The sequence below is a fragment of the Chloroflexus sp. genome (assembly GCF_034431535.1).
GTDB lineage: Bacteria > Chloroflexota > Chloroflexia > Chloroflexales > Chloroflexaceae > Chloroflexus.
The window spans coordinates 1-57,671 of record NZ_DAOUDC010000049.1 but is presented as its reverse complement, the minus strand read 5'-3'; the positions used below and the strand labels follow the sequence as shown (position 1 = coordinate 57,671).

The 57,671-nt window shown below is 62.0% G+C and carries 41 protein-coding genes and 1 pseudogene (1 of these 42 running past the window's edge); 28 read left to right on the top strand and 14 right to left on the bottom strand.

The features are described from left to right. The 20 genes from cobN to U9R61_RS11490 all read left to right on the top strand — a co-directional run. A protein-coding gene (cobN, locus tag U9R61_RS11585) for a cobaltochelatase subunit CobN (RefSeq protein ID WP_322488975.1) crosses the window boundary here: on the top strand, nt 1-1,670 show its 3' end. The gene continues 2,551 nt to the left of window position 1, outside the view; only the last 1,670 of its 4,221 coding nucleotides appear in the window; the start codon falls outside the window, past its left edge; it ends in the stop codon at nt 1,668-1,670. A 58-nt stretch (nt 1,671-1,728) separates the two neighbouring features. After that, the gene (cobT, locus tag U9R61_RS11580) at nt 1,729-2,790 is read left to right on the top strand and encodes a nicotinate-nucleotide--dimethylbenzimidazole phosphoribosyltransferase (RefSeq protein WP_322488974.1); all 1,062 of its coding nucleotides are present in this window, start codon (nt 1,729-1,731) and stop codon (nt 2,788-2,790) included. A gap of 311 nt (nt 2,791-3,101) precedes the next feature. Further along, nucleotides 3,102-3,842 (top strand): energy-coupling factor ABC transporter permease, encoded by a 741-nt coding sequence (locus U9R61_RS11575; RefSeq protein ID WP_322488973.1) that lies wholly within the window; start codon nt 3,102-3,104, stop codon nt 3,840-3,842. Next, on the top strand, nt 3,839-4,138 hold the full coding sequence (locus tag U9R61_RS11570) for an energy-coupling factor ABC transporter substrate-binding protein (RefSeq protein ID WP_322488972.1): 300 nt from the start codon (nt 3,839-3,841) through the stop codon (nt 4,136-4,138). Before U9R61_RS11575 ends, U9R61_RS11570 begins: the two co-directional genes overlap by 4 nt. 3 nt (nt 4,139-4,141) lie before the next feature. Further along, the gene (gene cbiQ, locus U9R61_RS11565) at nt 4,142-4,915 is read left to right on the top strand and encodes a cobalt ECF transporter T component CbiQ (RefSeq protein ID WP_322488971.1); all 774 of its coding nucleotides are present in this window, start codon (nt 4,142-4,144) and stop codon (nt 4,913-4,915) included. Next, nucleotides 4,912-5,655: an ABC transporter ATP-binding protein gene (locus U9R61_RS11560; RefSeq protein WP_322488970.1), complete on the top strand. Its 744-nt coding sequence runs from the start codon at nt 4,912-4,914 to the stop codon at nt 5,653-5,655. The genes cbiQ and U9R61_RS11560 overlap by 4 nt, the downstream gene beginning before the upstream one ends. A gap of 155 nt (nt 5,656-5,810) precedes the next feature. After that, nucleotides 5,811-6,752, top strand: coding sequence for an adenosylcobinamide-phosphate synthase CbiB (cbiB, locus tag U9R61_RS11555; RefSeq protein WP_322488969.1), 942 nt, complete (start codon nt 5,811-5,813; stop codon nt 6,750-6,752). Next, nucleotides 6,749-8,146: a sirohydrochlorin chelatase gene (locus U9R61_RS11550; protein ID WP_322488968.1), complete on the top strand. Its 1,398-nt coding sequence runs from the start codon at nt 6,749-6,751 to the stop codon at nt 8,144-8,146. The genes cbiB and U9R61_RS11550 overlap by 4 nt, the downstream gene beginning before the upstream one ends. Continuing rightward, entirely contained in the window at nt 8,143-8,667 is a 525-nt protein-coding gene (locus U9R61_RS11545) for an NAD(P)H-dependent oxidoreductase (protein WP_322488967.1), read from the top strand. Before U9R61_RS11550 ends, U9R61_RS11545 begins: the two co-directional genes overlap by 4 nt. Next, nucleotides 8,664-9,323 carry a precorrin-8X methylmutase gene (locus tag U9R61_RS11540; RefSeq protein ID WP_322488966.1) on the top strand — a complete coding sequence of 220 codons (660 nt, stop codon included), beginning with the start codon at nt 8,664-8,666 and terminating at the stop codon, nt 9,321-9,323. Before U9R61_RS11545 ends, U9R61_RS11540 begins: the two co-directional genes overlap by 4 nt. A gap of 134 nt (nt 9,324-9,457) precedes the next feature. Then, nucleotides 9,458-10,693: a cobalt-precorrin-5B (C(1))-methyltransferase gene (locus U9R61_RS11535; RefSeq protein WP_322488965.1), complete on the top strand. Its 1,236-nt coding sequence runs from the start codon at nt 9,458-9,460 to the stop codon at nt 10,691-10,693. Further along, a complete protein-coding gene (gene cbiE, locus U9R61_RS11530) occupies nt 10,690-11,895 on the top strand; it encodes a precorrin-6y C5,15-methyltransferase (decarboxylating) subunit CbiE (protein ID WP_322488964.1) in 1,206 nt (401 codons plus the stop codon). Before U9R61_RS11535 ends, cbiE begins: the two co-directional genes overlap by 4 nt. 160 nt (nt 11,896-12,055) lie before the next feature. Further along, a complete protein-coding gene (cobI, locus tag U9R61_RS11525) occupies nt 12,056-12,778 on the top strand; it encodes a precorrin-2 C(20)-methyltransferase (RefSeq protein WP_322488963.1) in 723 nt (240 codons plus the stop codon). Next, on the top strand, nt 12,775-13,578 hold the full coding sequence (gene cobM / locus U9R61_RS11520; protein WP_322488962.1) for a precorrin-4 C(11)-methyltransferase: 804 nt from the start codon (nt 12,775-12,777) through the stop codon (nt 13,576-13,578). Before cobI ends, cobM begins: the two co-directional genes overlap by 4 nt. A gap of 66 nt (nt 13,579-13,644) precedes the next feature. Further along, nucleotides 13,645-15,981, top strand: coding sequence for a precorrin-3B C(17)-methyltransferase (gene cobJ, locus U9R61_RS11515; RefSeq protein WP_322488961.1), 2,337 nt, complete (start codon nt 13,645-13,647; stop codon nt 15,979-15,981). Nucleotides 15,982-16,163: 182 nt separating this feature from the next. After that, complete coding sequence (gene cobA, locus U9R61_RS11510) at nt 16,164-16,946, top strand: uroporphyrinogen-III C-methyltransferase (protein WP_322488960.1); 783 nt, start codon at nt 16,164-16,166, stop codon at nt 16,944-16,946. Further along, nucleotides 16,943-18,337, top strand: coding sequence for a cobyrinate a,c-diamide synthase (locus U9R61_RS11505; protein ID WP_322488959.1), 1,395 nt, complete (start codon nt 16,943-16,945; stop codon nt 18,335-18,337). Before cobA ends, U9R61_RS11505 begins: the two co-directional genes overlap by 4 nt. A gap of 470 nt (nt 18,338-18,807) precedes the next feature. Further along, nucleotides 18,808-19,359, top strand: coding sequence for a bifunctional adenosylcobinamide kinase/adenosylcobinamide-phosphate guanylyltransferase (gene cobU / locus U9R61_RS11500; protein ID WP_416208846.1), 552 nt, complete (start codon nt 18,808-18,810; stop codon nt 19,357-19,359). Beyond that, on the top strand, nt 19,341-20,414 hold the full coding sequence (locus U9R61_RS11495; protein WP_322488957.1) for a histidinol-phosphate transaminase: 1,074 nt from the start codon (nt 19,341-19,343) through the stop codon (nt 20,412-20,414). Before cobU ends, U9R61_RS11495 begins: the two co-directional genes overlap by 19 nt. A gap of 32 nt (nt 20,415-20,446) precedes the next feature. Beyond that, a complete protein-coding gene (locus tag U9R61_RS11490; RefSeq protein ID WP_322488956.1) occupies nt 20,447-21,922 on the top strand; it encodes a cobyric acid synthase in 1,476 nt (491 codons plus the stop codon). Here the strand turns inward: U9R61_RS11490 and U9R61_RS11485 are convergent. The 3 genes from U9R61_RS11485 to U9R61_RS11475 all read right to left on the bottom strand — a co-directional run bounded on the left by U9R61_RS11485 (nt 21,914) and on the right by U9R61_RS11475 (nt 28,287). Continuing rightward, nucleotides 21,914-22,921, bottom strand: coding sequence for a tetratricopeptide repeat-containing protein (locus tag U9R61_RS11485; RefSeq protein WP_322488955.1), 1,008 nt, complete (start codon nt 22,919-22,921; stop codon nt 21,914-21,916). The two genes, U9R61_RS11490 and U9R61_RS11485, sit on opposite strands and share 9 nt — an antisense overlap. 35 nt (nt 22,922-22,956) lie before the next feature. Further along, a complete protein-coding gene (locus U9R61_RS11480; RefSeq protein ID WP_322488954.1) occupies nt 22,957-24,387 on the bottom strand; it encodes a hypothetical protein in 1,431 nt (476 codons plus the stop codon). A 240-nt stretch (nt 24,388-24,627) separates the two neighbouring features. Beyond that, on the bottom strand, nt 24,628-28,287 hold the full coding sequence (locus U9R61_RS11475) for an SDR family NAD(P)-dependent oxidoreductase (protein WP_322488953.1): 3,660 nt from the start codon (nt 28,285-28,287) through the stop codon (nt 24,628-24,630). Between the two features lie 190 nt (nt 28,288-28,477). Between U9R61_RS11475 and U9R61_RS11470 the strand changes: the two genes are divergently transcribed. The 8 genes from U9R61_RS11470 (at nt 28,478) to U9R61_RS11435 (ending at nt 42,461) form a co-directional block, all read left to right on the top strand. Next, nucleotides 28,478-29,818 carry a cytochrome P450 gene (locus tag U9R61_RS11470; protein ID WP_322488952.1) on the top strand — a complete coding sequence of 447 codons (1,341 nt, stop codon included), beginning with the start codon at nt 28,478-28,480 and terminating at the stop codon, nt 29,816-29,818. Nucleotides 29,819-29,875: 57 nt separating this feature from the next. Next, complete coding sequence (locus tag U9R61_RS11465; RefSeq protein ID WP_322488951.1) at nt 29,876-30,862, top strand: YgfZ/GcvT domain-containing protein; 987 nt, start codon at nt 29,876-29,878, stop codon at nt 30,860-30,862. Continuing rightward, a complete protein-coding gene (locus U9R61_RS11460; protein WP_322488950.1) occupies nt 30,859-34,830 on the top strand; it encodes a GAF domain-containing protein in 3,972 nt (1,323 codons plus the stop codon). The genes U9R61_RS11465 and U9R61_RS11460 overlap by 4 nt, the downstream gene beginning before the upstream one ends. A 301-nt stretch (nt 34,831-35,131) precedes the next feature. Continuing rightward, entirely contained in the window at nt 35,132-37,858 is a 2,727-nt protein-coding gene (locus U9R61_RS11455) for a VWA domain-containing protein (protein ID WP_322488949.1), read from the top strand. A gap of 58 nt (nt 37,859-37,916) precedes the next feature. Then, complete coding sequence (locus tag U9R61_RS11450; protein ID WP_322488948.1) at nt 37,917-38,240, top strand: ATP-dependent Clp protease adaptor ClpS; 324 nt, start codon at nt 37,917-37,919, stop codon at nt 38,238-38,240. 398 nt (nt 38,241-38,638) lie between these two features. Continuing rightward, a complete protein-coding gene (locus U9R61_RS11445; protein ID WP_322488947.1) occupies nt 38,639-40,156 on the top strand; it encodes a serine hydrolase in 1,518 nt (505 codons plus the stop codon). After that, nucleotides 40,153-42,078, top strand: coding sequence for a hypothetical protein (locus U9R61_RS11440; RefSeq protein WP_322488946.1), 1,926 nt, complete (start codon nt 40,153-40,155; stop codon nt 42,076-42,078). The genes U9R61_RS11445 and U9R61_RS11440 overlap by 4 nt, the downstream gene beginning before the upstream one ends. A gap of 41 nt (nt 42,079-42,119) precedes the next feature. Continuing rightward, nucleotides 42,120-42,461, top strand: coding sequence for a hypothetical protein (locus tag U9R61_RS11435; RefSeq protein WP_322488945.1), 342 nt, complete (start codon nt 42,120-42,122; stop codon nt 42,459-42,461). A 56-nt stretch (nt 42,462-42,517) separates the two neighbouring features. On the opposite strand, the gene U9R61_RS11430 is transcribed toward U9R61_RS11435, so the two are convergent. From U9R61_RS11430 to U9R61_RS11380, 11 genes and pseudogenes are all read right to left on the bottom strand, one after another. Next, a complete protein-coding gene (locus tag U9R61_RS11430; RefSeq protein ID WP_322488944.1) occupies nt 42,518-44,101 on the bottom strand; it encodes a choice-of-anchor I family protein in 1,584 nt (527 codons plus the stop codon). A gap of 730 nt (nt 44,102-44,831) precedes the next feature. After that, nucleotides 44,832-47,207, bottom strand: coding sequence for a LamG-like jellyroll fold domain-containing protein (locus tag U9R61_RS11425; RefSeq protein WP_322488943.1), 2,376 nt, complete (start codon nt 47,205-47,207; stop codon nt 44,832-44,834). A gap of 125 nt (nt 47,208-47,332) precedes the next feature. Next, nucleotides 47,333-47,941, bottom strand: coding sequence for a 3-isopropylmalate dehydratase small subunit (gene leuD / locus U9R61_RS11420; protein WP_322488942.1), 609 nt, complete (start codon nt 47,939-47,941; stop codon nt 47,333-47,335). 49 nt (nt 47,942-47,990) lie between these two features. Further along, complete coding sequence (gene leuC, locus U9R61_RS11415) at nt 47,991-49,415, bottom strand: 3-isopropylmalate dehydratase large subunit (RefSeq protein ID WP_322488941.1); 1,425 nt, start codon at nt 49,413-49,415, stop codon at nt 47,991-47,993. After that, nucleotides 49,412-50,287, bottom strand: a complete 876-nt coding sequence (gene pheA / locus U9R61_RS11410; protein ID WP_322488940.1) for a prephenate dehydratase — start codon at nt 50,285-50,287, stop codon at nt 49,412-49,414. The genes leuC and pheA overlap by 4 nt, the downstream gene beginning before the upstream one ends. A 237-nt stretch (nt 50,288-50,524) precedes the next feature. Continuing rightward, a complete protein-coding gene (locus tag U9R61_RS11405; protein ID WP_322488939.1) occupies nt 50,525-52,231 on the bottom strand; it encodes a 2-isopropylmalate synthase in 1,707 nt (568 codons plus the stop codon). 252 nt (nt 52,232-52,483) lie between these two features. Next, entirely contained in the window at nt 52,484-53,506 is a 1,023-nt protein-coding gene (gene ilvC / locus U9R61_RS11400) for a ketol-acid reductoisomerase (RefSeq protein ID WP_322488938.1), read from the bottom strand. A 99-nt stretch (nt 53,507-53,605) separates the two neighbouring features. Continuing rightward, complete coding sequence (ilvN, locus tag U9R61_RS11395) at nt 53,606-54,145, bottom strand: acetolactate synthase small subunit (RefSeq protein ID WP_322488937.1); 540 nt, start codon at nt 54,143-54,145, stop codon at nt 53,606-53,608. A gap of 36 nt (nt 54,146-54,181) precedes the next feature. Next, nucleotides 54,182-55,924, bottom strand: coding sequence for a biosynthetic-type acetolactate synthase large subunit (gene ilvB / locus U9R61_RS11390; protein ID WP_322488936.1), 1,743 nt, complete (start codon nt 55,922-55,924; stop codon nt 54,182-54,184). A 904-nt stretch (nt 55,925-56,828) separates the two neighbouring features. After that, a complete protein-coding gene (locus U9R61_RS11385) occupies nt 56,829-57,239 on the bottom strand; it encodes a hypothetical protein (protein WP_322488935.1) in 411 nt (136 codons plus the stop codon). A 228-nt stretch (nt 57,240-57,467) separates the two neighbouring features. Then, nucleotides 57,468-57,671 (bottom strand): annotated as a pseudogene (locus U9R61_RS11380) (hypothetical protein); the annotation flags it as partial.

The following is a 57,671-nucleotide window of genomic DNA, read 5'->3' as shown; positions in this document are numbered from 1 at the left end:
CGGTGCCCGCCGGCGTGCAGTTGGTCGATCTGGTCTACCACCTGCTGCGCTTGCCCAACCTGCACGCACCGAGCCTGCCGGCCACCATCGCGGCGGCGCTGGGGGAAGATTGGCGCGCCTTGCAGGAGCAACCGGGCCGGCGGCGGGCCGGTGACGAGCAGTGGCTCACCAACGCTGATGGTATCGCGGCTATTGAGAACCTTTGCCGGCAAATACTTAGCCGGCTCAACGATGCTGAATGGGAGACAGAGGCCATTGCCGGCGTGTTGGTAGATGCTTTGCCGGCAAACAGTGATCACGAGCCGGTCGCGGCGGTGCTGTGCTACGCCTGCGAATGGATCGTGCCGCGTTTGCGCCAGAGCGCAATTGACGAAATCGAGCATCTGCTGGCGGCGCTCGCGGGCCGGTTTGTGCCGCCGGGGCCGAGCGGCGCGCCGACGCGCGGCATGGCTCACGTTTTGCCGACCGGACGCAACTTCTACAGTCTTGATCCGCGCAGCGTCCCAAGTCTCGCCGCGTGGGAGACCGGCCAAGGGTTAGCCCGCGACCTAATCCAGCGTTACCAGCGCGAGTATGGCGCTATCCCTGAAAGTGTCGGCATCAGCATCTGGGGCACCAGCCTCATCCGCACTGCCGGCGATGATGTGGCGCAAGTTTTGGCGCTGCTCGGCGTGCGCCCGCGCTGGCAACGCGAAAACCGGCGCGTCACCGGGTTTGAGATAATCCCCCTCGCCGAGTTGGGCCGTCCGCGGATCGATGTCGTCTGCCGGATTAGTGGCTTCTTCCGCGACGCCTTTCCCCACTTGATCGAGTTGATCGATCAGGCGGTGCAAGCGGTGATCGAGTTAGACGAACCGCCGGAGCGGAACTTCCCGCGCAAGCACGCCTTTCAGACCGAGCAGACGCTGGTGGCGAGAGGCGCCGCCGTCGAGGAGGCCCAACGCGAAGCGCGCTACCGCATGTTTGGCAGTCCGCCGGGCAGTTACGGGGCCGGGATGCTGCAACTGATCGACGGCCAAAACTGGAGCAACGACGCTGATCTGGCGCGGGTGTATCTGAAGTGGGGCGGCTATGCCTACACCGCAACTGAGCAAGGCGTGCCGGCGGAGACCGCCTTTGCCGCTGCGCTCAGCACGGTGCAGGTCGCTACCAAAAATCAAGACACCCGCGAACATGACATCTTTGATAGTGACGACTACTTCCAGTTCCACGGCGGCATGATTGCGGCCATCCGGGCGCTAAGCGGGCGCAATCCGGCCCGCTACTTCGGCGACAGCAGCGACCCGGCCCGGCCCCGCACCCGCGACCTGCGCGAAGAAGCGCGGCGCGTCTTCCGGGCGCGGGTGGTTAACCCGAAGTGGATCGCCAGTATGCGCCGGCACGGCTACAAAGGCGGCCTCGAACTGGCAGCGACGGTTGATTATCTCTTCGGCTACGACGCCACTGCGCAGGTATTAGCCGATTGGATGTACGAACAAGTCACCGAACGATATGTGCGCGATCCAGAGGTGCAGCAATGGCTGCAAGAGGTGAATCCGTGGGCGTTGCAAGCCATCGCCGAGCGGCTGAACGAGGCGATCGGGCGCGGGATGTGGCGCAACCCATCTGCTGAAGCGCAGGCTGCGATCGATGCCATCCTCGCCATCGGAGAAGAACAACGAGAACGATGATTATCGTACAGCCGCAATACCGTGCGGCTCCGTAAGCATTTGCTGATAAGGAGGTTGTATGTCGCTGCTCACGCAAACTATCAATCACATTGGCCCATTGGATGATCAGGCGGCAACGGCGGCTCGCCGCCGGCAAGACATGCTCACCAAGCCAGCCGGCTCGCTGGGCCGGTTAGAGGAACTCTCGATCCGGATTGCTGGCATCACCGGACGCGAACGGCCCCGTCTCACCAAGCCAGCGGTGATCGTGATGGCTGCCGATCACGGGGTGGCCCGCCAAGGCGTGAGCGCCTTTCCCGCCGAGGTGACGCCGCAGATGGTGCTTAACTTCCTGCGCGGCGGGGCGGCCATCAACGTGCTGGCCCGCTATGTGGGGGCGCAGGTGATTGTGGTGGATATTGGCGTCGCGGCTGATTTGCCGTCCCATCCCGAATTGGTCAGCCGCAAACTGGCTTACGGCACCGCCGATTTCAGCCACGAGCCGGCGATGAGCCTTGAGCTGGCCCAGCAGGCGATTGCGGTGGGTATTACCTGCGCCAACGAGGCAATCGATCGCGGGGTTGACCTACTCGCTACCGGCGAGATGGGCATTGCCAATACCACTGCGGCAAGCGCGATTGTGGCGGCGATCACCGGAAGACCGGCGGCGGAAGTGACCGGACGCGGCACCGGCATCGATGATGCTAGCTTGGCGCGCAAGATTGCCGTGATCGAGCGGGCGCTGGCGCTGCACCAACCCAACCCACGCGATGGTCTCGATGTGCTGGCGAAAGTGGGTGGGTTGGAGATCGGCGGTTTGGCGGGCGTGATCCTCGGCGCGGCGGCGCGGCGGGTGCCGGTGGTGATCGACGGTTTCATTTCAGGGGCGGCGGCTCTGATCGCAGCCACGCTGGCCCCTGCCGCCGTCAACTACATGATCGCCGGTCACCGCTCGGTCGAGCGTGGTCATGTCGCTGTGTACAGCCAGCTCGATCTGCAACCGCTGCTCGATCTGAATATGCGCCTCGGCGAAGGCACTGGCGCGGTGCTGGCGATGTCGATCTGCCAAGCGGCTTGCAAGGTGCTTGACGAGATGGCGACCTTCGCCGAAGCGGGGGTGTCGGAGAAGAACGGGGAGTAGGGAGGAGCGTGTGAGATGGCGCTGCTCGGTGGGGCAACGTGTGCTCATCGTTCGATCGAGAGAGGTGCATCCCTGCTCCTGCCTGCGGGAGTTGCGGGGCGGATAGAACGCATGAGCATAGATTTGGTTGATGGCTGTGCGATGTACCATTGCGCCCTTACCCCTATTCCCTCTGCCACTGGTGCAGGAGAGGGGAGCGGAGAGCCGAGGGTTGAGGCATTGTACAGCGATGAACGGTCGTACACAAGCGAAATGTTCTGTCTGCCCCTAAACGCATGCGAGAGCAGGGGCTATAGAGGAGGGTTCACGGAATGAAACGCCGCTGGCTGATCGTTGCGCTTGGCGCTGCCGTGCTGATCACATTCGAGGCCCGGCCAGCGTATGCCATGCACATCATGGAAGGCTTCTTGCCGCCGCTGTGGGCATTGGTTTGGTTTGCGGTCATGATCCCGTTTTGGGTGATCGGGTTTCGCCAGCTTCAGCGCGTTGTGCGCGAGAAGCCAGAGGTGCGGTTGCTGCTTGGTTTCGCCGCCGCCTTTACCTTTGTGCTGAGCGCGTTGAAGCTGCCGAGCGTCACCGGGTCGAGCAGCCACCCGACCGGCACCGGTCTGGGGGCGATCCTGTTTGGGCCGTGGGTGATGAGTGTGCTCGGTTCGATTGTCTTGCTGTTTCAAGCCTTGCTGATTGCCCATGGCGGCTTGACCACGCTCGGCGCGAATGCGTTTAGCATGGCGGTGGTCGGGCCGTTTGTGGCGTGGCTGATCTGGCGTGGGTTGGCCGGGCGGGCGCCATTCTGGTTGGTGGTCTTTTTGGCTGCGGCGCTGGCCGATCTCTCAACCTACGTCGTCACTTCGCTACAACTGGCGCTGGCCTTTCCCGATCCGGCCGGTGGCATCCTCGCTGCCTTCGCCAAGTTCGGCGCGATCTTTGCCGTGACCCAGATTCCATTGGCGATCAGCGAAGGGATTCTGACCGTGTTGATTATGAATGCGTTGCAAACCAATGCCGCCGCCGAGTTGCAGGCGCTAGAGATCAAAGGGGTGCGGGCATGAATGTCAAACCGTTGCCTTGGTCAGTGGTCGTGGCGCTGTTGCTGGTAGTTATCGGCTTGGCTATTGTGCCAATTTTGCTGATCCGCGACACCGAGTTTGGTGGGGCCGATGCTGCCGCCGAAGCCGCCATCGTTGAAATTGCGCCTGACTACGAGCCGTGGTTTGCGCCGTTGTTTGAGCCGCCGGGCAGCGAGACCGAGAGCCTGCTGTTTGCGTTGCAAGCCGGTTTAGGGGCGGGAGTGATCGGTTACTTCTTTGGCTGGCAGCACGGTCGCCGGCAGCGGCGTGATCGGTGAGGCATGCTGCGAATCATTGACCAGTATGCCTTCACCAACCGGTTGCGCGCGGTCGATCCGCTGCAAAAGGCTGCGCTGGCCGGGATGACGCTCCTGCTCTGTCTGGCGCTCGATCGACCGCTGGTGGGGTGGTTAGCGTTGGGATGGATGGTGGCCGTGACGGTGTGGTATGCGCGGGTGCCGCTGCGGGTGACCGGCGCGGTAATTGGGGCTGAGAGTGTGTTCCTCGCGCTGTCGGTGATCGGGATCGCGGTCAGTGTGGGGAACGAACCACCGGCTGCGGCGTTATGGGTGATTCCGCTCGAACCGCTCTGGCTGAGCGCGACCGGCGGATCGCTGCAAACGGCGCTGCACGTGCTCAGCCGCGCGCTCGGTTCGGCAGCGGCGCTCAATTTTCTGATCCTGACCACGCCGCTGATCGATCTGATCGAGCTGTTGCGCCGGTTGCGCGCGCCGGCGTTGCTGATCGAATTGATGGCGCTCAGTTACCGCGCACTCTTTGTCTTGCTCGATACGCTCGACCAGATGGTTACAGCGCAGACGGCGCGGTTGGGGTACGCTTCATGGCGGGCGACCTTGCGCAGTTCGGCGCTGCTGGGCAGCCGGTTGTTTATCGTCGCCTACCAGCGCAGCCAAGCGTTGGAAGTAGCGTTGACGGCGCGCGGGTTTGCCGGCGAGCTGCGGGTGTTGCCGCTCAGCTATACCGTTGACCGGCAGCTTTGGTTGATCAGCGGGTTGATCGGGGCGAGTCTCGTGGCGGCGAGGTGGTGGCTATGACTGCATTGCTGGCGCTGGAAGCGGTTTCGTACCAGTTTCCGGGCAACCAAACCCCGGCCTTGCAGGCGGCGTCGTTGCCGATTGCTGCCGGCCAGCGCATCGTCGTGCTGGGTCGCAATGGCGCCGGCAAGAGCACGCTGCTGCTCGTAGCGAGCGGCATCATTCGTCCGCAGCAAGGCCGGGTCTGGCTCCATGGCGCGCCGGTTGACTACTCGCGGTCTGGTCTACGTCGGTTGCGCCAGCACGTCGGCTTGGTGATGCAGTCGCCGGACGATCAACTGTTTAGCGCTAGCGTTTGGCAAGACATGAGCTTCGGCCCGCTCAATCTGGGGCTGAGCGCCGCCGCAGCGCGGCAGGCAGTGCTAGACGCGGCGGCGATGTGTGATGTGACTGATCTGCTCGACCGTCCGACCCATGCGTTGAGCGGCGGGCAGAAGGCGCGGGTAGCGCTGGCTGGCGTCTTGGCCATGCGCCCGCAATGCCTGCTGGTCGATGAGGCGACGGCGGGTCTCGATCTGTGGGCACGGCAACAGGTGGTGTGGGTGTTTGACCGGCTGGTGGCGGAAGGTGGGACGGTTGTTCTAGCCACGCATGATCTGGCGTTGGCCCGCCGCTGGGCCGATCTGGTCGTGGTGTTGCACGAGGGCCGGATCGTCGCGGTCGCACCGCCGGCGAAGGTGTGGGCCGATCCGGCGGTGCGCGCGCTGATTGCACCGCCGGAAGCGTGGGAAGGGCTGTAGCGCCAAACGGCTGTCCGGTGCCGCAAAGGGCGCGGAGGGTGATCAACGCAAAGCCGCGAGGGGATATATGTCATTGCGAGGGCGCGGAGCGCCCGGAGCAATCTCTCTCATACGGGAAGAATGAATAGAATGGATCATTCACGGTAAGAGTATCTATGCCACCTATATCTCACCTCATCCAACAACGTGCCGCAGCGGCGTTAGCAGCCTTAGCCATAGACGCCGTTTTTGGCGATCCGCCCAACCACCTGCATCCGGTCGGAGTGATGGGGCGCTGGTTGCGCTGGGGTGAACGACTTGCGCCGGCTGCACCGGGGGCGCGGTTGGCGTGGGGGACGGTGTGGCTGGCCGGCGGTTGGGTGATGTTCGGCGGCGTTGCCGCGCTCGCGCCGCGCCATTGGCTGGCGCAGGGGGCGCTGGCGTCGCTGTTGTTGGCCTATCATGGTCTCGATCGGGCGGTGGCTGAAGTAGAAGCGGCTTTGGCGGTTGGTGATCTGGCCAAAGCGCGCCGGTTGCTCGGTTGGCATTTGGTGAGCCGGCCAACCAACGATCTGAGCGCCGCCGAGGTGGCGGGGGCGGCGATCGAGTCGCTGGCCGAGAATCTGAGCGATAGCGTGGTGGCGCCACTGCTGGCCTTGCTCACCGGCGGGTTGCCGGGGATGGTGATCTATCGCTTGACCAACACCGCCGACGCGATGTGGGGCTATCGCACCGAACGGTTCGAGCATCTGGGCAAGGTTGCGGCTCGTTGCGATGATGGCTTCAATCTGGCGCCGGCCCGCTTAACGGCGCTGCTGATTGCGCTGGCTGCGCAGCTTGCCAACCGGCGCGGCGGCGTGGTGCTCGCAGTGGCGTGGCGTGACGCGCGCCGTACCGCTTCGCCGAATGCCGGTTGGCCGATGGCTGCAATGGCCGGTGCGCTTGATACGGTGTTGACCAAGCGTGAGCACTACACGCTCGGTACCGGTCCACGTATTGCTGATGCTGCACTCATCCGAGAAGCTCGTCGGATCGGGCGAATGGTGATGTTCCTCGTGACCGGCTTCCTGTTCGGCTTATCGGTGATGCGCTTCGTCAAGCAGAGGTCTACGCTATGAATGACACGGCTCTGTTACTCATCGGTCATGGCACCGACGATGCTGCCGGTATCGCCGAATACCATCAGTTGGCGGCATTGCTCCAAGAACGTTTCGGTCTGTTTGTGCAGCCATGTTTTCTTGAATTGGCCGATCCGCCGATCGGGCAAGCGATAGATGCTTGCGCTCGCGTCGGTTATCAGCGTATCGTCGCATTGCCGCTCTTGCTCGGCGCTGCTGGTCACCAAAAGAACGATATTCCGGTCGCGTTGCGCGAGGCGCGCGCACGCTGGCCCGAACTCACCATCCACTACGGCGCGCCGCTGGGGGTGCAGTATTCGCTGCTCAAAGCTCTCGGCGACCGCTTGGCTGAAGCTGAAGCAGTAGCGCCGCCAGTACCGCGCGCTGAGACGGCGCTGGCCTTGATTGGCCGCGGCAGCAGTGATCCCGATAGTAATGCCGATGTAGCTCGCATGGCCCGCTTGTTGTGGGAAGGGCGCGGCTATGCGCGGGGGTTGTACGGCTTCTACAGCATCACCACGCCGCGCGTGCCGGAAACGATCGATGCCTGTATCGTGCTCGGTGCGCGGCGGGTGATGATCATTCCGTACCTGATCTTTACCGGGCGGATTTTGCAACGGATTGAGCAGCAGGTCATTGCTGCCCGCCAACGCTATCCCGATCACGATCTCGTGCTCACTGACCATCTTGGGTTGCACGAGGGTGTGATCGCGGCGATCGAGCAGCGGTTTCACGAAGCGGTGCGAGGCCAAGCGGCGGTCAATTGCGACGTGTGCAAATACCGCCGCCTCTTTCCCGGCTTTACCGCCGATTTTGGCCGCCCGCAGACCAGCGACCACGATCACGGCCTGCGCGGCGAGGCGCTGGCGCGCGGGATCGAGGCGATCTTGCCATCCCGCTACCACGGTGGCCGTCCGGTCAGCGCTGCGCCGATGACCGCGGCGCCGCTGGTGTTCGATGAACAGGGGCAGGTGGCATGGGATCGAGTGTGGGGCGGGGATGACCCCAACAACCCCTTCTGCGAATTGGCGCTGGCCGGCGGCCCGCCCCATCGCGGCACCCTGCTCGAGCCGGTCGATCCGGCCATGGTGCAGGCCGATCCCGCCGGTTATGCCCGCGTGATTGCTGAACTCTCCCGCGCGCTGGCGATGGTGACTGATCTGCCGGTGAAGACCGATGTCGCTCCCGGCTGGATCGGCCTCGTCTGTGAGCGCGAAGAGATGGCGATCTGGCTGTTGCGGGCGATTATCGTGGAAAATGTCAGTGTGCGGCGTGAAGATCGGGTCTTGCTGTTGCCAGCGGGGCCGCAGTTTCGGCTCGAAGCCGAGATCAAGAATGTCGTGACCGCCGTTGCTAAGACCTACCACTACTGGAAGGAGCATATCCGCCAATGACTGATGTGACGTGCCGCATCTTTATTTTGCACGATGTTGGCGATCACGTGGCCCAATTAGCCCAAGCCATTGCCGCCGGTGTAGCGACCGTTCCCGGCGCCGAGGTGAAGGTGCGCTTGCCTAACCACGCCACCAAAGCCGATCTGCTCGAAGCTGACGGAATCATTATCGGCACGCCGAACTGGACGGGCATTAAGGGCACGTTGAAGCGGTGGCTCGACACTACCGGCGATCTGTGGGAAGAGGGAAGCTTAGCCGGCAAAGTAGGCGCGGCCTTTACTAGCAGCGCCGGACGCCATTCCGGCACCGAGTTTACCTTGGTCTCAGTGTTGCACTGGATGCTCGGCGGCGGCATGATCATCGTTGGCTTGCCGTGGACGCCGCTGATGGAGCAGGCTGGTTCCTATTACGGTGCGACGTCGGTTGGTGATATTACCGAAGCCGATCTGTTGCAGGCGCAAGCCTTGGGCCGGCGGGTGGCGCAGATTGCTGTGCAGTTACGCCGGGGAGCGAACCTATGACTGAGCACGTGCCTGTGACCGGCGCCGAGATCGCCGCTCGCTCGTTCGCGATTATCCGCGCCGAGCTGGCCGAACGCGGGATCACTTTGCCGCAACCGCTGGCGACGGTCGTCGAGCGGATCATTCACACCACCGCCGATTTTGAGTTCGCCACGATTACCCAAGCAAGCCCCGGCGCAATCGAAGCCGGTGTCGCTGCGTTGCAACGCGGCTGCGCGGTGATCACCGATGTGCAGATGGCACGGGTTGGCATTGACCAGCGGCGGTTACACCGCTTCGGCGGCGCGGCGCACTGCTTCAACGACCTGCCGGACGTTATCCAACTCGCTGCGGCGACCGATCTTACCCGCAGCGCCGCCGCCTTGCGCTGGGCTCACGAACAGGGCCATCTGGCCGGTGCGATCGTGACCATCGGCAATGCACCGACCGCCTTGTTCGAGGTGCTCGATCTGCTTGACCGCGGTGCACAGCCGGCGTTGATCATCGGCGTGCCGGTCGGCTTCGTCAACACCGCCGAAAGCAAAGCGGCGCTCATGGCCCGCCAAGATGTGGCGTGGATCGTCACCGCTGGTCGCAAAGGCGGTTCACCGGTGGCGACGGCGATTGTCAATGCGCTGCTGCGGTTGGCGCTCGGTGAAGACAACCGCGATGTGTGACATCAAGGCACAAAGGTGCGCAAAGGGTTTCGGAGTATGGCAACTAGTACGCCATCCTCTGCGCCTCCTGCGGCCTCTGCGGTAAGAACCACCCGCGCCCTCTGCGGTGAAACATGTACATACGGAGACACGCGATGGCCGATATGGTTCCACCCCGCAACAAACGTGGTTCGCGCACCGGCTACACCACCGGCAGCAACGCCTCAGCCGCCGCCAAAGCGGCTGCGATTGCCCTCTTCAGCGGGCAGTGGCCGGCGCAAGTGACGATCACCTTGCCGATCGGCGAAACCGCTACGATGACACCCACCGTCACCCGGCTCGATGAGACGGGAGCCTATTGCTGTATGCGCAAAGATGCCGGTGACGATCCCGATGTCACCCACGGTGCGTTGATCTGCGCGCAGGTGCGGGTGGTTGCGCAGCCGGGTATTCATCTTGATGGCGGTGAGGGTGTGGGGCGCGTGACCTTACCCGGTCTTGGATTGCCGATTGGTGGGCCGGCCATTAATCCGGTGCCACGCCAACAGATTACCGCCAATGTACGTGATGCAGTGCGTGAGTATGCGCCCGACGGTGAGGCGTTTCTCGACCGACTCGGCTTAGAGGTGATTATAAGTGTTCCCGGTGGTGAGCAGATTGCCCAAAAAACCCTTAATCCACGTCTTGGAATTATTGGTGGGATTAGCATTCTCGGTACCACCGGTAAAGTCTTTCCCTATAGCACCGCCGCGTGGCGGGCCAGCGTGATCCAAGCGGTCGAAATGGCGGCTCGCAATGGCGTGCAGAAGATGATCCTCTGCACCGGCGCTCGTTCCGAGAAGTTTGCGATGCGTATCTTTCCTGAGCTGCCGGAGATGGCATTTGTCGAATTGAGCGTCTTTACCGGCGATGCGCTCAAGACCTGCATTGCCCACGGGGTGCCGTCAGCCGTGTTTGTGGGCATGATCGGCAAGATGATCAAGACCGCGCAAGGCTATATGCAAACCCACGTCGCCGGTAATCAGGTCGATTTCGCCTTTCTGGCGCAGGTCTGCCGCGAGGTGGGTGTGCCGGACGAGTTGGTGCAGGCGGTGGCACAGGCGAATACCGGACGCCATTTTCTTGAGTTGTGCCAGCAGTATGGTCAGCAAGCGCCGTTGCAGCGGATCGTGGATTTGGCCCTCGAACAGTGCCTGTACTTCATTGCCGCCCACGGCGGCGCGATGGATTTCGAGACCATTCTGGTCGATTTTGATGGTACGGTGCTGGCCCGCGCTGCGGCAGTCGCTGCCGATCACGTGCATCCTGCGACTCTGCCGCCCCCGTTGATCGAGCGGTTGCCGACCGATCCGTTGCCCGAAGATGATACGGTCGTGGAGGGTGAGCCATGAGCCGGCGCGTGCCGATTTTGGTGGTCGGTCTGACCGATGCCGGCGCTGATGGTTTGCCGGCTAAGCTTCTCCTGCGCATTGCTCGCGCCGATCTGCTGGTAGGCGGGAAGCGCCATCTGGCTGCGTTGCCTGAGGTGGCCGCCGAGCGGCTGGTGGTCGAAGCGAGTGTGGAGCCGGCGCTGGCCCGGTTGCAGCAGGCGTGGGAAGCCGGTCAGACAGCGGTGGTGCTGGCGTCGGGTGATCCGCTCTGGTACGGCATTGGCGCCAGTTTGCGGCGGGTGTTTCCACCGGAGGCGCTCGACATTGTGCCGGCCCCGACTTCGGCCCAACTCGCCTTTGCCGCGCTGGCCGAGCCGTGGCACGATGCAGTCTTGCTCAGCGCTCATAACCGTCCGGTGGCCGCGATTATTCCGGCAGTGCTGGCCGCACCCAAAGCGGCGATTCTGACCGACCGCCAGCAGACGCCGGCAGTGATCGCGCAAGCGTTGATCGCCGCCGGGATGGAACCTGCCAGCCGCTGCGCGGTCTGCGAGCAGCTTGGCGGGCCGCGCCAGCGCGTCGTCTCCGCCATTCTCGCCGATCTCGTCACCGCCGCGTTTGATCCGCTCAATGTGCTGGTGGTCTGGAACGACCGGCCCGCGCGGCCCATCCCTCCCGGCCTGCCTGACGAGGCCTTCAGCACCGAAGCCGGCCAGATCACCAAGCGCGAGGTGCGTTTGCTTAGTCTGGCCGAGCTGGCCTTGCAACCCGGCGAAGTGTTGTGGGACATCGGGGCCGGCAGTGGCGCGGTGGCGATCGAGGCGGCTCGTGCGTGCCCAACTGCGCGGGTCTACGCGGTCGAGCGGCGCGTGGTGTTTGTCGAGTATATTCACGCTAATCTGCGCCGTTTTCCCGCGCCCAACCTGTACGCGGCCCACGGCGAAGCGCCGGAGGCGTGCGCCGATTGGCCCGATCCCGATGCAATCTTCGTCGGCGGGAGCGGCGGGAGGTTGGAGGCGATCATCGCGCTGGCTCAGCAACGGCTGCGCACCGGAGGCCGGCTGGTGCTCAACCTCGTGACTGCCGGCCATCTTGCTACGGCGCTGGCCCTCTTGCCAGCGGCGCGGGTGGCGCAGGTACAGATCAACCGCGGCGCGCCGATCCAATCCGATCTACGCTTCGCCGCACTCAATCCGGTCTTCATCGTGACGTGGCGAGTCTGAAGACGCAACGATCGCTAAGAACGCTAAGGTTTTATGGGGGTAGCAAAAGCAGGCTTATGCCAAATCTCAAAAAACGTTGCTCATCTTCGCGCCCTTCGTGCCTTTGCGTTCACATCCTCTGCGCCTTTGCTTGCTCTGCGCCTGAGAGTTAGGTGTTAGTATGAATGCTGAACTCACCGCAGTCGGGCTTGGCCCCGGCGACCCCGAACTGATTACGCTCAAAGGCTTGCGCGCCGTGCAGGCGGCTGATGTTATCTTCGCGCCGCAGAGCCGTGACGGCGACGCCAGCATTGCTCTGCGCATCGCGACGCCGTGGATCGCTCCTTCCCGTCAAGAAGTGGTGACATTGCCGCTGCCGATGACGCGCGATTCCGGCCAACTACGTCCGGCGTGGCAAGCCGCCGCCGAAGTGATGGTCACGACCCTTGGCGCCGAGCGGCGCGGGGTCTATCTCTTGCTCGGCGATCCGTTGCTCTACGGTACCTTTTTCTACCTGTGGCGCGAGTTGCGGGTGTGCGCTCCCACCCTGCCGGTCAAAGTCATTCCCGGCGTCACTTCATTTGCCGCCGCTGCTGCCGCCGCCGGCATGCCGCTCGCTATGGCCGACGAGCGGCTGATTGTGCTGCCGGCCAGCTACGAGACCGATGCCGCCGCCTTGCAACGCCTCCTCGCCGAGTTTGCCACAGTTGTGTTGATGAAGGCCGGTGCTGCGGTGCCGTCCATCCTCACGGCGCTTGAACAACTCGGTCTCCTTGACCATGCCCTCTATGCCGAGAGAGTGGGACTGGAAGGTGAATTTATTACGCGCGATTTGCGGACACTTGACCCGCACCATCGCCCGTACCTGTCGCTCGTTATTGTTCGCCGCGGAGAAGTGCTATGACCTACCCCGTCGTTCCCGGAACCGTCTATTTCGTCGGGGCCGGCCCCGGCGCGCCTGACCTGATCACAGTGCGCGGGCGTGATGTGCTGGCCCAAGCCGATCTGATCCTCTACGCTGATAGTCTGGTTGACGTGGCGCTGCTGGCGGCGTATGCTCGGCCTGAAGCCCGGATCGTCGGTTCGGTTGAGATGCACCTCGATCAGATTGTGGCGCTGATGCGTGAAGCGGCGCAGGCTGGGCAGGTGGTGGTGCGCTTGCACAGCGGCGATCCGGCGCTGTACGGTGCGATCCACGAGCAGATGGCCGCGCTGGATGAAGCCGGCATGCCGTATGAGGTCATTCCCGGTGTGACTGCCGCCTTCGCTCTCGCGGCTCGTCTCGGCGTCGAGCTGACCGTTCCCGAATTGGTGCAAACGATCATCCTTACCCGGCCGGCCGGACGCACCCCCTTACCGGAGCGCGAGCAGCTTACCCGGCTGGCCGCGCACGGTGCATCGCTAGCGATCTACCTCGGCATTACCCGGATTCAGCAAGTGGTGGAAGATTTGCTAGCCGGCAGCGCTTACACGCCAGATACGCCGGTAGTAGTGGCTTACCGGGTGACGTGGCCCGACGAAGAGATTATTCACGGCACGCTCGGCGATATTGCCGCCAAAGTCAAAGCGGCTGGTTTTACCCGGCAGGCGCTGATTTTGGTTGGCGCGGCCCTCGACCCGGCCCACAAACGCACCGATCGGCCAACCAGCCGGCTCTACGATCCAACCTATAGCCATCGCTTGCGCCGGCGGGTACGGGCGTAGCACGCGATGCCCAAGGCATAGCAGCGCTATGCCCCTTCGTTGGCGTTGACATCATTTGAGGCTCTTATGACCAACATCGCTATCATCGCTATTACCCGCGCTGGGTTGGCGCTGGCCGGACGCCTCGCCCCGGCGTTGCCGGCCATAGTGTGGGCGCCGGCCCGCTTTGCGGCTGAGCTGCCCGCCGCCATGCCCTATGCGACCGTCGCCGAAGCGGTGCAGACCGTGTGGACTTCGGCGCGAGCGATTGTCTTCATCGGTTCCGCCGGGATTGCGGTGCGTTCGCTGGCGCCATTGCTGCGCGCTAAAACCGTTGATCCGGCAGTGATTTGCCTCGACGAACAGGGCCAGTTTGCGGTGCCGCTGGTGGGCGGCCATCGCGCCGGTGCGAACGAACTCGCCCGCCGGCTGGCCGCGCTTACCGGCGGTCATGCCGCATTGACCACATCCAGCGACACCCAAGGCTTGCCGGCGCTCGATCTGATCGGGCGCGATCGCGGCTGGCGGCTGGCCGCCGACTCGGCGACTACCCACGTCATGGCGTGTCTGGTGAACGGCGAGCCGATCGGGGTGTGGGTTGACCCAGCGTTGCCAGCGGCGCGTGATGTGCTGGCTGCCGAATTCGCTGCTGTGCCGGCAGTCGAATGGGTCAGCGAACCGTCTGCTCTTGCCAATGACTATTTCGTCGCTGCGATTGTCGTTTCCCACCGTCGCTTGGCTGATCTGTGGGAGACCCTTCGTCCCAAAGCCTTGCGCTATCTACCGCCGGTCTTGGCGGTGGGTATTGGTTGCCGGCGCGAGACGCCAGCCGGCGAGCTGGCCGAGGCGTTGGCGATAACGCTGGCCGAGGCCGATCTGCTGCCAGAGTGCGTTGCCACCATCGCCACCGCCGAGCTGAAGGCAACCGAGCTGGGGATCATCGCGCTCGCAGCCCAACTTGACGTCCCGCTCACGATAATTTCCACCGAGCAGTTGCGCGCACTCGACCCAGAGAGCTTTAGCCCCAGCGCTGCCAGCCGCTTCGAGTTGCCGGGTGTGGCCGAGCCGTGCGCGGTGGTGGCGGCGCATGGGCCGTTGCTCGCGCCGAAACGGTCGTTTGCCCGTTGCACCGTCGCCGTTGCCTTGCGCGCACCCGTCGCCAACCCGTGCGACGCCGCTCCCGCCGCCGGCCAACTGGCGCTGGTCAGCATCGGGCCGGGTGATCTGTCCCAGCTCACGGTTGCGGCCCGGCAGGCGCTAGCCTACGCCGAGGTTGTCACCGGCTATGGCCGCTATATCGACCTCATCCGTCCGTTGCTGCGGCCCGACCAAGAGGTCATCGTTACCCCGGCGATGGGTGACGAGATGGGGCGGGCGCGGGCCGCCATCGAACTGGCGCGGGCTGGCCGGCGGGTGGCGCTGGTCAGCAGCGGCGACATCGGCATCTACGCGATGGCCGCACCCGTCTTCGAGACCTTGCACGCCGAGGGGTGGACTGGCCGCGATCCCGTTGTCGAAGTCATTCCCGGCGTGAGCGCATTTCAGGCGTTGGCGGCCCGCCTTGGCGCGCCGGTCAATCACGATCTCTGCCTGATCAGCCTCAGCGACCTGCTCACGCCATGGCCGCTGATCGAGCGCCGGCTGCGCGCCGCGGCCCAAGCCGATTTCGTGATCGCGCTCTACAATCCACGCTCGCAAGGGCGGAACTGGCAATTGGCCGCAGCCCTCGCCATCGTGCGCGAGCATCGCCCGCCGCAGACGCCGGTCGCCTGTGGTCGTCAAGTCACTCGCGCCGATGAGCAGATTATGCTGACCACCCTCGCCGAAGTTGATCCAGAGCAAGCCGATATGTTGATGGTGGTGCTGATCGGCAATAGCCAGAGCTTTGCGCTGGCCGGCCACATGGTAACGCCGCGCGGCTACACCACTCGCACCGCTGCGCCAACCCCAACCACTGCTGCGCCGTCAGCGCCGGATTACCCGATCGTCTTGACCAAACCATCGCATATGCTGGCGGTCGTCATTGGCGGCGGCGCTGTCGGCGAGCGCAAGGTGCGCAGTCTGCTCGCCGCCGGCTTTCCGGTGCGGCTGATCAGCCCCACTGTCACGACGCAACTGGCGGAATGGGCTGCGGTAGGAAAGCTGATCTGGGAACAGCGCAGCTATCAAGCCGGCGACCTCACCGGCGCACGGCTCGTCTTCGCCGCCACCGATGATCGCACTGTCAATGCCCGCATTGCCGCGGCAGCCAGCGCCGCCGGCGCACTCTGCAACGTCGCCGATGATCCCAGCGACGGCGATTTCCATGTGCCGGCAGTACATCGCAGCGGCGGCATCGCCATTGCCGTGAGCAGCAATGGCGCCGCGCCGGCCCGCGCCGCCGCGATCCGCGACGCGATTGCCGAATGGTTGGCGGAAGCGTGATGTAGCTGTATGGCGTGTGGCAGTTTGTCTGCCGCACGCCATAAATGGCGAGGTGCAGATAAGAGACGCTGTATGGTTCCAAATCTCCATCCGATCCGTGTTTATCCGTCCCAATCCGTGTTCTATTTTCAACCTGTGTTCATCTGTATGCCTCCGTACCCATGTCCAACCCGGAGTAGCTTATGACTGGTAAAGCCTATCTCGTCGGCGCCGGCCCCGGTCGCGCCGATCTGATTACTATGCGCGGTTTGGCTGTGCTGCGCCAAGCCGATGCCGTACTCTACGACCGTCTGATCGCGGCGAGCCTGCTCGACGAAGCGCCGCCTCACGCCGAACGGATCTTCGTCGGCAAGCGGCCCGGCCACCATTCCGTGCGCCAAGACGGCATCACCGAGACGCTGGTGCGCTTGGTGCGTGCCGGGTTGCAGGTGGTGCGGCTGAAAGGCGGCGACCCCGGCGTCTTTGCCCATCTGACCGAAGAGGCGGCGGCGTTGGCGGCTGCCGGTCTGCCCTTCGAGATTGTGCCGGGAGTCTCCTCGGCATTGGCGGTACCGCTCCACGCTGGTATCCCGCTCACGTGGCGCGGCGTTGCCGCTGCCTTCACGGTCGTCTCTGGTCACGAAGCTACGCCGCACGGCTGTAGCGGGATCAGTTGGTCCTTGCTGGCCGCGTCGCCGACCCTCGTGGTGTTGATGGCGCTCGAACGGCTGGCGCAGGTGTGTGTCTATCTGATCGCCGCTGGCCGTAATCCCGCTACGCCGGCGGCGTTGATCAGCCGTGGAGCCAGCGCCGACCAGCGCGTGCTGCGGGCAACGCTCGCTGCTTTGCCGGATCGTCAGCAAGCAGCGCAGTTGCCGCCGCCGGCTGTGTTGGTGGTGGGTGAAGTGGCGTCATTAGCCGATACGTTGGCGTGGTACGATCCGGCTCAATTTCCTGCCAATCCGATGTTGTGGGACGACCTATGATCCATCTGCCCCGCCTGCTATTCGCCGCGCCGATGAGCGGCAGCGGCAAGACGACTATCACCGCCGGCCTGATCGCCGCCTTGCGCCAGCGCGGTCTACGCATCGCGCCGTTTAAGTGCGGCCCTGACTACATCGATCCCGGCTATCATGCCCTCGCCGCCGGCAGGCCGTGCCACAATCTCGACTCGTGGCTGATCCCGCCTGACCAGATCGCCGGTGTGCTGGCCCGCCGCAGTGCCGAGGCTGATCTGGCCGTGATCGAAGGGGTGATGGGCCTGTTCGATGGCTATGCCGGCGATGACGACACCGGCAGCAGCGCCCACATTGCCCGCCTCACCGCAACGCCGGTGATCATTGTGCTCGATGCGCGCGCGATGGCCCGCACTGCCGCGGCGCTGATCGCCGGCTTGCGCGATTTCGACCGCCGGCTGCAGATCGGAGGCGTCATTCTCAATCGGGTTGGCGGCCCGCGCCACGCTGCACTGATCCGTGATGCCGTCGAGCAGACGGTCGGGGTGTCGGTGTTGGGCTATGTGCCTCGTCACGATGCGCTTACGTTGCCTGAACGCCATCTCGGTTTGGTGCCGGTGGCCGAGCCGGGCTGCTGGCAAGAGTGGTTGGCTGAGGCAGCGGCGCGGGTTGAGCAGACGATTGACCTTGACCGGCTGCTGGCCGTGGCCCGTACCGCGCCGCCGTTGCCCGTCCCGGCGCCAACCGTGCTTGCGCCGGTGAGCGGTGCGCGACCGGTGATCGCCATTGCCCGCGATGAGGCGTTTAATTTCATCTATCCCGATAATCTCGATCTGTTGCAGGCCGCTGGGGCGGAACTCGCCTTTTTCAGCCCGCTCCACGATACCGCCTTGCCGGCAGGAACGGCAGCGATCTACCTGTGCGGCGGTTTTCCTGAACTCTTTGCCGCGCAATTGAGCACCAATCAGGCGATGCTGGCCGCGATTCGGGAAGCGGCGGCGAGCGGCATGCCGATCTACGCCGAGTGCGGCGGCTTGATGTTTCTGACCGAAACCTTGATCGATCAGCATGGCCAAGCCTTTGCGATGGCCGGTGTGTTGCCCGGCCATTCGCGTATGGCACCGCGACTCACCCTCGGCTACCGCACGATCGTGGCCCAAGCCGAGACGTGGCTGTGGCGCGCTGGCGAAACGGTGCGCGGCCACGAGTTTCACTATTCGGTCTGGGAAGCGCAGCCCACCGATCTGCCGCCGCTCTACGCTTGCCTGCCTGATGCGATGCGTCCGCAACCAGCCAGCGAGGGGGTGGTGATCGGCCAGACGCTGGCGTCGTACATTCATTTGCATTTTCTGGCCTGCCCGGCTATCGCCGAGCGGTTTGTCGCCGCTGCCAGCACATTTGTTGACGCAGAGACACCGTAGAGCCGGACGGCTGTCCGGATCCGCAAAGGGCGCAAAGAGGTAAATGCAAAGGCGCAGGGAATGCAGAGGGCGCAAAGGATTGGAAGGCATGATAGAAGTGATGCTACCTCTAACCCTCTAAATTACTTAGCTTATTCAGATATTTTGTGTAATACCTAACGCTCAAATACTATCTTTGAATATAGAGTATGTGAAAAACCATGCTATGCCAACCCTTACAAAACCCTCTGCGCCCTTTGCGTGTACGGAACCAACTTGCCTACTTTTGTTGGAGTGATTCTAGCAGGCTCTTACAAAACCCTCTGCGCCCTTTGCGTGTACGGAACATCGGTGTATCGGTCATGTGCTCCTCGCTGCCCGACTTACAAAACCCTTCGCGCCCTCTGCGTCTTTGCGTTCAACCCTCTGCGTCTTTGCGTTCAACCCTCTGCGTCTTTGCTCTCTTTGCGCCTTCATGATTGAGGTGGTTGATGAGTATGGTTGTCCTTTTTACCGGTGGCGTCCGCAGCGGCAAGAGCCGGTGCGCCGAGCGGTACGCGGTCCGCTTGAGTGATCAGGTGGTCTATCTGGCGACCGCTATCGCTGGTGATGATGAGATGCGCGAGCGGATTGGCCGCCATCGCGCTCGCCGCCCGCCAACGTGGTCGACGCGCGAAGCGCCGGCCAATGTCGCCGCTGCTCTCGCCGATTTGCCCGTGGGATCGGTGGTGTTGCTCGATTGTTTGTCGTTGCTGGTGAGCAATCTTTTGCTGGCTAATGAATTCGATCCTGAGCCGGCTATTAATCGTGAACTCGATGATCTACTGGCGATGGTTGACCAGCGCGATCTGACGTTGATCGCCGTTACCAATGAAGTTGGCATGGGGATTGTGCCCGCCTATCCGCTGGGCCGGCAGTACCGCGATCTACTCGGTCTGGCTAATCAGCGCGTCGCCGCCGTCGCCGCCGAGGTCTATCTGGTTGTCTGCGGCATTCCGGTCGAGCTGCGCGCACTGGAGGCAGCATGGAATCGCACCCCGTAGCGCATGGCGCGCTCGATGAGGCCGAGTTGGCTCAGCTCGGCTTGCGCCCCGATCAGGTGATCGATTTCAGCAGCAACATTAATCCGTTTGGCCCGCCTGCCGCCGTCTTGGCCGCCTTGCGCGCGCTCGATCCGGCCCCCTATCCCGACCGGAGCTGCCTGCGTTTGCGGCAACAGTTGGCCCAGCGTCACCACTGCCGTTTTGAGGCGGTGGTGGCTGGTAATGGCGCGAATGAGTTGATCCATCTGGCGGCTCGGGCATTGGGTGCGCCGGGAGCAACCGCGCTGGTGGTGGCCCCGACCTATGGCGAGTATGCCCACGCTTGCCGGCTGGCCGGGATGCAGGTGGTGGAGGTGCGCAGTACGGCTGCAACCCAGTTTCAACCCGATCCGGTGGCGCTGCTGGCGGCGATTGAACGGCTGCAGCCGCGCTTGCTGTGGCTCTGCTCGCCCAACAATCCGACCGGCGTGCCAGTGGCGACTGCAACCATCGTCGAGCTGGCCCACGCTTGCGCCCGCTACGGCGGCTGGCTGATGCTCGACCGAGCCTATCTGTCGTTGGAGCGCAATGTTGCCGGTCACGATCCACTCGATGACCACGCGCCGGCCAACCTGATCCGCATTTATTCGCTCACCAAGAGCTATGCGGTGGCTGGTTTGCGCATCGGATACGCGATTGCTGAACCTGAGCTGGCGAGCGCAATTGCCCGCTGGCAACCAGCGTGGAGCGTGAGTAGCGCAGCGCAGGCAGCGGCGCTGACCATGCTGGCCGATACCGCATTTTTGCCAGCGACGCTGCCGCGCTTGTGGGCCGCCAGCGATGAATTGGTCGCCGGGTTGCGCCAGCTTGCCTTGACCGTGTGGCGGTCAGCGTTGCCGTTTATGCTGGTGCAATGCGCCGATGCCGCGCTCACCCGCCGCCGGTTGCTGGCGCACGGTTGCGTGGTGCGCGATTGTACGTCGTTTGGCTTGCCGGAGTGGGTGCGCGTCGCTCCCCGCCTCCCGGCAGACAATGCGCGCTTGGTGGCGGCGTGGCGAGAGATAGCGCCGCTGTGACCCAGCACACCGCTGCTTTGGAGGAGATACGTATGCCTGCACCTGTCTTGATGGTGGTTGGTACCGCTTCATCGGTTGGCAAGAGCACGCTGGTGGCAGCGCTCTGCCGGTTGGCCGTTCGTCGCGGGTTGCGGGTGGCCCCGTTCAAAGCCCAAAATATGAGCAATAACGCCGCTGTGACGGCTGATGGCGGCGAGATCGCGCGCAGCACGGCGGTGCAAGCCGCGGCTGCCGGTATCGCGCCGACGGTGGCGATGAATCCAGTCTTGATCAAGCCTGAAGGCCAGCGCCGCAGCCAGATCGTGGTTGAGGGCAAGCCGTGGCAGACCCTCGCTGCCGCCGATTTTTGGCAACGCAAGGCGCTGCTGTGGCCGGTGATCACTCGCAACCTTGATGCGCTGCGCGCCGAGTATGATCTGGTCATCGCTGAAGGGGCCGGCAGTCCGGTTGAGCTAAATCTGAAGGCCGGCGATCTGGTCAATATGCGGTTGGCTGTCTATGCCCAAGCCCGCACCTTGCTGGTCGGCGACATCGATCGCGGTGGGATCTTTGCCCAACTGCTCGGCACCTTGATGCTGCTCGAACCGGCTGAACGACGTTTGATCGAGGGTCTGATCGTCAACCGCTTCCGCGGCGATCCGGCCTTGTTCGTTGATGGCGTGCGCATACTGGAAGAGCGCGGCGGTGTGCCGGTGTTGGGAGTGGTGCCATGGATCGAGGATCTTGATCTACCCGCTGAAGATGCGGTGGCGCTCGAGCAAGCCCAACCGGCCCCGGCGCACGGTCTCACGATAGCTGTCATTCGCTTGCCGGCCATCGCCAATTTCGACGACTTCGACCCGCTGGCCCGCGAGCCGGGGGTGACGGTGCGCTATATTGATCACCCAGCGCAATTGGCCGGCGCGGCGGCGGTGATTCTGCCCGGTACCAAACACACCCTCGCTGCCCGGCGTTGGTTGCGCGAACGCGGATTTGACGCGGCGCTGCGCCAGTTTACCGGCGCGATTGCCGGCATCTGCGGCGGCTACCAACTGCTCGGCGAGCGCATCAGCGATCCGCTGGCGGTCGAGGGGGCCGGCGGCGACGAAGACGGTCTCGGTTTGTTGCCGGTCGAAACCGTCTTTGCCCTCGAAAAACAGACCACTCAAGCCGTGGCGAAGGCGCAGGTAGCGTGGGCCGGTGCCGCCGAACTGCACGGCTACGAAATCCACGTGGGCCGCAGCCGCCGGCTAGGGGAAGCGCAACCGTTGCTGAGCATTGTCCGGCGTGGCGCAACACCCGCCGCTGACGACGATGGTTGCCAGAGCGCCGATAGCCGGGTGTGGGGGTGCTATCTGCACGGTCTGTTTGCCAATGACGAGTTTCGGCGGGGATGGTTGCGGCAGTTAGGCTGGCAACCGGCGTTCGATCCTCTGCCCCAAACCGATCCGCTTGACCGGGTGGCTGATCAGGTGGCGGCGGCATTGGGTTCACCGGTACTCGAACGTCTATTCACCATTTCACCGTAACGGCCAGCCTTCGTCACCGACCCACAATCGTACCGGTGCGCGATTAGCCGGCAGATCGAACAGCACCGGTACGCTGCGCAAGCCGCTCTGTGGCGCGAAGGCGTCTTCGAGCGCCAGATCGCCGTACACCCCGTGCCCAAACTGGTCGAGATACTGGCGCGAAACGTCCGGCAAGGGGGCATAGCGTTGCCCCCTCTCATCTTCTACTGCGAAGAGGGTGGCGGGCAACACCCGCTCGACCGGCGCTTCGTTACTCACCGCCAGCAACGCTACCAACAGGCGGCCTGCCGGCCGGATTGGGCCGAGTTCGCCGTCGATCACCACCACATCCTCGCGTCGCAACAACCCAAATTGCCACTGATCGTAAGCGATCAGTTGACCCAACGCGCGCGTGTTAGGTTCCGGCGTCAAGGTTGGCGGCGGTGTCAAGGTTGGCGGCGGCGGTGAGGGTGTCGGCACAACTGGCGTCGTCACGACAATCCCCGTTGGCAATGGGGTTGGCAGCGGCCCAATTGCCGCCAGTGTGGGTGGCAAATTGGTGGTGGGAACAGGGGTTGGCGGCAGCGACGTAACCGGTTGGCGCTGCCACCAGCTCACCGCCAGCAAGCCCGTGGCGATTAGTAAGAGCATTGCCGGCAGTTGCCATCCCAACCGGCGCCGGTGAGGCTGGCGTTCAGCGCGCGGTTTGGCCGGGGCCAGCCGCAGCGGTAGCGCCGGTTCTATCACTCCCCCCTCCTTGTCCACAGGGAGGGGGGCAGGCGGGGTGGGGTCAGTCGCTGTCGCTTCAGACGGAGTGATCCTAACCCGGCGCAGTGCCTCATCACGTTCGGCGGCGGTTTCCGCGACCCGCGCCAACCCGATCCACACCCGCCGTTCGTGGGGTGCGAGCCGGCTCAGAGCGCGAAAGATGAGCCGTGCTGATACAACATCACCGCGACGCGCTGCTAGCGCGCCGCGGTGCAGCCACTGCTCAAGATCGAACGTAACCTCGTCCTCCACCCCGCCTCCGTGCCATCACCGGCGCGCATTCATAATCACACTCGGCTGAGCACCAACCAACCTTGATTGGGGTTGCTGCGGGCAAAGAAGACTAGATCGGTCGCGTCAGGCGCGACATCAAACAAGATGGCCACGCTGCGCACAAACCCATCAGCAGGTACCGGCTCGCTATGGCTCAAGTCGGCGTTAATGCCGCGGATGACATACGCATCCGACGCATCGAGCCGCGGCGTCCACACCCGGCCCTGCGCGTCTTTCAGCACAAAGAAATCGGGCGGGATGGGTTGGGCTTGGCCGGTGGCATTGCGCACAAACATCAGCACCACCACGAAACGGCCATTGTTTGGCGTCACCCCATTGAGCGCCCCGATAATCGGTGCGGCGTAGGTGGGTTGGTTGAAATCATACGCCCACCCGTTGCTGACCAGCTCCGTGCCGGGGCTGACCAGATCGGGGTTCGCTTGAGCCGGATCAACGGCCGGCGGCGGTGGCGGCGCCGGTTCTGGCGTTGGCTCGACGGTTGCTTCGGGGGTTGGTTCCTCATTGGCAGTAGCCGTCGGCGTTGATTCGCCGGCTGGCGGCGTTGTCGGGGCCAGGGTTGACTCGGCAGTCGCCGCTTGGCTCGTCGCCGCTTGGCTCGTCGCCGCTTGGCTCGTCGCTTGTTCCGGCGGCACTACAGCCGTATCGCTGCGCTGCGTTAAAAGGATGAACGCAAATCCGATACAACTGATCAGCAGCACGCCGAGCAAGATCATGGTTAGTGGCGTTAATCCCTTCTTGGCCGGCACGGTCTCGGCTTCGAGATCATCATCGCCGCGGGGTGGCGGGCCGGAACGGCGGAACAGATTGCCGAAATTCAAGCCGCCGCCGCGCGCTGGCTTGGCCGGTTTGGCCGGCTTGCTGCTACTGCTCCCGCGCGCCCAACTGGTGCTGGGCCGGCTGGACCGGCTGGGTGGCGGCTCGCTCGAACGGCTAGGGCGTGAAGGGGCCGGCGCTTGCTCGGCTTCGGCTGTGCTGCCCAGCGTTGGCGCGGGTCTGGGAACGTCAGGATCGCGCCGTACCGGGCCCGCATCGGTTGCCATTACCTCTGAGAGGGCATCGAGTTGGGCAAAGGGATCGTCTTCGTCAATGTCGGGCATTGCCGGTGCTGCCGATGGTGGGGGGGCCGGCGGCGGCGTAGCTAGAGCGGCGGGTGCAGCGGGTGGCGCTGCGGCGGGCTTAGGCGTAACACCCAACGCCTGCAACCCTTTCAGCGCCATATCATTCTTGGGATCAAGGCGCAACACTTGCTCGAGTGCGGCCTGTCGCTCTTCCCGATCTTCTGCAACGCCGGCCAACCAGAGCCACCCCTGAATATTATCCGGATGTTCACGGGTCAGCAGGCGGAAGAGCTTGCGTGCTTCGTCCTTTTCCCCTTTACGCGCGGCCTCAACGCCAAGCTGCAAGATGCTGTCGGGATCCGCCATGACCTATCCTTCCTTTTACTCCCGCCTGAAGGCAGCGATCAGGATTCTGCGGTAATCGCGCCTATTCTAGCATGGATACTAGCAACGGTCAACACTTTTTGGTGTTAATGTCGCACGCATACGCGCTAGATACCGTACATAGCCGTTACAAGTGCAAAGAGTTTTATCGATCAAAACATCAAGAGACGTTGCATTGCAACGTCTCTTGATGTCGCAGGTTATCCAGCCATTGTCTCCTTCTTACACCGTAATCGCCCGCCCGCGGTGAATCCGTCCAGCGTAGCGCGTGTCGGCTTCAGGCGGCAGCGGCGCCGTGACGAGCAACACCGCTTCGATAAAGCGTTCCAGTTCTTGCTGGCGCTCGCGTGGATCGCGCGGCTCTTCGGCCCGCGCCCGCCGGGTCAAATCGACCTGATTGATCAAAATCCGCTGCGCCGTGCGCTCACTCTCGACGCCGACAGTGGCGGTGAAGGCGTGCAGGGTGGTTTTGACGAAGTTGGCCAGCGCGAATTGCTCGGTGGTCGAGGTCGCGGTCGTTTCGGGCGTCACCAGTGCGAGACTGGCCCCGTCGCTGAGCGCGATCTTGCGCGCCACCCGGAAGTGGTGGGTGAGCTGGTGCTCGCACAGTTCGGCAAAATCGGCCTCGCTCAGCACCGTGCTCCAGTCGCTGTCTTTGCGGCCCACCAGCGGCGCGGTCGGCAGCGGGCGGAAGGGGGTGCAGACCACCGGCCCCGGCCGGCCATAGCTGGCAATCGCCTGATCGATCGCGGCCTCGATCTGATCGCCAGCGACGATAATCGGCAACCGGCCAGCCTCAACGTGATCGTGCAACAGATGGCGCATCGTCTCCGCACCGGCTTCGGTCTCAACAATCAGCACCACCTGCCGCGCGCCGTACCGTTCTAGATAGGCGCGGGCCAACAGGTTGAGATGCTCGGTGAGGTGTTCGCCGATCAGGTACACGGTTGTGCCAACCAACTCGGCCAGCCGTTCTGGGGCCGGCAAGCCGAACAGTTCGCCGCCGGTGGGGGTGCGCTCGTAGCGCAGGCCGCCCGACGGGTGGAAGGTTTCGCCGCTGACGTTGCGGTCGGCGAGGTAGTAGACCGTCGCCATCGCCACGTCAAACTCGGTCGGCATCCGTTGCAGGTAGAGCATCCCCATCACGCCGTCGCGCACCTTGCGCGCCTCACGGTCGATTTGGGCCCGGGTGAAGAACGGATCGGGCGGCGCCGGCAGATTGGCGAAGATGTCGGCGGGCAACTGATAACCGCCGTTGACCAAACGCGCCAGTAGTTTGGCCGCGATCGAGCGATTGAGCAGGGCGCTGCTCGACGAAGCCGCCGGGTCGCCCTCGCTGCGCAGGCGCTTGGCCAATTCGCGCAACTCAGCCGGTGCAGCCGGGTTGTGTTCGAACGCCGCGACATCGTTCGGCAAGAGCAGCTCAACTAGCTCGCGCATTGGGCGCGAGTCGGTGCGGGCAGCGGTAATCAGGGCGGCGTGCAGATCATTGAGCCGCTTGTTTTCCAGAATCAGCCGCGCTCGTCGGGCAAACAGGCCGGGCCGCTCGCCGGTGCCGCGCAAGCGATCACCCTCGACCGGCCCCGGCGCGATCGCGTTGATCTGCACCTCTGGGCCGAGGAAGCGGGCAAAGACTTCGGCCATCGCCCGTTGGCCGGCCTTCGAGACGGCGTAATCCGAGCGGTTGGGGTAGGGGATGGCGGCATCCTTCTCGCCGCCGAAGTATGACGACACGTTAAGCACGTAGCCGCTGCCCTGCTTTTTCATCAGCGGGGCAAGCTTGCGCATCAGCGAATAGTTGCTGATCAGGTTAGCGTAGAGGGTATTGCGCCAGCCCTCGACCGGCATATCGATCGCCATCTCTTCCACGCCGGCGATACCGGCATTGTTGATCAGGTAATCAACCGTGCCAAAGGCGGCCAGCGTGCGCTCAACCAAGTCGACGAGCTGCTCTTCGCTGCTCACATCGCAGCCGGGCGCGATCTGCACCCGCTCTTCCACGTCGGTATACCCGACTTCGGCCAGCTCGGCCCGGATCGTGGCCTGTATCTGATCGAGCTTGTGGCGATCGCGCGCCGCAAGCATCACCCGTGCCCCGCTCAGCGCCAACAGCCGCCCGATCTGGCCGCCAATCCCGGCGCTGCCGCCGGTAATCAACGCCACTTTGCCCAGATGCAGACCGATCAAGCTCTCGGCCCAACCGACAGCGGCGCTGCGCGCGCCGGTCGTGGCGCTGATGTTGGCAGGAATCGTCAACGTGATCTCGTTGATCTGGCGCTGGCTATGCAGCAACTGGGCCGTCCACGCGCAGGCGAACTCGAGCCCTTCGAGGCTGCGGTTGTTGAAGCGCACGATTTGGTTGGCCCACACCGCCGGTAAGACATGGTCGCCATTGGCGACTGCCCGCTCGTAGTCGAGCGCCGCTTCGTGCCGCCATACCCGGATCAACTGCTCGATCGCGGCGCATTGGATGCGACCATAGGCATTGCCGGCTGCTGCCGCCCCATTCGAGAGGAAGATTACCCGCGGGCCGCGCGCGCGCGCTCCCGGCGTCAGGCGCTGCGTTTGCCAGTAGCGCGCCAAGCGGCTGGCAATCACGATTGCGCCAACAATTTCGTTGGCAAGGAAGTTCATTACGTTACCGTCATCAACCTCGATCACCTGCGTGGCCGGTTCGCGACTAGAAGCGGGTAGGATCACCGCAGCGTGAATGCCGCCGGTATTCTCGCCGGCCCAGTCAAAGATGGCATCAATCGTCGCTGGATCGCGCGGGTCGAGCGGCAAGGCAATCGGTGGCGTGAAGGCATCGCTAGCCAAGCGCTGGCTCTCGCTGACCGCCTGCTCAAACTGCTCGATTGCGGCCTCCGAACGGAAGCCGATAATGACTTCGCTGCCGCAGGTGCGGAGCATCCCGGTCAGTGCCATAACCTCTTCGATCTGATCGCCGGCGCAGATCAGCGTCGTGCGCCCGCTGGCATCAATCGTGCGCAGATCGGTGCGGGCCAGCAAGTTGGTCTCGCTGTTGGCCGGCAGCTCCATACCGTGCGTTACCTCAATCGTCTCGCCAGTCAGCGCCGCAGCTTCATCGCTGGCAAGAAAGACCGTAGCGTCGGTGACATCGCCGATGGTGGGGAAACGGCGTTCAAGCTGGCCGTGATCATCGGGCCGGTAGAGCCGCATGGTGGCAAAGAACTGGTTGGCCGTATCGCCTTCTGGTCGCCCTTTCAGCTCATCCATGCGTTGGAAGACTGTGCGGATTCGTTCGCTCTCAATCGGGCCGGGGAGGATGGTGTTGACCCTAATCCCGCGGGTGCCCAGTTCACGCGCTGCGATCTGGGTCAGGGTATTGAGAGCTGCTTTCGGTGCGACGTATGGGATGCGTCCGTAGTATTCGGCGCGTGAGAAGATGGTCGAAATGTTGATGATCACGCCGCCAGCCGGAATGTGCGGCGCGGCTACCCGCATCAGATGCCATCCCATCCCCAGCAAGTTCGCAACGCTTTCTTGCAACGTCTCGTCGGCGCCGGGGCCAAGATCGGCGGCTGTGAGTGGAATCTCGGCTAACCGCCGCTGCGCGCCGGCGCTGCCGGCATTGTTGACCAGAATGTCGATCCGGCCATGCCGGCCAACGATGGCCTCGATACCGGCTCGCACCGCCGTCGGATCGCTGCCATCCATCACTTCGAGATCGATCCGTTTTGCAGGCACGCCCGCTTCAGCGCGTATCCGGTCGGCTAACGCCGCGAGTTTGGCGCTGTTGCGACCACTAATGATGACGGTTGCACCCTCGGCCAGAAACCGCCGAGTCATATCACTGCCAATGTTGCCGGCCCCCCCGGTAATTAGCGCAATCTTTCCTGCCAGTCGCCCTGTCACGCTCATGCATTCCCCCATCGCCAACGGTTCATCGTCGACTATTGATTGATACTTCACCGATGGGTATAGTATAACATGACGTTGTTCTAAATTTCACGCATGGTTGACGCTTTGCGGCATAACGTTAAGAGGCGGCAAGCGTGGTATCATTGTCGCTACCATTGGCAGGTTCCATTACTCGCGCCGCGAGGTTGTGATGGCCCGGTTCCCTTCCCCACACGCTATCCGCACCCTTCAGCAACTCCGCCGCGATCCGCTCACGTTACTCGCTGATCTCGCCACGCGCGGCGATACGGTACCGTTTCGCGCCGGCCCGCAAGCTATGCTGCTGGTCAATCATCCAACCCTCATTCGCGAGGTGTTGGTAACACACAATCGCGCTTTTGTCAAAGGCCGGGTGTTAGAGCGGGCGAAACGGTTGCTAGGTGAAGGCTTGCTGACCAGCGAGGGCGAGGTGCATCTCCGTCAGCGCCGGTTGATCCAGCCGGCTTTTCATCGCCAGCGCATCGCGGCCTATGGCGCGGCGATGGTGGCGGCGGCAGCAGCGCGCAGCGCGCGCTGGTCTAATGGCGCGGTTATTGATATGAGCCGCGAGCTGCAGGCGATCACGTTGCGCGTAGTCGGAGAGACGCTCTTTTCTGCTGAGACGGAAGCCGACGCTGCCGATGTGTTTGCCGCGATGCACGATCTGGTGGCGATGTTTGATCTGGCGGTGCTGCCGTTGGCCGACTGGTTGATGCACCTGCCCTTGCCGCCGGTGCGCCGGTTTCAAGCGGCCAAAGCTCGCCTTGATGCGATTATTTACCGGATCATTGCCGAACGCCGCGCCAACCCGGTCGATCGCGGCGATCTGCTCTCGATGCTGCTGATGGCGGTCGATCACGAGGGCGATGGCTATCGCATGACCGATACCCAGTTGCGCGATGAGCTGTTAACCATCTTTCTCGCCGGTCACGAAACGACGGCCAACGCCTTGGCATGGGCCTTGTATCTGCTAGCGCAACATCCTGCAATCGCTGCCGCGTTGGTGGCTGAACTCAACGCCGTGCTTGGCGATCGCTTGCCAACCGTGGCTGATCTGCCCGCGCTGCGCTACACCGAGTGGGTGTTCGCCGAGGCGCTGCGCCTCTATCCGCCGGCGTGGCTGATCGGGCGGCGCGCGATTGCGCCGGTGACAATTGGTGATGTGCGCGTTGCGCCAGATACCATCGTGTTGATGAGTCCTTGGCTGATGCATCACGATCCGCGCTTTTTCCCCGACCCTTACCGGTGCGATCCGTTGCGCCACACCCCGGAAGCGCAGGCTGCGCGCCCCAAATTCGCCTTCTTCCCGTTTGGCGGTGGGCCGCGCAACTGTATCGGTGAGCCATTTGCGTGGATGGAAGGGGTGTTGGTGTTGGCGACGCTGGCTCGCCGTTGGCGTTTTGAGCCCGTGCCTGAGCATCCGATCGCATTGCAGACCGGTATTACCTTGCGCCCACGCTACGGGATGCCATTGCGGCTTCGGCTGCGTCAGCCGATCGTAAGCCGTGCATGATACAATTGAAGGGTAGTGATCATTTTCAACGATGAGACAGATTGCAAGAGAGCTGCTATGAATGAGGCAGTGACGTCGAGCTACGAGGCGGTGTATGCTGGTGCCGTAGCCATTGATGAATCAGACCGGGGTCGGTTGTGGATGCGAGGCCGTGATCGGGCCTCGTTGCTGCACCGCCTCTCGACCAACCATATCGAGCGGTTGCAAGCCGGCCAAGGCACATTGACCGTGCTGACCACGCCGATCGGGCGGATGATCGATCTGTTGCGCGTTTATGCGCTGCCTGATGCCTTACTGTTAGAGACTGGCCCTAGCCATGGGGCGTCGGTTCTTCGCCATCTGCGCAAGAATATCTTTTTTAACGATCAGGTGACGGTGGCCGATGCCGGCGCTGAGTTGGGCCAGATCGGCCTCTATGGGCCGCAAGCCGGCCAGATTGTGCAGGCGTTGGGGTTGCCGGTTGATGTACCGCGCTACGGCATTGCCAACGGCGAGTGGAGTGACGCGCAGGTGTTGGTGGTGCGCTGTGAGCCGCTCGGCGGCGACGGCTATACCCTCTACCCGCCGGCGGGGCACACGGCGGCTCTGCTAGCGGCCTGCCAAGCGGCAGGTTCGACCATCCTTGATGCGGATACGTTTGAGATTGTGCGGGTCGAACACGGCTACCCGCGCTTCGGGCGCGAAATCACCCTCGACTACATCCCGCTCGAAGCCGATCTCTGGCGGGCGGTGAGTTTTCAAAAGGGGTGTTACGTCGGCCAAGAGATTATCGCGCGCATGGAGAGTCGTGGGCGGATTGCGAAACAGTTGCGCGGCTTGCGTTTGCCGGTAGCCCCTCAATCCCTGCCGGCAAAGGTTGTTGCCGATGGCAAAGAGATTGGCGATTTGACCAGCGCGGTCTGCTCACCGCGCTATGGCTGGATCGGGTTGGCCTATCTGCGGAGCGCCTACGCTGAACCCGATGTCACCGTGTTTGTCGATGATCAACCGGCCATCGTTTGTCGCCTACCATTTACGACCACAGTACAGGATCACGACCAATGACTCGCACGGCACGCCGTCGCCAATTGATCGGCGATCTCGAACGCCAACGCGCTGCGCTGCGACGCCAGCAAGAGCGTGATCAGCAGATTTTGGCGGCTCTGTACGCGATAGGGTTGGCTGCGCGTAACCGCCCGTCGCTGCGCGTGATCTTGGAAACGATCGTGCGTGAACTGCACAAGGTGTTCGATTTTGATGCCTGTTACCTTGCCTTTTGCGATGAACGGCCTGAACTGTTCAAAGCCGTCCTCTTGTATGACGAAGGCCAGATTGATTTTCTCGAAAACCGCGAATATGGCTACCTGACCGGCCTGATTGTGCGCCGGCGCGAGCCATTGCTCTTCCGCGATCTGTTGGTTGAACGCGATCCGAGTTTGCCGCCGGTGCCGTTTGGCAACACGGCCAAACTCTCGCGTTCATGGATCGGCGTGCCGCTGATGATTAGCGAAGCGGTGGTCGGTGTTATCTCGCTGCAAAGTTATCAACCGAACCTTTACACTCACGAGACGCTCGATCTGTTGCAGCGGATTGCCAATGTGATCGCGTTGGCGCTTGAGAATGCGGTGCTGGTTGAAGAGCAAGAACGGCTGAGCCGTGAATTGGCGATGCAACTGGCGGCGCGACGCGAAGAACTCGCTGCGCTGAGCGCGCTCGCTTCGACGCTGGTTGATCGGCGCTCGTTCGATGAGTTGCTCGATCAGGCACTGGCTACCGCAATGAGTACCTTGCATTTCGCGGCCGGCAATGTGCGTCTGCTCGACCCTACCGGCACGCTCTTGGTCTTGCGCGCGCAGCGCGGATTTAGCAAAGAATATATCGAACAAACCCAGCAAATTCCGCTTGAAATCAGCCCGCTGCGCGAGGTGGTCACGCAGATGCAGCCGCGGATCGTGAGCCGTGAATGGTATGCCCAGTACGACCCGGCTACGTTTCCGCTCCATCTCTTTCCCCGCTTTGAATCGACGATTAACTTGCCGCTGGTGGTGGGCCGGCATGTCTTAGGCACCTTAAGCTTTTTCGGTTTTACGCCGCGGGAAATCGCGCCGCACGAGCTGGTGTTGGCCCAGTCGGTGGCAAATCAGATCGCGATCCTCGTCGAGCATAGCCGCTTGACCGAAGAGCGTGAGCGCCAGATCGCCGAGTTGCGCGCAATGCGCGAAATTAGTCTGGCGGCGTCAACCACCCAAACTGCGCGCGATCTGTTGCAACGCACTGCGGCTGAACTGCAATCATGTTTGGCGTTCAATGTCTTTTCAATGGTGATTTACGATCCAGTACGCCACTTGATTAGCGATGGCATTACCCTTGATGAGGGCCAACTCTATACCTATTGGATCAGCCAGCCGCCGCCGCCCCGTTCGCTGACGGCGCGGATTCTGCGTGAGCGCCAGCCGATCTTCCTGCGCGACCTGCCGGTTGAAATCCGGGCTTTGGCTGATGTTGATAACGTGATCATTGGCGCTGAGCGTCTCGCGCGTTCGTGGATGGGCTGGCCGTTGCTCGATCGCGATGGGCGCGCAATTGGCATGGTGAGCGTGCAGAGCTACCATCCGCATGCCTTTACGCCGCGCGATGTGGAATTTCTTGGGAATGTGGCGGCGCAATTAGCCTTGCACGTACAGAATGTTACCTTGCTGGCGCAACGGGCGCGCCAGATTGCTGAATTGCAGGCGATCAATCAGATCGGGAAGCTGGTGGCCGCCTCGTACGATCTGAGCCGGATTCTGAATGAGGCCCGCCAGATTGTGGTTGATCTGACCGCCGCTTCGGTCTTTTACTTGCTCCTCTGTGATCCGCACTCGCGTCTGGTGCGCTACGCCATCTTTGTTGAGCATAACCGTCCGCTTGGCGATGAGCTGATGGGCCGGCGGACGCCGTCGGATTCGCTGACCGATTGGTTGTTGACGAACCGGCAACCGTTATGCTTTCACGATCTGACCGTTGATCGCCAGCGGATTGACGAGATGGGAATCAAGCCGCATCCGATTGGCTCGGCCCACCTGATGCGGTCGTGGGTTGGGGTGCCGATATTAGCTCACCATGAGGTAGCCATCGGCGTGGTCGTGTTGCAAGATGAGCGTCCCTATCAGTACGATGACGGCACGATTGATTTTCTGGCCCAAATCGCCAGCTTGGTAAGTCTAGCCGTGCAGAAGGTGCAGTTGTTTGAAGAGCGCGAGCGGCAGGCGCGCGAGAATGCGCGGCTCTTCGAGGCGGCGCAGGCGCATGCGATTGCCGCTGAACAGCAAGCGGCCCGTATGGCGTTGGTTAACCGGATCGCTGGCTTGCTCGCGGCTCGTCTCGACCAACAGGCGATTCTCGACATTGCGGCCCGCGAGTTGGTGCAGCTCTTTTGGGCCGATCATACTGGCTTGGTGCTGTTTCACGACGATGAGACCGGCGAAGTTGTGGCTGAATATCCGCCGACCGGCATTCTCGGCGCGGCGATCGATCTGCGTCACAATCCGTTGGTTGAGGCGCTCCGCACCGCGCGACGCCCGCAGGTGATCGCCGATATCGAAATCGACCCGCGCGCTGCAATCTCGCGTGACCGTTGGCGGGAGATGGGGTTGCGCTCGCTGGTAGTCGTGCCGTTGATCAGCCGCGATCGGGTGTTTGGTTCAATCTCGTTTGACAGCTTCGGCGAGCCGCGGTCGTATACCGAAGAAGAGCTGGAATTGATGATGACGGTGACGACCTCGGTCGCGACTGCCTACGAAAACGCGCTGCTCTTCGCTGCCGAGCAAGAGCAGCGGCGCACGGCTGAGACTCTGCGCGAGGTGGCGCGCGTACTGAGTTCAAGTTTTGATCCCAATGAGGTGTTGCAGCTTGTGCTGGTCGAGCTGCGTAAGGTGATCAATTACGATACGGCCACCATCATGTTGATCGACGATCAGGTGTTGCGGATAGTGGCGGCCAGCGGTTGGCGGTCTGAAGAAATGCCGCGCGGGAAGATCTTGCCGCTCGAAGGCAGCGGCGCCGGTCAAGTCGTACGCGAGTGCCGGCCAATGTTGGTAGTCGCGCCGCCCGATGGCACGATCTGGCCGCCCGGTGATATTGGCGAACGCATTTTGACGTGGCTGGGCGTACCGTTGGTCGCCAAAGGGCGGGTGTTGGGGGTACTCAATATCGATTCGTATCGCCGCTATGCCTTTACCGAGCGTGATCTCGATGTCGCGTTAGCGTTTGCCAATCACGCGGCGCTGGCAATCGAGAATGCGCAACTCTATCAAGAATCGGTGGCGCGGGTCGAACAAGAATTGGCGATTGCTCGCCAGATTCAATCGAATCTCTTTCCGCGCGAATTGCCGTCGTGCCCCGGTCTCAGAGTGGCTGCCCGTTGTTTGCCGGCTCGCGAGACCGGCGGCGATTTCTACGATGTGATCGATCTCGGTTCGCGCATTGGGGTGATTGTCGGTGATGTCAGCGGTAAATCATTACCCGCAGCGATGCTGATGGCCGTGGCCCGTTCGACAGCCCGCTCCGAGGCGCGTAATCACGAATTGCCCCGCTTGGTGTTGGCCGAGACCAATCGCTGGTTGGTGGATGATGTGCCGCACAACGCCTTTGTCGCGTTGGGGTATGCGTTGATCGACCCGATTGAACTACGGTTGACGCTAGCTAATGCCGGCCAGGTAGCGCCCTTGTTGCGCCATGCCGATGGTGGTACGACGTTTCTCGAAACGGCAGGCGCACTACCATTAGGCGTGCAGCGCGATACCCGCTACAACCAAATCGAACTAGCACTTGCTCCTGGCGATACTATCGTCTTCTGCACTGATGGTATCGTCGAAGCGCAGAATACCCAACGCGAATTGTTTGGCTTCGACCGGCTCGAACAATTGGTGCGCCACTGGGGCCATTTGCCGCCCGAAGCCCTGCTTGATCGCCTGTTGGCAGAAGTGCAAGCGTTTAGCGAAGGGCGCATGGTTCACGATGATATGACCCTCGTTGTGGTGCGGGTTGAGTAGGGGCAGCGCGTTGTAATGCCCTACCCGGCGCATCCATCCCCTGCGAGCACGGGAAGGGTGCTCGCAGGCATCCCCTTTGCTGAAGGAGGAGATTGCTGTGGGTGCTGCGCTCCCTCGCAATGACAGGTTGGGTTGTCCGCGCACGGGAGGGGAGGGGTGCGCACAGGCGCCCGTTCCGCTGAAGGAGGAGATTGCTGCGGGCGCTGCGCCCTCTCGCAATGACAGGCGATGATCCCAGCAAGTGGTATACAATGTTGTTGGCTGGCTGGCGATCCACCGCAACCGCTGAACGGAGGTCATTGTGCTGAGCGTGATTGAGCCGGCAGCTCTTTGGCTGTTTGCGCTCGCCATCCCTTTGCTGTGGTTTATGTGGCTTGGCCGCGCCGATTTGCGCCGGCGCCTTGGCCGGGCGCGTATGTTGACGCTGGTCGTCGTGCGCTTGGCGCTGCTTACGGCGTTGGTGCTGGCGTTGGCCGGTTTGCAGGTGGGCCGTCCAGTGCAAGCGACTGCCACCGTATTTCTGATTGATGCAAGTGATTCGGTAGCGCCGGCCCAGCGTGCTGCCGCACTAGCGTATATCGAACAGGCCCTCGCCGCCGCCGATCCCGATGACCGCATGGCGGTGATCGTCTTTGGTGCGCGCGCGGTGGTTGAGCGTGTGGCTGAGCCGCCCCGATCGCTGACCCGGCTGGATTCGTTGGTTATTGCGTCGCGCACCAATATCGAAGATGCGATCCAGCTTGGGTTGGCGATCTTGCCCGGCACAATGCACCAACGCCTCGTGTTGCTCTCAGATGGCGGTGACAATGAGGGTGATGCGCTAGTCGGCGCCCGACTGGCTGCCGCTCGCGGCGTGCCGATTGAGGTGGTGCCGCTCGTGGCTGAGCGTGGCCCTGATGCGCTGATTACTGCGTTGATCGCGCCGACGACGGCTAGCGTTGAGCAAACTATTCCGCTTGCGGTACAGATTGATAGCGAAGTGACCGGCCCGGTAACGGTGCAGATCATCGTCGATGGTCAATTGGCGGCGGAAGAGCCAGTTGAGTTGGCTGCCGGTCTTAACCAAATCACCCTCAATACGCCGGCGGGTGCTCCCGGCTTTCGCCAGTTTGAGGCGCGTTTGATTGCGCCGTTCGATACCCAACCGGCCAATAATCGGGCGGTGGCGTTTACGTTTGTCAGTGGGCCGTCGCAGGTGTTGGTGATCACGGTTGATCCTGAAAGCGCCGCAGTGTTGGCTGCCGCGTGGCGCGCTACCGGGATTGAAGTTACGGTGCAGGCGCCAACGCAGGTCTCGGCCAATCCGCTCGATCTGCGCGCCTTCGATGCCATTGCGTTGGTTGATACGCCGGCTGAAGCTGTCTCTATCGCATTGCAACGCGCCTTGACCTCGTATGTCCGCGATTTGGGTGGCGGATTGCTAGTGGTAGGGGGAACCCAGTCGTTTGGTGCCGGCGGTTGGCGACGCTCGCTCCTTGAGCCGATCTTACCGGTGGTGCTCGATCCACCGTGGCGCGAAGAGCGGCCCGATCTGGCGCTGGTGTTGGTGATCGACCGTAGCGGCAGTATGAGCGAACTGGTTGATGGCAGGCGCACCCAACTTGATCTAGCCCGTGAGGCAGTTTATCAAGCTAGCCGTGGTTTATCGCAGCGTGACCAGATTGCCATTATCGCTTTCGATAGCTTCGCTGATACGCTGCTGCCGTTGCAACCGTTGCCCAATCTGTTCACGATCGAAGATGCGCTCAGCCGGTTGGCTGCCGGCGGCGGCACCAATATTCGTAGTGGGGTGGCGCTCGCTGCCGAGACGATCGCGCAGGCGAATGCCCGGATCCGTCACATGATTCTGCTCACTGATGGCATTTCTGAAACTGATTATGCCGATTTGGTTGCCGATCTGCGCGCGCAGGGGGTGACGGTCAGTACGGTAGCGATCGGGCTCGATACCGATCCGGTGCTCGAGCGCGCGGCCCAAATCGGCGGCGGGCGCTACTATCTGGTGCAACGAGCCGGTGCGCTACCCCAGATCTTTCTCGAAGAAACGGTGCGCATCGCCAATCGTGATCTGATCGAAGAGCCGTTTGTGCCGGCGCTGGCCTTGCCCGCCCCATGGCTGCGCGACCTTGGCCCCTTGCCGCCGTTGCGGGGCCGCAATGCTGCCGATCATCGCTCGCTGGCCCGCGCGTTGTTGGTGGCTGATGACGGTGCGCCGCTGCTGGCCACGGCGCAGGTTGGCTTGGGGCGCGTGTTGGCGTGGACGAGCGATCTGAGTGGCCGTTGGGCGGCGGCGTGGTTAACGTGGCCCGAATTTCCTCGCTTTGCCGCCAATCTGGTCGCCGAGACGCTGCCGCTCAGCGGCGGGGAACGCTTGTCACTCTCTACGTCGGTGATTGCCAATCGCGCCGAGATCGATCTGATCGCGCTTGATGAGCGGGGCTTGCCGCTGGAGCTTGGCGAGATCCGCAGCCGGGTTAGCGGGTTGGTAACCAGTTTTGAGCTGGCGTTTACCCAAGTCGCTCCCGGTCGCTATCGCGCTATTGCGACGATCGATCAGGTGGGAGCGTATCTGGTGCAGGTCAGCGCTTTCGATCGCGCTGGCCAGTCTCTTGGCAGCGCCACCGCCGGCTTCGCCGTAAGCTATTCGCCCGAATATGGCCGGTTTGCTGCGAACCCCGGCTTGTTGGCCGATGTTGCAGCGCTGACCGGCGGTAGTGTCGATCCGCCGCCAACTTCGCTCTTTACGCCTACTACCCGCGCCGTGTACGATGTCTGGCCCGTGACAATTCCGTTGCTCTGGTTGGCGCTGATCCTGTTGCCGCTTGATATTGCCCTGCGCCGGCTGTTCGTGCCGTTGCCCGAATTCACTGCTGTGCCGGTCAAACGTCCTGCCCGTCGGGTGGCCGCGCCTGATCTGCCAGCCCCGCCGGTTGCCCCGCCCGCGCCTAATCCGGCGGCTACTCTCAGCGACGAAGAACGGATGGCAGCATTGCTGGCGGCCAAACGGCGCCGGCAGCGCAAAGAGCAGTGATGCTTTATGTTATACTGCCAAAAGGTACTGGTTCTCGCTGTCACCGTCGGAGCAGCCCATGCCAACTGAACAACCAACAGTCGTCGTGCGGCCCGCCGTCACCTTTGCGGTTGCCAGCGATGAAGAGCTTGAGCGTCCGTATCGCGTCATTGTCGAAAATGACGACGTGACGCCGATGGATTTTGTTGTGATTGTGTTGCGCGTCTTTTTTGAACTGGATCTGGCCCGCGCCGAACAGGTGATGCTTACGGCGCATTACGAAGGGCGCGCGCTGGTGACGGTGTTGCCGTTCCAAGAGGCGCAAGAGCGGGTCTATCAGTCTCATCACGCTGCCCGCGAGGCCGGCTATCCGCTCACCTTTTACCTTGAACCTGATCAGTAGGGGTGGTACGTTACTGGCTGCTTGTGGATTGATGAACGATGCCGGTCGCGCTTTCACCCTTCCCGCTTCCCCTTGGTAGCGGGAAGCGCGAGCCGCGTTGCTTGGCAGCAAGCGACGCGCAACATCAGTGGGAAAGGGGGCGGGGGTGAGAGCCAGCAGCCCGCGCAGCGGGCTTCGTAAACCAAGCCCAGCCCTGAAGGGCCGGGTTCCCGATCAGGTGTTTTGTCCGCCCTTGAACATCAGTGGGAGATGGGCTTGGGGTGAGAATGCACTGGCGCAGCTCAAAGCCATCAACCGCTTCTGTACGCATGCGTTCTGCCTGTCCTTAAACCCTAGCGACAGAGGGTAAAACAAGCGATTGCCTGCTAATTACACCACAAAGGAGCATAAACACGACCATGAACCTCCGGCCCCGTTTTCTTGCCATCGCCCTGCTCTGCGTGGCCATCCTTGCCGGATGTAGCTCAGCTTCCCGTCCGTTACCCGCCGATGCCCTGATCGCTTCGGCGCCAACGCCACCAGCGATCACTCCTGTGAGCTTGACGCCGTTGGTGCCGATCTATGCTGCTGGTACTGAAGTAGCTGGCGTACCAATTGGTGGTATGACTACCGTTGAAGCGGAAGCGGCCTTGACTGCCGCGCTGGCCGAACGTGTCACGCCGGTGCAATTGGTCGCCGGCGAGAATGCTACGACGATCGAACCGTCATCAATAAACCTGCGCCCCGATGTACCGGCGATGTTAGCCGCAGTGCAGCCGGCGTTGGGCAGCGATCAGCCAATTTCGGCGCCGTTGCAACTCGCGTTCGATCAAGCTGCCGTGCGTGAACAGGTAATGACGTTTGCTGCTGTGTCGGCTAGCGAACCAGAGTTGACCGTCATCACTTCGACCGAGGTGCTCTCGCGCAGCTTTGCCTACCTGCCCCGACGTGCGATTGATCTCGATCGTTCGCTAGAGATTGTCAGCGGTTTGCTCAGCCGCGGCCAACTTGCCGATCCCATCTTCCTCACCCGCTGGCCCACCAAGCCGCCCCGTGCTTCGTTTGCGCAACTTGCCGAACAGCTTGAAGCGATAGCTGATGCATGGGATGGAGTGATCGGCGTCTATCTTTACGATCTGGCAACCGGTACAGAAGTGGCGGTGAATGCGCGTACCGTGTTTTCTGCCGCCAGCACGATTAAGACAGCGATTATGCTGTATGGCTACACCAAACTGCCCGCATTCAGCGAACGCCAATGGGAAAGTATGCGGGCGATGATCATTGACAGTGATAATCTGGCCGCGAACGATATTTTGGCGGCGGGTGCCGGCGGCACGGATACCGAAACGGCCTTCCGCGGCGCCGAGCAGATGAGCGATATGCTGGCCGATCTTGGTCTTGACTATCTCCATCTCTATATTCCATTCGAGGCGCTCGATTTCATCCGGCTTTACAATGTCAAGTTCCGCTGCGGGCCGAAAGATCCGGTGGGCGAACCACCGTACGCCGAGACTGGCTGCGCCTTGCGGGCGACGCCATACGCGATGGGCCAGCTCTACCGGATGATTGATGAGTGCGCGCGCGGCGAGGGTGTGTTGCTAGAGCAGTTTGACTTGCTCAACCCTGATCGCTGCCAAGAGATGCTCGATCTGCTGGCCGAGAATGCCGACGATACCCGTATGGTGGCTGGCATCCCCGACGGGGTGCGGGTCGAGCATAAGTCGGGTTGGATCGAGCACACCCAAGCCGATGCCGGTATCGTTCGCTCACCCGGTGGCGATTATGTGCTGGCGATCTATGTCTACAAGCCGCTCGGCGATCAATGGGCATGGCCGGATGCAGTGCTTGGCGGCGCGATTGCCGATGTCAGCCGGCTGGTGTACACTGCCTACAATCCGGTACGGCTTGATACGCTACCTGCGGGAGAAACGCCATGAGCAGTTTGCCCATAAAGCGGATGGTGCTCTACAAACACGGGGTGGGCTATTTTGAGCGGCGCGGGACGTTGAGCGGCGAGACGTTAACGCTCAGCTTTCCGCTTGAGGCCATGGATGATGTGCTCAAGAGTCTGATCGTCATTGACCGTAGCGGGCAAGTGCGCAATATTGATGTGGCCACTCCCGAAGATCGCGCTGCATTGATCGCGCGCGGCAGCATTCACCTTTCAGATGAGCGGAGTCTGCTCGATCTGCTGCGCGATCTGCGCGGGCGCATGGTGTGCTTAACCTTGACCGGCAAGCAGGGCGAGACGATCAGCGGCCTTGTGATCGGGGTGGATGTGGAAGCTGAAGAGCCACTGCGGCGGGCGCTGGTCAGTCTCTATCTGAGTGATGAGCGCGTGGTGCGTCCGATCCCGCTCGATGAGGTGGCGCGTGTTGAGCTGCTCGATGGCGCGGCCAACAATGATCTCGCCTTCTTCTTGCGCGCCGCGCACAACGATGAGCGCAACCGCACTGCCACCATTCACCTCACCCCCGGCGAGCATGATCTGCTGGTGGGCTATGTCGCGCCGGCACCGGCATGGCGGGTCAGCTACCGGCTGCTTTGTGAAGATGGCGACGATGGCGCGGCCCGTTGCTTGTTGCAAGGCTGGGGCTTGTTCGATAACCAGTTGGAAGAAGACCTTGTTGATGTTGAAGTGACGCTCGTCGCCGGCCAGCCGGTCTCGTTTCGCTACCGGCTCTACGAACCGCAGACGCCTGAACGTCCGCTGATTGGCGATGAAGCGCGTCCGCAACCAAAGGGGGCGCTGTTGTGGGGGCGGCGGTTGCGCGCAATGGCGTCAATGGAACCGGAGGCGATGACATTGCTGGCCGCTGCCGCGCCGGCAGTCTCGATCGAAGCGATGACCGAGAGCGCCGCGCCGGTTGCTTCCGGGGAAGAACGCGGCGCGCTGTTTGCCTATCGCGTGACCCAGCCGGTGAGTGTTGGCCGCGGTAAGTCGGCTATGGCGCCGATCCTTGGCGTGATGTTGGCGGGCCGGCGCGAATTGGTTTATAACCGCTCGCGGCGCGAACGCCACCCGCTAGCTGCCATCTGCCTCACCAATGAGACGGGCTTAACCCTCGAGCAAGGCCCGGCGACGGTGTTGGTCAACGGCGAATACGCTGGCGAGGCCGTGCTGCCCTTTACCCGCGCCGGCGCCGAACTGACCGTCTTTCACGCGGTTGAGCTGGGGGTGACGGTGGAAGAGACCTCATCCACTACGCAGCAACTGCACAGCCTCCGTCTCCAAGATGGCGATCTGTTCCTTGACGAGTATCAGCTTCGGTTCCAGCAGTACACGCTTGCCAGTACATTAGCCGATCCTTGCACGGTGATCATCGAGCATCCCCGCACCGAGAACACCGAACTGGTTGATACCCCGCTGCTGCTGGCCGAAGCCGGCAGACTGGCCCGGTGGCAGGTGGCCGTTCCTGCGGCTGGTAAGGCGGAATTGGTCGTCTGCGAGCGCCGGCTGCTCTCGCGCCGGCAAGAGATTCGCAGTCTCACCGGCGAACGGTTGCAGGAATTCCTCCGCGACAAGGTGCTCGATCAAGACACCTTCCAGCGGCTCTTTGCCATCCTCAATCTCTTCCGCCAGATCAGCGCCGCCGAACAGACGATTGCCGAACACGAGCACGAACGGCGGCGCATCTTCGAGCGCCAGCAGCGCCTGCAACAACAGCTTACCCCCTTGCGCAGCGATGGCGAAGAGGGTGCGCTGCGCCAACGCTATGTGGCGACATTGGCCCAGCTCGAAGATCAGGTCGAGCGGATCGATGCTGCGATTGCCGAGCAGCAGGCCTTGATCGAAAAGCTGAAAGAGCGGATCGAGCGCCGGTTGCGCCGCCAAAAAGAGTTGAAATCTGCTCCCTAATGCGTATGATCCGCGATAGCCGAACCCTTTTGTTGATCGTGATGGCGACGCTCATCGGGTGGGCGATTGCCGCTGCCGCTTACTATACCGTTGGCGATACCCGCAACCCTGAGGTTTTGCGCTGGCTGGCACTGGCGATTTTCGCCACGCCGCTTGCCGTCTTTCTCGGTTGGATGGCCTCGCGGCGCGATGAATGGCGGTTGGCAGCAGCCTGCTGCGGCGCGCTCTACTTCTTTACCCCCTTTGTCGCGGCCCGCATCGAGACGATCCTTGCTCCCGAAGCTGCTCGCCAAACGGTTGGCCCGCACACCGTCTATTTCATGAGCGTTTTGGCCTTGCATCTGGTTGGCGGGCTAGGATTGGCGTGGTGGCGAGGGAGATAGAAAGAATCGCCCCTTCTCTCAACCCCATGAGAGAAGGGGCCAAGGTTGCGAACCACTCAATTCGCCTCGTAGATGCTCACCGTTCCGCTGACCTCATTCGCCACGAGCAACAGCGGTTTACCGGTCGGGCTTTGGTTGGCCGGCACAAACTTCACAATCTCAGGCCCGCTGTCTGGCCCGACTGCGGCGCTGCTGAAGTCGCGGTTGTTGACGTATTGTACAAACCTTGGCGCTGCCGGGTTGCTGATGTCGAAGATCATCACGCCCCCCTGCCGTTCCAACCCAATGAAGGCATACGTCCGGTTGCGGATCGCGCCAATCGCGACGCCTTCCGGTTCCGGACCTTTGTTGTCGCTGCGCGTGTCGAAATCGTTGACGCTGTTGTTGCTGTTGAAGAAGGCCGGATACGTCTCGGCTACGATCCGCTCGATCTGGTCGCCGCTGTCAAACACTAGCCGGCCTTCGGTATCCCAAATCGAGAACGAACGCGCGCCAAAGACGTGAATCTGGTCGAAGTCGCTGTCGCCATCGAGATCGCCGCTGGCAATGCTGACGGTCAACCGGCCTAGCGCTGCATTGTTCTTCAGCGCCGTTGCGTCGGGGAAGGCGGTGGGATCAAGCCGGTAACGGCTCGCGCCGACCCGCACCTCTTCCGCGTAGCCGGCATACTCGCGTGCATCACCTTCGTTCGCGGTCACGAGATAGGTCTGCCCACGCACGCGGTAGCTCGCCATCGCGTCCGGCTGATAGATGCCAAACACCGGCCAGTTGGCGATGTTGATCGCGTTGTCGCGGTCGCTGGCGTCAATCCCATTCCCCGGCAGGCTGTGATCTTTCAAGCCAAGCGAACGCACCCACTCGATGCAGAAGTAGCGCAGATCGATCTTGGCGATCGCATTGTTCTCTTGCAGCGTCACGTATGCGAACAGGTTGTCCGGTGTCACGGTGATATATTCCGGCTCCAGATTCTTCTGCACCGCATCGGCAGCGTTAGCAGTCGGCCCAAAGACACGGGTCGCCGGGTCGAACTGGTCGCGGTACATGCCGCCAACTTCAAACTCGGCAAAGCCAAGGTGGATGACATCGTGATCAATCAGACGGCGGATATTGCCGCTGACGGGGATAATGCTGATCGTGCCGTAGGGATCAATCGTGTAATCGTCGTTCGGCTCACCCTCATTTGCTACCAGCAACAGCCGTCCGTTGGGGGTGAAGGTCAGCATATCAGGCAATGCCCCCACCCGCACCCGATTCAGATAGTTGCCATTGAGGTCAAAAAAGACCACAAAACCGGGATCCGTCTTCGGATCGGCTTCCACCGCCACCGCCACCAGATTGCCGCGCACGGCGACGCTGTTCGGCCCGGCCCCATACGGCGATAGGTCGATCCGGCTCAGCCGGGTGGGTGTACTCGCATTGCTCAGATCAACAATATCGAGCGAGTTGCTGGTACTATTCGTGACGAACATGCGGTTGCGACCAAAAGCAACCGTTTCCCCCGACAAATTGCCGAGCCCGGTAGTGTAGCTGGCTAGCAGAGTAAAGGTAGGGGCTGGCAATGCTGCGAATACCGGCAACGGACTGATCGCGCCAATCAGCAGCGCGATGGCGACAAACATGGTCAACCCACGGAGACGCATAGTGGCAATTTCCTTACTCAACGCGGACACTTGCGTCTACTACTATATACATTGCCGGTTAAGCCCGTGTAATGAACATGTTAAGCGTGGGTATGATTGCGATCACAGCTCCATGCGCGGGGGTTAGCGCGGATATAACCGCGGATGTGTTCAAGGGCGGTATTATTGCGAATGATGTGTTCAAAATAGTTGCGTTGCCAAACCGCGGTCCCCGGTGTCGCACGTCATTCGTTGATACATCGCGCCGAAAACGTTTTGAAGGCACGGACGATTTCCGGTAATCCGTGGCGTTTCGTAGCCGGTCCCGCAGCGATGTCGGCGTTGTTCCCGGTGGGTGCGGCAAGTTCATCCGGTGCGGCGGGTGCATGCGTAGGGGCGGGTTTGAAACCCGCCCCTTCCCTTATCACGATGATTCCATGCACGTAATTTGGTATGACCACAAATACATCCAATTCAACGTATGGATAATGAACCGGTAAAGCGTTCTATAACGCCTGCACAATATTGCCGTAATCATTTAATTGCATATCACCATTCGCAGTGTCGCCAAATAAGCATTCTCGCCTTTGTGTTACCATCATCACAAAAGAATATCCCAGTTGTGCATCATCATAATGTTGTAACCGGATACTACGATGATGATGGCGTTTGGGGTTATACGAAGACCCTTTTTCAACAATTGTTGCCCATCTTATGATTCGTGAAGTGGAGAATAGCATATTCCTGCGTGTTACCTCCCCACCACCGGCACAAACACCTGATACCGCTTCCTAATCTCAATCGGCTCGCTCGTTAATCCGGCGGCATCGCGGAAGCGCACAAACAAGCGCAGGAGTTCCGTTTCATCCCACCGCCAGCGCACTTCCGGCAATAATGGCAGCCACGGTGCGTCAGCAAAGCTCGGTGTGGCGCTAAATTGCATCTCGATCGGCAGGTCGCGATCGGTGGCGTTGATGGTGAGCTGTACCGCCGCATCCTCCATCCATTCGGTGTTCAGTTCTACTCGTGGCGGCAGGTTGAGGTCTACTGTCTGTGAGACCACCGTCGTATTGCCGGCCCGGTCGAGGTAACGCACTTCGACGACGTGCTCGCCTTCGATCGCCGGCAGGCTCCAGCGGTAGCTGTCGTAGTAGGGCATTGGGTCGCTCAGCTCGCCGTTGATGCCGAGAATGACCGCTGCGATTCCACCGTTGTCATCCAGCGCGTTGGTGTCGATGCGGATAGCGCGCTCGGTCACGGCGATTGGTTCTGGCGCGAGTGGCGGCGCTGTTGCGAGCTCGGTAATTTCGGCAGCAGTCAGGACGCGCGCAAAGATGGCGAGTTCGTTGAACCGCACTCCGACGGCGGCGCCGTCGCTGCTGAAGCGGCCAAGGTACAGATGCGCGCCGGTGATGATCGGCAAGACGGCGTTGCTGCGTTCAGCGACCAAGGTGCCGTCAATATACAGCGCCTTCGTGCCGCTGGTTGCGTCCCAGCTCACGGCGAAGTGATGCCATCCCGCCGCCAAGGTGTCTGGCGCGCTGAGCAGATCTTCGCCGCTGCTGGCGTCCCCTACCGTCCAAAATGTCCATTGCGCGCTGCTGTCGGGGCCGAGCCGGTCGCGGCGCAGGGCCAGCGTGCCGGTGTAGACTGGCGCGCCTTCCGGGTCGGCGCTGGCAGCGAAGAGGTAGTGGCGGTTGAGGCTGTTGGTTGGGTAGCTGGCCGGTATCTCGACCCACAGACTGATCGTGCCGCGGTCGAGATCGAGGTTGCCGGTGGTAGGGAAGGCGATTTCGGCCTGGTCGCTGCGCAGCGCTTGCCCGAACCGACCCGTTCCAAAGCTTGGCGTGCCGTTGATCTGCGGCAACCCCTGCCCGACGGTTTGTAGCGGGTGGCCGTCGAAGGTGACGGCCAGCAGCAGGTCAGCCGGCGGCGTAACCCGCATCGTCCCGACCGGCGGCGTGGTGTCGCTCGGCGGCGGTGTGTAGTCGGGAGGCGTAAAATCGTACATCCCGATCAAATCAGGGTGCCAGAGCCACGTGCTGGCCGCGCAGCCGGCATACGCCGGGCATGAGTCGGGGCCGGGGCCGTACCAGCCATACGGATCGACCTGTTTGCGAATGCCGCCTTCCCAACGCCGCACCTCGAAGTGCAGGTGTGGCGTACCGCTCACGCCGCTGGCGCCGCTGACGCCAATCTGCTGGCCGGCAGCGACGCGCACGCCATTGCCGTTGGTGAAGATCGGATCGAGTGCGCCAAGATGCCAATACACTGTCTCGTAGCCGTTGGGGTGAACGATGACCACGCCCAATCCGCGTGATTCGTTGAAGGCATAGGCAGTGCCGGCGGCAGCGGCGAGAATGGGGGTGGTGAACGGTGCGTCGGGGAAGACGTAATCGTGGCCGTCGTGGCTGTTGTATTGCACATTGCGCCGGCCCAGATAATCGACCATCTCGTTGTTGCCGTCGCCGCCGAGATCGACCATCGGGTACTTGTGGTCGAAGTAGGCAAGATGCGTGACCCGCGTGCCCAATGGCCACGGCGCGCGCAGCCAGCCGGTGACATCCGCCGCGACGGTGGCCGGTGGTGCGAGTTGGCCATCGAAGTAGGTGCGGAGAGCTGCGTGCGTCGCTTTGATAGCCGCTAACCACTCAGTCGAATCGCGTCCTTGCGCCAAAAAGCGCTTCATCGCAATCCATTCCGCCGATTCATCGAGCGAGAGGGTCAGCGTTAAGTCATCGCGTAACTGGATAGTTGGCGGTTGGCGGTATGGCCCCAACCCGGCGCGCAGTTCGCGGTTTGCCCACTCGATCTGCGCGGCAAAGCCAACCGGCCCATGCCCGCCGAAGGGTTGGGCGATCGCTGTATCCGGCGAGGTGGGCTTGCTGAGCAGGCCGGCGGTCGCTTCGAGCAGAGCAAGGGTCAAGAATGGGCTAACACCGTAGTAGTTGCTCTGCTCTTCGATTATCTGGGCTGCGCTGCGCCCGTCAATGCGGAGGTCTTTCAATGGGCCGGGCTGCTTGGCCAGAAACTCAGCCACACTCCAGCCACCTGCCGGTTGCGCGTGCAACGGGGTTGCCGAAAAGATGAAACAGAGAAACAAGAACCAGCGGGCAAGTCGATGCATGAAACGATTGGTGCGATGCGCAGAATCAGCCCGGCGCTGCTGCTCTTACCTATAATAACGCATGCAGCGCCGGTTGGTTGCATATTAAACGTAGCGATTATGAGAACTCAGTGTTGGCCCGTCCATCAACCGGTGGTCTTCACCGCTTGCGGGTGGCTCGCTTCGTAAGCGGCGATGGCTTCCGCTTGGTTGAGCAAGAAGCCGAGCTGGTCAACCCCGTGCAGCAGGCAGTATTTGCTGAAGGCATCGATCGGGAAGCTCACCTGCCGGCCATCAGGCAACGTGACCGTCTGCGCCGCGAGATCGATCGTGAGCGCCATCTGCGGGTCGTTGGCGTACATGGCCACCAGCTCGTCGTAGATCGCCTGCTCGATCGTCACCGGCAGCAAGCCAATCTTGAGCGCATTGCTGCGGAAGATGTCGGCAAACGAGGGCGCAATGACAGCGCGAAAGCCATAGTCTTGCAAGGCCCACGGTGCATGCTCGCGCGAGCTGCCGCAGCCGAAGTTGCGCCCGCTGATCAGGATCGTCGCGCCTGCCGCTTCAGTCCGGTTGAGCGGGAAGTCGGGGTTGGGTGTGCCATCAGGCAGGTAGCGCCACGCCTCGAACAGGCCGGCGGCCAACCCGCTCTTGTCGGTGACTTTGAGGAAGCGCGCCGGGATGATCTGGTCGGTATCGATATTTTCAACCGGCAAGACGACCGCTTTGCCGGTGATGGTTGAGATAGGTTCCATGCGGTTCTCCTTAGGGCAATGCAGCGCATTGCCCCTACAGTACACGGTCTTAATTCAACAACGTGCGCGGGTCGGTGACGACGCCGGTCACAGCGGTGGCGGCGGCGGTCAATGGGCTGGCGAGCATGGTGCGCGCTCCCGGCCCTTGCCGGCCCTCGAAGTTGCGGTTCGAGGTGCTAACCGCGTACTTGCCCGGCGGTACCTTATCGTCGTTCATCCCTAAGCAGGCGCTGCAGCCGGCTTCGCGCCATTCGGCCCCGGCCTCTTTGAAGATGCGATCGAGACCTTCCGCTTCGGCGGCCCGTTTGACTTGCTGCGAGCCGGGCACAACCATCACCCGCACCCCCGGCGCCACCTTACGTCCGCGGAAGAATTGGGCCGCTTGCCGCAGATCAGAGAGCCGCGAGTTGGTGCAAGAGCCGATAAAGACCACATCCACCGGGTGGCCCAGCAACGGCTTGCCCGGTTCTAGCCCCATATAGGCCAACGCCTTATCGAGCGCGGCCCGGCTGCGCGTGTCGGGCATATCTTCCGGGCGTGGCACCGGCGCGTCGATGGGAATGCCCATGCCGGGGTTGGTGCCGTAGGTAATCATCGGCTTCAGCTCGCTGGCCGAGAGGGTCAATTCGTGGTTGAAAACCGCTCCCTCGTCGGTGGGCAGAGTGCGCCAGTGCGCTACGGCGGCCTCGAAATCGGCCCCTTTGGGCGCGAATGGCCGGCCAGCGATGTACTCGAAAGTGGTGTCATCGGGCGCAACCATCCCAGCTCGCGCACCGCCTTCGATGCTCATATTGCAGATCGTCATCCGCTCTTCCATCGAGAGCGACCGAATCGCTTCCCCCATATACTCAAAGACATAGCCGGTGCCGCCGCCGACGCCGTATTTAGCGATCAGCGCCAGAATAATATCTTTCGCCGTTACGCCGGGGCCGAGCCGGCCATCAATCCGCACGGCGCAGGTCTTGGGTTTGCGCTGCAAGAGGCACTGGGTCGCCAGCACGTGGCCGACTTCCGAGGTGCCGATGCCAAAGGCCAGTGCGCCGAACGCGCCGTGGGTGCTAGTGTGGCTATCGCCGCACACGATCGTCATGCCCGGCTGGGTCAGCCCCTGCTCTGGCCCGATCACATGCACAATACCCTGATTCTCATCACCCAACTCAAACAGCGGAATGCCGAACTCGGCGCAGTTTTTGCGCAATTGCTCAAGCTGGCTGATCGCCATCGGGTCAATCACCGGAATAATGCCAAGATGGTTGCGCGGCGTTGTCGGCGTGCTGTGATCCATCGTCCCCAGCGTCTTGTCGGGCCGGCGCACGCGCAAGCCACGCTGGCGCAATTCGGTGAATGCTTGCGGCGAAGTCACTTCGTGGATCAAATGCAGGTCAATGTAGAGCACCGCCGGCGTCTCCGGCGTCTCTGGCCGCACCAGATGCGCGTCCCAGACCTTTTCAAACAGGGTGCGCGGTTTGCTCATCTCTCCTCTCCTTGCCGCGATGGATGATGGTTGCCGTTCGCGCCTTGCCAGCGCGGGTAGCTGCCGAAGATTTTCAGCATTCCGGTATGCTGGCGGATGTGCTCAAGAGCGCGGGCAACGTGCGGATTGCGGCGATGGCCGTTAATGTCCACTAAAAAGATGTATTGCCCTAAGATAGCACGAGTCGGGCGCGACTCGAGTTTCGTCATGTTGATGTTTTCCGCGGCCAATTCTTGCAACGCGCCGACCAGACTGCCGGGCCGGTCTTCACGGGTAAACCCAAAACAGAAGCTGGTCTTGTCGTCGCCGGTAGGCGGCGAGTCTTCGCGGGCCAGCACAATGAAGCGGGTGACGTTGTGTGGGCTATCGGCGATCTCGCGGGCTAAAATGCTGGCCCCGACCAGCTCGGCGGCGCGCAAGGTGCCAATCGCCGCCGCTGGCCGCTCGTCAGCCAGTGCCTCGGCGGGAGCGGCTGAGTTGCTCAGCGAGGCGACCGTCGCCACGCCGGGCAAGCAGCGTTCGACAAAGCGCCGGCATTGGGCCAGCGACTGCGGGTGGGCATAGAGCACCTTGATGTCGCTCAGTTGCAGGCCGGGCCGCGCCAGCAAATACTGGCGGATCGGCACCACAATCTCGCCGGCGATCTGCAAGTTGGTTTCGTGGATGAGCAGATCGAGCGTATAGCTCACACTGCCCTCCAAGAGATTCTCGATTGGCAACACGCCGGCGGTCGCTGCTTCAGTTTCGATCGCCGTCACCACCGCCGGAATGCTAGCCAGCGGCAGCAAGCGCGCATCGCGTCCGGCTGCGTATGCGAGCGCCGCTTCTTCGCTAAAGGTGCCCGGCGGGCCAAGATAAGCAATCGTATCCATTGTGTTCGTTATCCGGTGGGGGTGACGCACCTGCCACCCCCACATCCATATCCCTTGAGGGGCGGACAGAACATGTGATTGAGGGCCACTGTTCATCGTTGTGCGATACCTCAACGCTTAACTTTGTGATCCCCTCTCCCACGCCAGTGGGAGAGGGGTTGGGGGTGAGGGTGAACCGATCCATCGCAAAGCCTTCAACCACATCTGCGCTCATCGTTTCTGTCTGCCCTTGAGGCCTTATCCCAACGTGCTCCCGCCGAAAATGTCCACCGGCAGCGTGCCGGCTTCGCCGCTATACCCAGCGGAATAGGCCATTGCCTCGGCCTTAATCCGCTCTTGGCGAGCGGCCAGCATCTTGTTCAACGCTGCCATATATGCTTGGGCCGCGGCGACGATGGTGTCGGTATGGACGCCGTAGCCGCTAAAGATTTGCTGCGCTTGCCGGCGACCGGTCAGGCTGGTCTCCGTGCTGCTGCTCTCGTTCAGGCGGGCTGGCGCACCCTGCTCACGAATGCGCACTGTCACCTCGGCGACCGCATCCAACCCCTCGGTAATCGCGTTGATTGAGAACTCGATCAGCTCGTTCGGGCGCTGAATAATCCGATTAATCGCCTGATAGACCGCATCAACCGGGCCGGTGCCCTGCGCGCTATCGACCTTGGTTTGGCCATCGGGGCCGATCAGGCGCACGGTAGCGGTCGGGATCATGCCCACTCCCGAAGCATATTGCACGTGATCGAGCTTGTACAACTCTGGCGTATGCTGCATCTCACCCGCGATCAAGGCCTCGATATCGCGATCGTCCACTTTCTTCTTACGATCGCACAAATCCTTGAAACGGGTGAACACGTGCTGGAACTCGTCATCGTTCAGCGTATAGCCCTTCTCTTCAAGGTACTTGCGGAAGGCGTGGCGGCCCGAATGCTTGCCCAGCACCAGCGTATTGCTGTCGAGACCGACTGTCTCGGCACTCATGATTTCGTAGGTCTGGCGATACTTCAACACACCATCTTGGTGGATACCCGACTCGTGGGCGAAGGCGTTGGCGCCGACGATGGCCTTGTTAGGCGGCACCGGCACGCCGATAAAGCTGCTCACTAGCCGCGACGTGCGGGCGATTTCGCGCGTCTCGATCCGGGTGCGCAAGCCGTAATACTGCTGGCGCGTGTGCAGCGCCATCACCACCTCTTCGAGCGAAGCGTTACCGGCCCGTTCGCCGATCCCGTTAATCGTACACTCCACCTGTCGCGCGCCGGCCCGCACACCCGCCAGCGAATTGGCCACCGCCATCCCCAGATCGTCGTGGCAATGGGTCGAGAGGATGCAGTTCTCGATCCCCGGCACATTCTCGCGCAGATCGCGGATCATTGCGCCGTACTCGTCGGGGGTGAGATAGCCAACCGTATCGGGGATATTGAGCGTGGTTGCGCCGGCTGCCACCGCCACTGCCACTGCTTCGCGCAAGAAGAGCGGATCAGTGCGCCCGGCATCCATCGGCGAAAACTCGACATCCTCGCACAATGAGCGGGCATAGCTCACCATCTCGTGGATGAGTTGCAGCGCCTCAGCCCGCGTCTTGCGGAATTGGTATTCGAGGTGGATGTCGGAAGTCGACATAAATGTATGGATGCGCTTTTTGGCCGCGGGCTGGATCGCGCTCCACGCTTTGTCAATATCGTCACGGTTGGCGCGGGCCAGCGCCGCGATAATCGGGCCATCGGGCGTACCGATTTCGCGGGCAATCTCATGCACTGCGGCCCAGTCGCCGGGCGACGCGGCGGGGAAGCCGGCCTCGATAATATCCACTTTCAGGCGCGCCAATTGGCGAGCGACCTCCAGCTTCTCTTCCAGCGTCATAGTGCAGCCGGGGGCCTGCTCGCCATCGCGCAGAGTCGTGTCGAAAATACGGACGTAATCTACGCTCGGTTCGGTGGTGTTGGTCATTGGTGCCTCCTGATATGTATTGTTGGTCAATTTCTCTATCGTCATTGCGCGGGGTGCAGCCCCGAAGCAATCTCCCCTTCAGCGGAAGGGATGTCTGAGAACACTGCTCCCATGCTCGCAGGGGATTGCTTCGCCAGGCGGGGCATCGCAACGCGATGCCCCTACCCGACTCGCAATGACATAGGTGCGTGTAGAGCTGTGCAGGTGCAATCTGCTCACGCGGGGGCAAGGCATTGCCTTGCCCTTAACGATTTACGCCCCGCCCTCACCCGGCTTGACTTCGCGCGGGTTGACGAAGGGCATCATGCGGCGCAATTCACGGCCAATCTGCTCGATCGGGTGATTAATGTCTGCTTGGCGGTAAGCGTTGAAGCGGGGCCGGCCATTGTGATTCTCGTCGATCCAGTCTTCGGCGAAGGCGCCGCTCTGGATGTCGGTCAGAATCTGGCGCATCGCCGCGCGGGTTTGATCGGTGATGATCTTGGGGCCGGCGGTGTAATCGCCCCACTCCGCGGTATCGCTCACCGAATAGCGCATGTAGTTGAGACCACCCTGATAGAACAGGTCAACGATCAGCTTCAGCTCGTGCATACACTCGAAGTAAGCCACTTCCGGCTGGTAGCCAGCCTCGACTAGCGTCTCGAAGGCGGCCTTGACCAGCGCGCTGACGCCACCGCAGAGTACTACTTGCTCGCCGAACAGGTCAGTCTCGGTCTCTTCGGCGAAGGTGGTGCGCAGCACGCCGGCGCGGGTGCAGCCGAGGCCTTTGGCGTAGGCCAGCGCGTCCTCAAACGCGCCGCCGGTCGCGTCTTGCTCAACCGCAATCAGCGCCGGCACGCCGCCGCCCTGCACAAAGACCTCGCGCACGCGGTGACCAGGAGCTTTGGGTGCGACCATGCTCACGTCGATCCCTGCGGGCGGTACGATTTGGCCGAAGCGGATGTTGAAGCCGTGGGCGAACATCAACGTCTTGCCCGGTTCCATCGCCGGCGCGATGTGCTCGCGGTACAGATCAGCCTGCCCAATGTCAGGAGTCAAAATCATGACAATCTGCGCCTCGCGGGCCGCTTCGGCGACCGTCATCACCTTCAATCCCGCCGCTTCAACCTTGCTCCAGCTCTTCGAGCCGGGGTACAGGCCAACCCGCACATCAAGGCCGCTGTCAGCAAGGTTGCGGGCGTGGGCGTGGCCTTGGCTGCCGAAACCGATAATTGCGATCGGCTTGTTCTTCAAGCGGTTGAGATCGGCCTGATTGTCGTAGTACAGCTCTGCCATGTTGTGTCATTCCTCATACTCATGCGGCGACCATCCGCCGCGCGCGGTAGGTAAGAACCACTGAGACGCCCGTGAGGGGCGTCTCAGAGGATCGCACAATTAGTTAAGCGCCGGTACAGCTACGCCGTTGGTGGCCGGCTCAATATACTCGCCGGCATTGTGGCCGCGCGCGCCGCGTACCATGGCAATGCGGCCAGTGCGCATCATCTCTTTAATACCATAGGGGCGCACCACCTCAACGAAATTCTCAACCTTGGCGGGGGTGCCGGTCATCTCGATAATCATCGTGTTCGAGCCAACATCAACGATCCGCGCGCCAAACACGCTGCACATCGAGATGATCTCGTGGCGGGCCGCCGGCGGCGCATGCAGCTTGATCATCGTCATCTCGCGCTCGACCGTCGGATCATCGGTGACATCGCTCACCTTCAACACCTCGATCAAGCGGTAGAGCTGCTTGACGACCTGCTCAACATGCTCTGATTCAACCACAATGGTCAGCCGGCTCACGCCGGGGGTCTCGCTATGACCAACGGCGAGACTCTCGATGTTATAGCCGCGGCGGCGGATCAACCCGATCACGCGGCTCAGCACGCCGGGCCGATCTTGCAAGAGGGCGACGATAGTATGCTTCTTCATGGTTGCGACTCCTTCGATATGGTAATGATTACGCCCTTACGCCTGCGCCTCCGAGAGGATCATCTCGCCGATTGACTTGTTCTGCGGCACCATCGGGAAGACGTTGACCTCGCGCTCGACGCGGAAGTCGATCAGGACCGGGCCATCGGTGGCATGCGCTTCGTCGATCGCGGCTTGCACATCTTCGCTGCGCTCAACCGTGATCCCCTTCCAACCGTAGGCTTCAGCCAGCTTGGCGAAATTGGGGCCAGAGAGCGGGGTGCCGCTGTAGCGCTTGTGCTCGAACAGCTCTTGCCACTGGCGCACCATACCGAGGTAGCCGTTGTTGATCACTGCCACCTTCACATTCTTCAAACCCTCTTGCACAATCGTCGCCATTTCTTGGTTGGTCATCTGGAAGCCGCCATCGCCGACGATCGCCCAGACGGTTTCGTTCGGATAGGCAATCGCCACCCCCAACGCCGCCGGGACGGCGAACCCCATCGTGCCGGCGCCGCCGGAGGTGATGTGGGTGCGCGGGCCGTGGTTCCAGTCAATCAACTGGGCTGCCCACATCTGATGTTGGCCGACGTCGGTGACGACGCGATAATTGCCGCGCGCGTTGAGAGTGCGGCTGAGCGCCTCGTAGACATCGTGCGGCGGCAGCGACATATTGGCCATCGCGGCCCGGTTCTTGTACTGCTGCTTGCCCTGATGCTTATCCTGCATCTCGCGGATATGCTCCATCCAGTCGGAAGCGTGGGTGTGCAACTCAGCCAGCTCGCTGGGCGGCGGCAAGTCTTCGAGCAGCGCCTGCAACACCAGCCGGGCATCGCCGACAATCGGCACCTCCACCCGCACATTCTTGCCGATCTCAGACGGATCAATGTCAACGTGAATGATACGAGCGTTGGGGGCGAAGGTGCTGGCCTTGCCGGTCACGCGGTCATCGAAGCGGCCGCCGATGTTGAACAGTACATCGCACTCTTGAATGGCGCGGTTGACATGCACCCAGCCGTGCATCCCGGGCATGCCGATCGCGAGCGGGTGATTTTCGGGGATCGCGCCGATGCCGTGCAAGGTGGTAATCACCGGAATGCGCAACCGCTCGGCGAACTCTTGCAGCTCGCGGTGAGCGCCGGCCATAATGATCCCGTGGCCGGCGATAATCAACGGCTTCTTGGCGCTGATCAACAGCTTAATCGCCTCGCGGATCTGGCGGCGGTTGCCCTGATAGGTCGGCTTGTAACCGGGCAGGTTGAGCTTGATATCCCAATTGGGCACGGTGGTCTTCTGCATCGCATCTTTGGTGATGTCGATCAGCACCGGGCCGGGCCGGCCAGTGGTGGCGATGTGGATCGCCTCTTTGAAGACGTAGGGCAGCTCATCGACATTCTTCACCAAATAGTTGTGTTTGGTGATCGGCATCGTAATGCCGGTGATATCGGTCTCTTGGAAGGCGTCTTTGCCGAGCACGTGGCTGCCGACTTGGCCGGTAATCGCTAGCAACGGCGTGCTATCCATCATCGCATCAGCAATCGGGGTGACGAGGTTGGTCGCGCCGGGGCCGCTGGTGCCGATACAAACGCCGAGCCTGCCGGTGGCGCGGGCGTAGCCTTCGGCGGCGTGGCCGGCCCCCTGCTCGTGGCGGCAGAGCACGTGGCGCAGCCGGTCGCGATAATCCCACATCGCATAGTAGAAGGGCATAATCGCGCCGCCGGGAATGCCGAACATGACTTCGACCCCCTCGCGGATGAGGGCCTCACACATAATCTGGGCACCGGTGAGTGGTTTGGTCATCGAACTACTCCTGTCGTGATGAGTCTGGAACAGAACCTGTGTGTGCAGCCGTACCCAACGGTGGCAAGCGCAGCGATGCGCTCTACCGTTGGCGACGACCGATCCAACAACCGACGGGCCACAGCAGTGGGGCGTTGCGCCGCTGCTCACCTCGATGTGAGCGGCCAGCCGCGGGGCAATGCGCTGGCGAGGCGGCGGTGAACGGAACGTAGGTTAGCGACGCCGGGTAATCATTACCGGCGCAAGCGCGAGTCGCGGCTGTAACGCACGTTGTTGCCAAAAGATGATAATCATCGTGATGAGCCGCATCGCGTATCCTCGCACGGGTACTAAAAAACCTCCCGCAGGGCGGGAGGTTCAGTCTTGCATCCTGAGCCGGGGCTTTGTGACCATCCCCTCCCTAAACACGCTTACTCCACCCGCCAATAAGGCTAAGGAGGAGTACGAGTACAAGGAGGATAAGGCTTACAAAGTGAGCGGCCATAGGTTTGTGTGTATTATCCGAACATGAATATCGATCCGCGATGAGGATACCATAGGGTGACGATTTTGTCAACTCTGTTTGTTGCCAAGGAAGAGGCTATGTGATAAAAATCACATAGCGAGATGTGAAATCTCTACCCAATTCCTGTTCCATCGCTCCGCCGATGCGGTGAGTGTTTGCAGCGGAATCAAAAAAGCCCGGGAAAGTTCTGTCAGCCGGTTTTCATCTATACATTCATCACCCGTGAAACGGTGGAGGGGAAATCCTGCCACTCCAGGCATGCAAACGTGAACTGGTGGAGCATTGATCGCTGCCGAAGGTGGTTTCTCTACCTCTGACCAGAGAGGACGTGCATGTACTGATTCTTCCTCCAATTCCTCAAACACCTCCCGTACCGCGTCCCCATACTCCCAGCCGATGCTAGCTGTGCGGGACATTGCCCCCATCCGGTCGCGGAAGCGTGCCCGGTACAGATTGCGCCATCGGGGAGTTTCCGCAACTCTTCTGCAAAGTGGTAAAGCATGTTGATCGGCACATCGTAGAGTAGAAGGGTATGTCAATATCACTGAAATCAACGATGAAGGCATAGCCGCGCTCCAGGTAGGTGAGCATCAGCTCAAGCGTGCCGACCGGATTGCCGGTGGCTTTTTTGTATTCGCTGATGACTTTCTTCGCCTCCCGGAAATGTGAACGGTGAGGACGTTGCCGACGTGGATCGTAGACCAATTGGGCCGGAGAGAGCCGTCTTTCCCGCCAGGATGTGTTTGGTGGCGCAATCTGATACAGCCCCTTCAGCAACTCAATCAGAGCTTCGGCGGGGAGGTCTTTCAAGCGGGGTTTGCGTTCAATCCAGGACAGGTACGACTTCAGTTTGGGGTACAGGCTGGCTCGTGAGACAGCCTTTCGAGATGTCTAACAATGCGCGCCCAGATCGTTATCCTTTGCCCGCGGGTATTCGCTCCTCGCAGCGCAGGGACGTATTGAAGGGCTTCGTATAGCCGCACCCGCCGACGCGCGGCGAATTGACCACCGGCATCAGCCCCTCTTCGCCGTATTCTTCTAGCACTCCACCGGCGCGCCGCAGACGTTGCAGCGCAGGTCGGGGGCATCGTTGCGCGCCGGCAGGCGGACTGTTTCCTTCGCGGCGCATCCCATTCGCTCGCCGAACACCCTCGGTTGGAGTGCGGTCATCGCGCCGAAGTCGTATGCGTGGGGGAAGGTATCGCCGACCGAGAGGATGTTCGCCGGTTTGGCCGATTTCAT

What these genes read in the sequence shown, in the direction of transcription:
- cobI (WP_322488963.1), top strand. Translation starts at nt 12,056, where the DNA reads ATGAATGCTGAACTCACCGCAGTCGGGCTTGGCCCCGGCGACCCCGAA.
- cbiB (WP_322488969.1), top strand. Translation starts at nt 5,811, where the DNA reads ATGCCACCTATATCTCACCTCATCCAACAACGTGCCGCAGCGGCGTTA.
- cobT (WP_322488974.1), top strand. Translation starts at nt 1,729, where the DNA reads ATGTCGCTGCTCACGCAAACTATCAATCACATTGGCCCATTGGATGAT.
- U9R61_RS11425 (WP_322488943.1), bottom strand. Translation starts at nt 47,207, where the DNA reads ATGCATCGACTTGCCCGCTGGTTCTTGTTTCTCTGTTTCATCTTTTCG.
- U9R61_RS11505 (WP_322488959.1), top strand. Translation starts at nt 16,943, where the DNA reads ATGATCCATCTGCCCCGCCTGCTATTCGCCGCGCCGATGAGCGGCAGC.
- leuD (WP_322488942.1), bottom strand. Translation starts at nt 47,941, where the DNA reads ATGGAACCTATCTCAACCATCACCGGCAAAGCGGTCGTCTTGCCGGTT.
- U9R61_RS11480 (WP_322488954.1), bottom strand. Translation starts at nt 24,387, where the DNA reads ATGGCGGATCCCGACAGCATCTTGCAGCTTGGCGTTGAGGCCGCGCGT.
- U9R61_RS11550 (WP_322488968.1), top strand. Translation starts at nt 6,749, where the DNA reads ATGAATGACACGGCTCTGTTACTCATCGGTCATGGCACCGACGATGCT.
- leuC (WP_322488941.1), bottom strand. Translation starts at nt 49,415, where the DNA reads ATGAGCAAACCGCGCACCCTGTTTGAAAAGGTCTGGGACGCGCATCTG.
- U9R61_RS11495 (WP_322488957.1), top strand. Translation starts at nt 19,341, where the DNA reads ATGGAATCGCACCCCGTAGCGCATGGCGCGCTCGATGAGGCCGAGTTG.
- U9R61_RS11575 (WP_322488973.1), top strand. Translation starts at nt 3,102, where the DNA reads ATGAAACGCCGCTGGCTGATCGTTGCGCTTGGCGCTGCCGTGCTGATC.
- U9R61_RS11475 (WP_322488953.1), bottom strand. Translation starts at nt 28,287, where the DNA reads ATGAGCGTGACAGGGCGACTGGCAGGAAAGATTGCGCTAATTACCGGG.
- cobA (WP_322488960.1), top strand. Translation starts at nt 16,164, where the DNA reads ATGACTGGTAAAGCCTATCTCGTCGGCGCCGGCCCCGGTCGCGCCGAT.
- U9R61_RS11430 (WP_322488944.1), bottom strand. Translation starts at nt 44,101, where the DNA reads ATGCGTCTCCGTGGGTTGACCATGTTTGTCGCCATCGCGCTGCTGATT.
- U9R61_RS11435 (WP_322488945.1), top strand. Translation starts at nt 42,120, where the DNA reads ATGGCGACGCTCATCGGGTGGGCGATTGCCGCTGCCGCTTACTATACC.
- U9R61_RS11460 (WP_322488950.1), top strand. Translation starts at nt 30,859, where the DNA reads ATGACTCGCACGGCACGCCGTCGCCAATTGATCGGCGATCTCGAACGC.
- ilvB (WP_322488936.1), bottom strand. Translation starts at nt 55,924, where the DNA reads ATGACCAAACCACTCACCGGTGCCCAGATTATGTGTGAGGCCCTCATC.
- U9R61_RS11440 (WP_322488946.1), top strand. Translation starts at nt 40,153, where the DNA reads ATGAGCAGTTTGCCCATAAAGCGGATGGTGCTCTACAAACACGGGGTG.
- U9R61_RS11570 (WP_322488972.1), top strand. Translation starts at nt 3,839, where the DNA reads ATGAATGTCAAACCGTTGCCTTGGTCAGTGGTCGTGGCGCTGTTGCTG.
- cbiE (WP_322488964.1), top strand. Translation starts at nt 10,690, where the DNA reads ATGAGCCGGCGCGTGCCGATTTTGGTGGTCGGTCTGACCGATGCCGGC.
- pheA (WP_322488940.1), bottom strand. Translation starts at nt 50,287, where the DNA reads ATGGATACGATTGCTTATCTTGGCCCGCCGGGCACCTTTAGCGAAGAA.
- cbiQ (WP_322488971.1), top strand. Translation starts at nt 4,142, where the DNA reads ATGCTGCGAATCATTGACCAGTATGCCTTCACCAACCGGTTGCGCGCG.
- U9R61_RS11470 (WP_322488952.1), top strand. Translation starts at nt 28,478, where the DNA reads ATGGCCCGGTTCCCTTCCCCACACGCTATCCGCACCCTTCAGCAACTC.
- cobM (WP_322488962.1), top strand. Translation starts at nt 12,775, where the DNA reads ATGACCTACCCCGTCGTTCCCGGAACCGTCTATTTCGTCGGGGCCGGC.
- ilvN (WP_322488937.1), bottom strand. Translation starts at nt 54,145, where the DNA reads ATGAAGAAGCATACTATCGTCGCCCTCTTGCAAGATCGGCCCGGCGTG.
- U9R61_RS11560 (WP_322488970.1), top strand. Translation starts at nt 4,912, where the DNA reads ATGACTGCATTGCTGGCGCTGGAAGCGGTTTCGTACCAGTTTCCGGGC.
- U9R61_RS11450 (WP_322488948.1), top strand. Translation starts at nt 37,917, where the DNA reads ATGCCAACTGAACAACCAACAGTCGTCGTGCGGCCCGCCGTCACCTTT.
- U9R61_RS11465 (WP_322488951.1), top strand. Translation starts at nt 29,876, where the DNA reads ATGAATGAGGCAGTGACGTCGAGCTACGAGGCGGTGTATGCTGGTGCC.
- ilvC (WP_322488938.1), bottom strand. Translation starts at nt 53,506, where the DNA reads ATGGCAGAGCTGTACTACGACAATCAGGCCGATCTCAACCGCTTGAAG.
- U9R61_RS11445 (WP_322488947.1), top strand. Translation starts at nt 38,639, where the DNA reads ATGAACCTCCGGCCCCGTTTTCTTGCCATCGCCCTGCTCTGCGTGGCC.
- cobU (WP_416208846.1), top strand. Translation starts at nt 18,808, where the DNA reads ATGAGTATGGTTGTCCTTTTTACCGGTGGCGTCCGCAGCGGCAAGAGC.
- U9R61_RS11490 (WP_322488956.1), top strand. Translation starts at nt 20,447, where the DNA reads ATGCCTGCACCTGTCTTGATGGTGGTTGGTACCGCTTCATCGGTTGGC.
- cobJ (WP_322488961.1), top strand. Translation starts at nt 13,645, where the DNA reads ATGACCAACATCGCTATCATCGCTATTACCCGCGCTGGGTTGGCGCTG.
- U9R61_RS11545 (WP_322488967.1), top strand. Translation starts at nt 8,143, where the DNA reads ATGACTGATGTGACGTGCCGCATCTTTATTTTGCACGATGTTGGCGAT.
- U9R61_RS11540 (WP_322488966.1), top strand. Translation starts at nt 8,664, where the DNA reads ATGACTGAGCACGTGCCTGTGACCGGCGCCGAGATCGCCGCTCGCTCG.
- U9R61_RS11535 (WP_322488965.1), top strand. Translation starts at nt 9,458, where the DNA reads ATGGCCGATATGGTTCCACCCCGCAACAAACGTGGTTCGCGCACCGGC.
- U9R61_RS11405 (WP_322488939.1), bottom strand. Translation starts at nt 52,231, where the DNA reads ATGACCAACACCACCGAACCGAGCGTAGATTACGTCCGTATTTTCGAC.